At 71.9% G+C, this 56746-nt stretch carries 51 protein-coding genes and 2 pseudogenes (2 of these 53 running past the window's edge); 34 read left to right on the plus strand and 19 right to left on the minus strand.

Translation table 11 applies throughout. From position 1 onward, the window contains the following. The 3 genes from ACGFZA_RS34050 to ACGFZA_RS34060 form a co-directional block, all read left to right on the plus strand. Positions 1–1176, plus strand: the 3' portion of a protein-coding gene (locus ACGFZA_RS34050) for a lytic murein transglycosylase (protein WP_393684261.1). It extends 501 nt beyond the left edge of the window; the window shows 1176 of its 1677 coding nt (coding positions 502–1677); the start codon falls outside the window, past its left edge; its stop codon occupies positions 1174–1176. A gap of 151 nt (positions 1177–1327) precedes the next feature. Continuing rightward, positions 1328–1465: an SPW_0924 family protein gene (locus tag ACGFZA_RS34055; RefSeq protein WP_148015833.1), complete on the plus strand. Its 138-nt coding sequence runs from the start codon at positions 1328–1330 to the stop codon at positions 1463–1465. A gap of 88 nt (positions 1466–1553) precedes the next feature. Next, entirely contained in the window at positions 1554–2555 is a 1002-nt protein-coding gene (locus ACGFZA_RS34060; RefSeq protein WP_393684263.1) for a DUF3068 domain-containing protein, read from the plus strand. Here ACGFZA_RS34060 and hrpB read toward each other — a convergent pair. Both hrpB and ACGFZA_RS34070 read right to left on the minus strand, forming a co-directional pair. Further along, positions 2542–5040, minus strand: coding sequence for an ATP-dependent helicase HrpB (gene hrpB / locus ACGFZA_RS34065; protein WP_393684265.1), 2499 nt, complete (start codon positions 5038–5040; stop codon positions 2542–2544). The two genes, ACGFZA_RS34060 and hrpB, sit on opposite strands and share 14 nt — an antisense overlap. Before the next feature lie 87 nt (positions 5041–5127). After that, positions 5128–5940 carry a class I SAM-dependent methyltransferase gene (locus ACGFZA_RS34070; RefSeq protein WP_393684267.1) on the minus strand — a complete coding sequence of 271 codons (813 nt, stop codon included), beginning with the start codon at positions 5938–5940 and terminating at the stop codon, positions 5128–5130. A 396-nt stretch (positions 5941–6336) separates the two neighbouring features. Between ACGFZA_RS34070 and rpsA the strand changes: the two genes are divergently transcribed. Then, complete coding sequence (gene rpsA, locus ACGFZA_RS34075; protein ID WP_326735609.1) at positions 6337–7854, plus strand: 30S ribosomal protein S1; 1518 nt, start codon at positions 6337–6339, stop codon at positions 7852–7854. A gap of 114 nt (positions 7855–7968) precedes the next feature. Here the strand turns inward: rpsA and ACGFZA_RS34080 are convergent, their stop codons facing one another. Next, a complete protein-coding gene (locus ACGFZA_RS34080; RefSeq protein ID WP_385282542.1) occupies positions 7969–8931 on the minus strand; it encodes a right-handed parallel beta-helix repeat-containing protein in 963 nt (320 codons plus the stop codon). A 336-nt stretch (positions 8932–9267) separates the two neighbouring features. On the opposite strand from ACGFZA_RS34080, the gene ACGFZA_RS34085 reads away from it, so the two are divergent. From ACGFZA_RS34085 to ACGFZA_RS34100, 4 genes are all read left to right on the plus strand, one after another. Further along, positions 9268–10791, plus strand: a complete 1524-nt coding sequence (locus ACGFZA_RS34085) for a flavin monoamine oxidase family protein (RefSeq protein WP_385282656.1) — start codon at positions 9268–9270, stop codon at positions 10789–10791. An 82-nt stretch (positions 10792–10873) separates the two neighbouring features. Further along, positions 10874–11812, plus strand: a complete 939-nt coding sequence (locus ACGFZA_RS34090) for a PAC2 family protein (protein ID WP_385282545.1) — start codon at positions 10874–10876, stop codon at positions 11810–11812. Positions 11813–11867: 55 nt separating this feature from the next. Next, complete coding sequence (coaE, locus tag ACGFZA_RS34095; RefSeq protein WP_393684271.1) at positions 11868–12470, plus strand: dephospho-CoA kinase; 603 nt, start codon at positions 11868–11870, stop codon at positions 12468–12470. A 67-nt stretch (positions 12471–12537) separates the two neighbouring features. Then, the gene (locus ACGFZA_RS34100) at positions 12538–12906 is read left to right on the plus strand and encodes a tetratricopeptide repeat protein (RefSeq protein ID WP_385282548.1); all 369 of its coding nucleotides are present in this window, start codon (positions 12538–12540) and stop codon (positions 12904–12906) included. 12 nt (positions 12907–12918) lie between these two features. Here ACGFZA_RS34100 and ACGFZA_RS34105 read toward each other — a convergent pair whose 3' ends face one another. After that, positions 12919–13203, minus strand: a complete 285-nt coding sequence (locus tag ACGFZA_RS34105) for a DUF6343 family protein (RefSeq protein WP_385282551.1) — start codon at positions 13201–13203, stop codon at positions 12919–12921. Positions 13204–13275: 72 nt separating this feature from the next. Here ACGFZA_RS34105 and ACGFZA_RS34110 point away from each other — a divergent pair, with 72 nt between their 5' ends. Then, positions 13276–14394, plus strand: coding sequence for an ADP-ribosylglycohydrolase family protein (locus ACGFZA_RS34110; protein WP_385282554.1), 1119 nt, complete (start codon positions 13276–13278; stop codon positions 14392–14394). 13 nt (positions 14395–14407) lie between these two features. Here ACGFZA_RS34110 and ACGFZA_RS34115 read toward each other — a convergent pair whose 3' ends face one another. From ACGFZA_RS34115 to ACGFZA_RS34125, 3 genes are read right to left on the minus strand one after another with little or no spacing between them, the layout of a single operon-like run. Further along, positions 14408–15484 (minus strand): tyrosine-protein phosphatase, encoded by a 1077-nt coding sequence (locus ACGFZA_RS34115; protein ID WP_393684274.1) that lies wholly within the window; start codon positions 15482–15484, stop codon positions 14408–14410. Positions 15485–15530: 46 nt separating this feature from the next. Continuing rightward, the gene (locus ACGFZA_RS34120; protein WP_385282560.1) at positions 15531–17522 is read right to left on the minus strand and encodes a hypothetical protein; all 1992 of its coding nucleotides are present in this window, start codon (positions 17520–17522) and stop codon (positions 15531–15533) included. Between the two features lie 3 nt (positions 17523–17525). Further along, positions 17526–18479, minus strand: coding sequence for an SGNH/GDSL hydrolase family protein (locus tag ACGFZA_RS34125; RefSeq protein WP_393684277.1), 954 nt, complete (start codon positions 18477–18479; stop codon positions 17526–17528). Positions 18480–18642: 163 nt separating this feature from the next. Between ACGFZA_RS34125 and ACGFZA_RS34130 the strand changes: the two genes are divergently transcribed. The 3 genes from ACGFZA_RS34130 to ACGFZA_RS34140 all read left to right on the plus strand — a co-directional run bounded on the left by ACGFZA_RS34130 (position 18643) and on the right by ACGFZA_RS34140 (position 21113). Continuing rightward, positions 18643–19821 carry a PucR family transcriptional regulator gene (locus ACGFZA_RS34130; RefSeq protein ID WP_393684414.1) on the plus strand — a complete coding sequence of 393 codons (1179 nt, stop codon included), beginning with the start codon at positions 18643–18645 and terminating at the stop codon, positions 19819–19821. 40 nt (positions 19822–19861) lie between these two features. Continuing rightward, entirely contained in the window at positions 19862–20557 is a 696-nt protein-coding gene (locus ACGFZA_RS34135) for a class I SAM-dependent methyltransferase (RefSeq protein ID WP_385282566.1), read from the plus strand. A gap of 109 nt (positions 20558–20666) precedes the next feature. Next, positions 20667–21113, plus strand: coding sequence for a DoxX family protein (locus ACGFZA_RS34140; RefSeq protein WP_385282569.1), 447 nt, complete (start codon positions 20667–20669; stop codon positions 21111–21113). An 87-nt stretch (positions 21114–21200) separates the two neighbouring features. On the opposite strand, the gene ACGFZA_RS34145 is transcribed toward ACGFZA_RS34140, so the two are convergent. Further along, complete coding sequence (locus tag ACGFZA_RS34145; RefSeq protein ID WP_385282571.1) at positions 21201–21548, minus strand: hypothetical protein; 348 nt, start codon at positions 21546–21548, stop codon at positions 21201–21203. Positions 21549–21802: 254 nt separating this feature from the next. Between ACGFZA_RS34145 and ACGFZA_RS34150 the strand changes: the two genes are divergently transcribed. The 3 genes from ACGFZA_RS34150 (at position 21803) to ACGFZA_RS34160 (ending at position 27742) form a co-directional block, all read left to right on the plus strand. Continuing rightward, positions 21803–22876 (plus strand): SPFH domain-containing protein, encoded by a 1074-nt coding sequence (locus ACGFZA_RS34150; RefSeq protein WP_385282574.1) that lies wholly within the window; start codon positions 21803–21805, stop codon positions 22874–22876. A 592-nt stretch (positions 22877–23468) separates the two neighbouring features. Next, positions 23469–26423 carry an SNF2-related protein gene (locus ACGFZA_RS34155; protein ID WP_393684280.1) on the plus strand — a complete coding sequence of 985 codons (2955 nt, stop codon included), beginning with the start codon at positions 23469–23471 and terminating at the stop codon, positions 26421–26423. Further along, a complete protein-coding gene (locus ACGFZA_RS34160; RefSeq protein WP_385282580.1) occupies positions 26420–27742 on the plus strand; it encodes an SWIM zinc finger family protein in 1323 nt (440 codons plus the stop codon). The genes ACGFZA_RS34155 and ACGFZA_RS34160 overlap by 4 nt, the downstream gene beginning before the upstream one ends. Positions 27743–27753: 11 nt before the next feature. On the opposite strand, the gene ACGFZA_RS34165 is transcribed toward ACGFZA_RS34160, so the two are convergent. Next, entirely contained in the window at positions 27754–28062 is a 309-nt protein-coding gene (locus tag ACGFZA_RS34165) for a hypothetical protein (RefSeq protein ID WP_385282583.1), read from the minus strand. 124 nt (positions 28063–28186) lie between these two features. Here ACGFZA_RS34165 and ACGFZA_RS34170 point away from each other — a divergent pair, with 124 nt between their 5' ends. Together ACGFZA_RS34170 and ACGFZA_RS34175 are read left to right on the plus strand one after the other, a co-directional pair. After that, complete coding sequence (locus ACGFZA_RS34170; RefSeq protein WP_219573891.1) at positions 28187–28918, plus strand: hypothetical protein; 732 nt, start codon at positions 28187–28189, stop codon at positions 28916–28918. Positions 28919–28956: 38 nt separating this feature from the next. Then, positions 28957–29043 (plus strand): annotated as a pseudogene (locus ACGFZA_RS34175). A gap of 278 nt (positions 29044–29321) precedes the next feature. Here ACGFZA_RS34175 and ACGFZA_RS34180 read toward each other — a convergent pair. Continuing rightward, a complete protein-coding gene (locus tag ACGFZA_RS34180; RefSeq protein WP_385282586.1) occupies positions 29322–29981 on the minus strand; it encodes a peptidase in 660 nt (219 codons plus the stop codon). 31 nt (positions 29982–30012) lie between these two features. Beyond that, positions 30013–31224: a pyridoxal phosphate-dependent aminotransferase gene (locus tag ACGFZA_RS34185; RefSeq protein ID WP_385282589.1), complete on the minus strand. Its 1212-nt coding sequence runs from the start codon at positions 31222–31224 to the stop codon at positions 30013–30015. An 88-nt stretch (positions 31225–31312) separates the two neighbouring features. Here ACGFZA_RS34185 and ACGFZA_RS34190 point away from each other — a divergent pair, with 88 nt between their 5' ends. Together ACGFZA_RS34190 and ACGFZA_RS34195 are read left to right on the plus strand one after the other, a co-directional pair. Further along, a complete protein-coding gene (locus ACGFZA_RS34190; protein WP_393684284.1) occupies positions 31313–31990 on the plus strand; it encodes a winged helix-turn-helix transcriptional regulator in 678 nt (225 codons plus the stop codon). A 161-nt stretch (positions 31991–32151) separates the two neighbouring features. Continuing rightward, positions 32152–32604, plus strand: coding sequence for a cupin domain-containing protein (locus ACGFZA_RS34195; RefSeq protein WP_385282663.1), 453 nt, complete (start codon positions 32152–32154; stop codon positions 32602–32604). A 58-nt stretch (positions 32605–32662) separates the two neighbouring features. Here ACGFZA_RS34195 and ACGFZA_RS34200 read toward each other — a convergent pair whose 3' ends face one another. Then, complete coding sequence (locus ACGFZA_RS34200; RefSeq protein WP_385282595.1) at positions 32663–33028, minus strand: nuclear transport factor 2 family protein; 366 nt, start codon at positions 33026–33028, stop codon at positions 32663–32665. Positions 33029–33096: 68 nt separating this feature from the next. Here ACGFZA_RS34200 and ACGFZA_RS34205 point away from each other — a divergent pair, with 68 nt between their 5' ends. Next, positions 33097–33744 carry a uridine kinase gene (locus ACGFZA_RS34205; protein ID WP_393684287.1) on the plus strand — a complete coding sequence of 216 codons (648 nt, stop codon included), beginning with the start codon at positions 33097–33099 and terminating at the stop codon, positions 33742–33744. Between the two features lie 16 nt (positions 33745–33760). Here ACGFZA_RS34205 and ACGFZA_RS34210 read toward each other — a convergent pair whose 3' ends face one another. Together ACGFZA_RS34210 and ACGFZA_RS34215 are read right to left on the minus strand one after the other, a co-directional pair. Then, complete coding sequence (locus ACGFZA_RS34210; RefSeq protein ID WP_393684289.1) at positions 33761–34669, minus strand: carbohydrate kinase family protein; 909 nt, start codon at positions 34667–34669, stop codon at positions 33761–33763. Further along, positions 34666–35607: a pseudouridine-5'-phosphate glycosidase gene (locus tag ACGFZA_RS34215; protein WP_393684291.1), complete on the minus strand. Its 942-nt coding sequence runs from the start codon at positions 35605–35607 to the stop codon at positions 34666–34668. Before ACGFZA_RS34215 ends, ACGFZA_RS34210 begins: the two co-directional genes overlap by 4 nt. Positions 35608–35695: 88 nt before the next feature. On the opposite strand from ACGFZA_RS34215, the gene ACGFZA_RS34220 reads away from it, so the two are divergent. Both ACGFZA_RS34220 and ACGFZA_RS34225 read left to right on the plus strand, forming a co-directional pair. Continuing rightward, entirely contained in the window at positions 35696–36643 is a 948-nt protein-coding gene (locus ACGFZA_RS34220; RefSeq protein WP_393684293.1) for a class I SAM-dependent methyltransferase, read from the plus strand. After that, positions 36630–36992, plus strand: a complete 363-nt coding sequence (locus ACGFZA_RS34225; RefSeq protein ID WP_393684295.1) for a cupin domain-containing protein — start codon at positions 36630–36632, stop codon at positions 36990–36992. Before ACGFZA_RS34220 ends, ACGFZA_RS34225 begins: the two co-directional genes overlap by 14 nt. A 216-nt stretch (positions 36993–37208) precedes the next feature. Here ACGFZA_RS34225 and ACGFZA_RS34230 read toward each other — a convergent pair whose 3' ends face one another. Together ACGFZA_RS34230 and ACGFZA_RS34235 are read right to left on the minus strand one after the other, a co-directional pair. Further along, the gene (locus ACGFZA_RS34230; RefSeq protein ID WP_393684297.1) at positions 37209–37751 is read right to left on the minus strand and encodes a methylated-DNA--[protein]-cysteine S-methyltransferase; all 543 of its coding nucleotides are present in this window, start codon (positions 37749–37751) and stop codon (positions 37209–37211) included. Between the two features lie 72 nt (positions 37752–37823). Further along, a complete protein-coding gene (locus ACGFZA_RS34235; protein WP_393684299.1) occupies positions 37824–38798 on the minus strand; it encodes a glycerophosphodiester phosphodiesterase in 975 nt (324 codons plus the stop codon). Between the two features lie 213 nt (positions 38799–39011). Between ACGFZA_RS34235 and ACGFZA_RS34240 the strand changes: the two genes are divergently transcribed. The 7 genes and pseudogenes from ACGFZA_RS34240 (at position 39012) to ACGFZA_RS34270 (ending at position 48089) form a co-directional block, all read left to right on the plus strand. Beyond that, positions 39012–39902 carry an MHYT domain-containing protein gene (locus tag ACGFZA_RS34240; protein ID WP_385282617.1) on the plus strand — a complete coding sequence of 297 codons (891 nt, stop codon included), beginning with the start codon at positions 39012–39014 and terminating at the stop codon, positions 39900–39902. A 62-nt stretch (positions 39903–39964) separates the two neighbouring features. Beyond that, a complete protein-coding gene (uvrB, locus tag ACGFZA_RS34245; RefSeq protein WP_393684301.1) occupies positions 39965–42088 on the plus strand; it encodes an excinuclease ABC subunit UvrB in 2124 nt (707 codons plus the stop codon). 149 nt (positions 42089–42237) lie between these two features. After that, positions 42238–42960 (plus strand): annotated as a pseudogene (locus tag ACGFZA_RS34250) (serine/threonine-protein kinase); the annotation flags it as partial. Between the two features lie 300 nt (positions 42961–43260). Then, positions 43261–43842: a TerD family protein gene (locus tag ACGFZA_RS34255; protein ID WP_393684417.1), complete on the plus strand. Its 582-nt coding sequence runs from the start codon at positions 43261–43263 to the stop codon at positions 43840–43842. Positions 43843–44005: 163 nt separating this feature from the next. After that, positions 44006–44584 (plus strand): TerD family protein, encoded by a 579-nt coding sequence (locus ACGFZA_RS34260; RefSeq protein ID WP_385282621.1) that lies wholly within the window; start codon positions 44006–44008, stop codon positions 44582–44584. Positions 44585–44860: 276 nt separating this feature from the next. Next, positions 44861–46813, plus strand: coding sequence for a TerD family protein (locus tag ACGFZA_RS34265; RefSeq protein ID WP_393684303.1), 1953 nt, complete (start codon positions 44861–44863; stop codon positions 46811–46813). 274 nt (positions 46814–47087) lie between these two features. Next, a complete protein-coding gene (locus ACGFZA_RS34270) occupies positions 47088–48089 on the plus strand; it encodes a TerC family protein (RefSeq protein ID WP_385282627.1) in 1002 nt (333 codons plus the stop codon). A 71-nt stretch (positions 48090–48160) separates the two neighbouring features. On the opposite strand, the gene ACGFZA_RS34275 is transcribed toward ACGFZA_RS34270, so the two are convergent. Together ACGFZA_RS34275 and ACGFZA_RS34280 are read right to left on the minus strand one after the other, a co-directional pair. After that, entirely contained in the window at positions 48161–48817 is a 657-nt protein-coding gene (locus ACGFZA_RS34275; RefSeq protein ID WP_385282630.1) for an MBL fold metallo-hydrolase, read from the minus strand. Between the two features lie 10 nt (positions 48818–48827). Further along, entirely contained in the window at positions 48828–49517 is a 690-nt protein-coding gene (locus tag ACGFZA_RS34280) for a maleylpyruvate isomerase family mycothiol-dependent enzyme (RefSeq protein WP_393684306.1), read from the minus strand. A 175-nt stretch (positions 49518–49692) separates the two neighbouring features. Here ACGFZA_RS34280 and uvrA point away from each other — a divergent pair, with 175 nt between their 5' ends. Beyond that, positions 49693–52743: an excinuclease ABC subunit UvrA gene (gene uvrA / locus ACGFZA_RS34285; RefSeq protein ID WP_393684308.1), complete on the plus strand. Its 3051-nt coding sequence runs from the start codon at positions 49693–49695 to the stop codon at positions 52741–52743. Between the two features lie 247 nt (positions 52744–52990). Continuing rightward, a complete protein-coding gene (locus tag ACGFZA_RS34290) occupies positions 52991–53419 on the plus strand; it encodes a Rieske (2Fe-2S) protein (RefSeq protein WP_385282638.1) in 429 nt (142 codons plus the stop codon). A gap of 229 nt (positions 53420–53648) precedes the next feature. On the opposite strand, the gene ACGFZA_RS34295 is transcribed toward ACGFZA_RS34290, so the two are convergent. After that, positions 53649–54575, minus strand: a complete 927-nt coding sequence (locus ACGFZA_RS34295; RefSeq protein WP_385282641.1) for a hypothetical protein — start codon at positions 54573–54575, stop codon at positions 53649–53651. A gap of 227 nt (positions 54576–54802) precedes the next feature. Between ACGFZA_RS34295 and ACGFZA_RS34300 the strand changes: the two genes are divergently transcribed. The 3 genes from ACGFZA_RS34300 to uvrC form a co-directional block, all read left to right on the plus strand. Further along, positions 54803–55480: a papain-like cysteine protease family protein gene (locus tag ACGFZA_RS34300; RefSeq protein ID WP_393684311.1), complete on the plus strand. Its 678-nt coding sequence runs from the start codon at positions 54803–54805 to the stop codon at positions 55478–55480. A 4-nt stretch (positions 55481–55484) separates the two neighbouring features. After that, positions 55485–56378 (plus strand): hypothetical protein, encoded by an 894-nt coding sequence (locus ACGFZA_RS34305; RefSeq protein WP_393684313.1) that lies wholly within the window; start codon positions 55485–55487, stop codon positions 56376–56378. 150 nt (positions 56379–56528) lie between these two features. Continuing rightward, positions 56529–56746: the start of an excinuclease ABC subunit UvrC gene (uvrC, locus tag ACGFZA_RS34310; RefSeq protein ID WP_393684315.1), read on the plus strand. Its footprint extends 1927 nt past the window's final position; only the first 218 of its 2145 coding nucleotides appear in the window; the start codon lies at positions 56529–56531; its stop codon lies off the right edge, out of view.

The raw sequence follows: 56746 nt of genomic DNA on the forward strand, positions 1-56746 counted from the left end.
GGTGTCTACGACGATGACTCGACGCACGACCGGGCCGTGGGCCCGATGCAGTTCATCCCGTCGACCTGGGCGACCTGGGGCACGGACGGCAACGCCGACGGCCGCAAGGACCCCAACAACATCTACGACGCGGCGCTCTCGGCCGGGCTCTACCTCTGCGCCGGCCCGCGGGACCTGTCGCTCGCCTCGGACCTGGACCGGGCGGTCCTGAGCTACAACCACTCGGACGCGTATCTGCGTACCGTCCGTACCTGGTTCGACTACTACAACCGCGGCACCCACGAGGTGCCGGACGGTACGGGCGTGCTGCCGGTCGACACCAGCACGGGGACGCACCGCAACACCGGCTCCGGCACCCCGCACAGCACGCCGTCGCCGTCGCCCACGCCCACCCCGACACCCACGCCGAAGCCTCCGGCGAAGCCGAGCCCCACGCCGACCGATCCGAGCACACCGGCGACGCCGACCCCGACGCCCACGCCCACGCCGTCCCCGGTCCTGGCGGCCGTGCAGAACGCGGGCACCGGCGAGCTGACCGCCACGGCGGGCGACGCCTTCGCGGAGCGGATCAAGGTCCGGGCGAAGAGCAACCTCGGCACCCCGCTCGCCAAGGTGTCCGTGACCTTCACCGTCGTCGGTGACACGGACGCCACGTTCGACGGCGCGAAGAGCACCGTCACCCTCGCCACCGGGGCCGACGGCACGGTCACCGCGCCGGTGCTGACGGCGGGTGAGAAGACCGGCGAGTTCACCGTGCGCGCGGTGGCCACCGGCAGCTCGCTGCCCGCCGTCAGCTACCCGGCGACCGTCACCGCCCGGCAGGCCGACGCCATCGCCAGGACGGGCACCGAGGAGCTGACCGCCGTGGCGGGCCAGACGTTCGCCGACGTCACGGCCGAGGCCACGTACAAGGGCGCGGCCGCCGACCGCGTCGCCGTCACCGCCACCATGATCACCGACGGCGACGACCCGGTCGAGAACGACAAGGGCCCGTACTTCACGAACGACGACGGCGACCCGGTGCGCACCTTCGTGTTCACCACGGACGCCGACGGCAGGCTCACCCTGCCGAAGATCTACGCGGACGGCGCCGCGGGCACGTACAAGCTGCGCCTGACCACCGAGGGCGGCGCCACCGTCGTCATCGAGCTCACGGTCGAGGCCCCCGCCGCCTGACCCACGCGCACCCGGGCCCACCACGCCCCGGACAGCCCCTTGGCCGGCACCCGGCCAAGGGGCTGTTCTACGTGTTCTCATCTCGCGCCCCGGTTGCTACGGTGCCCCAGCCCTGACGACCCATCAGTTCTGAGCTCCCGGGAGGCCGAGCATGCGCGCCCTGATCGCTGCCGCCATCGGACTGGCCGCCGCCCTCGCCCTCGTACTCACCATCAGCGCGATCGGCGCGCCACCCGGCGAGACCTCGCCCAAACCCTTGCTGACCACGGTCCCGGGGCCGAAGAACTAGGGCCCGGCCCGGCAGGCTCCGCCGTCGCGGACCCTGCCGGGCGAGGCACCAGCCGTCCGCACCACGCACTGCAGAGGGAGGACACCCCATGCGCCGCCGAGCCAGCCTCGTACTCCTGGCCTTCGCCGTCTTCTTCGCCGCGCTGTCACCGCTGCTGCGCTGGTACGCCTTCCCGCGGCTGGCGAAGATCCCGCCGAACCAGTACCAGGAGACGGTGCTGGAGGCGAAGCCCGCGACCCTGCTCGACTACAGCACCCTGAAGGCCGAGAAGGTCGACAAGATCACCATCGTGCAGACCCTCAAGGGCAACGTGGAGGAGTCCGAGAAGATCGAGCGCAGCGCCGGCCGTGACGTCGTCGTGTGGGACGCCCTGTCCTACGTGCAGGGACCCGACGGCAAGATGGTCTCCAAGATCCCCGAGCGCTACATCTTCGACGCGCACAGCCAGGACCCGGTGCACGCCACGGGTGAGATGGTCGACGGCGACGCGGTGAGCCGCGAGGGCATCGAGTTCAAGTGGCCCTTCCTCACCGAGAAGCGCGACTACGAGTACTTCGACGCCCAGACCCGGACGAGTTCGCCCATCCACTACAAGGGCACCCAGGACTTCCGGGGCATGGAGGTCTACTACTTCGAGCAGACCGTTCCGTGGACCGAGGTCCCCATGCCGAAGACGATGCCCATCAAGGGGATCACGGCCGCGCAGATCGCCAAGACCGGTGTGACCCGCTGGTACACCACCAAGCGGATGTTCTGGGTCGACCCCGTCACCGGGGCGCCGGTCAACGGCGAGGAGATCCACAAGGAGGAACTCCGGAACGCGAAGGCGATGGGCATGGCCCAGGACACCGTCACGGTGTTCGCCGGGCACGTGAAGATGCGCGAGGACTACATCGTCTCGATCGTCGACCTGGTCAAGTCCCAGCGGGTGCTGGTCCTGCTGCTGACCTCGTACCTGCCCTGGGGCTTCCTCGTCCTCGGCGCCGGCCTGCTGGCCCTGTCGCTGTGGCTGGAGGCGCGCTCGCGGCGGCCGGGCGAGGCACCTGCGGCCGGGCGGAGGGAACCGGAACCTGCGCCTACTCCCGCCTGAGCCGCGCCTTGGTGAAGCGGGTCGCCTCCACCGTCGTCGGGTCCTCGGGCCACGGGTGCCTCGGATAGCGGCCGCGCAGCTCCGCCCGAACCGCCCGGTAGCCCTCCCGCCAGAACGACGCCAGATCCGCCGTCACCGCTGCCGGGCGGCCCGCCGGGGAGAGCAGGTGCACCAGGACCGGGACGCCGGCCACCCGCGGAGTCTCCTGAAGGCCGAACAGTTCCTGGAGCTTCACCGCGAGCACGGGCTGCGGCCCGCCGTACTCCACCCTGATCCGCGAACCGCTCGGCACCTCGATCCGTTCCGGAGCCAGTTCGTCCAGCCGGGCCGCCTCCCCGGTCGCCCACGGCAGCAGCCTGCGCAGCGCCTGCCCGGCGTCGATCCCGGCCAGGTCCGAGCGGCGGCGGGCCCGCGACAGCTCGGGCTCCAGCCACTGCTCGGTACGGTCCAGCAGCGCCTCGTCCGAGACGTCCGGCCACGGCGCACCGAGCTCCCGGTGCAGAAAGGCCAGCCGCTCCCGCAGCTGCCCCGTGTCGCGGCTCCAGCGCAGCAGCCCGAGGCCCTCCCCGCGCAGCCCCTCCACGAGGGCCTCGCGGACCAGGGCGGGATCCGGCTGCTTCAGCGGGCGCGCCGCCAGCTCGACGGCGCCGAGGCGCTCCACCCGGCGGGCCACCACGTCCCGGCCGTCCCAGCGGACCTCCTCGCCCGCGAAGCGCAGATGCCCCGCCGCCAGCCGCGCGGTGTCCTCGTCGATGACGGCGGCGAGCCGGACCTGCGCGGAGGCCGCGTGCGCGGGACGGTCCGCGACCGCGACCGCGAGCCAGGGCGCGCTGCGCAGCCGTGAGCCGTCCCGCAGCTCCGCGCCGGTGCCGGACGCCATCAGGAACGTGCCCTCACCCCGGGCCCGCGCCACCCGTTCGGGAAAGGCCAGCGCGGCGACCAGACCCACGGCGGCATCGTCGGGACCCGAACCGCCCTCCCGGCCCTTCAGGGAGGACGAGAGCCGCCGCACCTCCTGGCGCCAGCGGGCCGCGTAGCCGTCCCTGCCCAGCCGTGCGGTACGCAACGCGGCGGCCAGGTCGTCGCCGTAGTCCCGCGGCGGTTCCTCGCTCAGCAGCGCGACCACCTCGGCGGCCCGGCGTCCGCCGACCTCGGCCGCACCGTCCAGCAGCGCCCTGGCCAGCCGCGGGTGCAGCCCCAGCCGCGACATCCGTACGCCCCGGTCGGTCACCCGCCCGCCGGGCTCCACCGCACCGACCGCCGTCAGCACCTCGCGGGCCGCGGCCATCGCGCCGGCCGGCGGCGGATCCAGCAGCGCGAGCCCCGCGGCGTCCGGATCGCCCCAGCAGGCCGCCTGGAGGGCGAACGCCGCCAGATCGGCCACCTTGATCTCGGGGGAGGGGAAGCGGGCGAGCCGCCCGTCCTCGGCCTGCTCCCAGCAGCGGTAGACCGTCCCGGGTGCCTCGCGTCCGGCCCGGCCCGCCCGCTGGCGGCCCGCCGCCTGCGAGGCCCGTACGGTCGTGAGCGCGCTCAGCCCCCGCGCGTGGTCGGTGCGCGGCTCCCGGGCCAGGCCCGAGTCGACGACGGTCCGCACCCCCGGGACGGTCAGCGAGGACTCCGCCACCGAGGTCGCCAGCACCACCCGCCGCCCCTCGGAGGAACCCGCCAGCACCGCGTCCTGCACCGTGGCCGGGGCCCGCCCGTGGACCTGGAGCACCTCCGCGGCCACCCCGGACAGCTGGCCGGCGACCCGGCCGATCTCGCCGACGCCGGGCAGGAAACACAACACGTCGCCGTCCCGCTCGGCCAGCGCCCGCCGCACCACGGAGGCGACATGGCTCAGCAGCGCCGGATCGACCCGCATCCCGTGCGGCGGCCGCACGGGACGGACCGGAGGCGCCCACACCACCTCCACCGGGTGCGACACCCCCTGGGCCTCGATGACCGGTGCGTCGCCGAGCAGCCGCGCCCAGCCCTGCGCGTCCGTGGTGGCCGACGCGGCGACCAGGCGCAGGTCGGGGCGGATCGCCTCCCGCACGTCCAGGAGGAACGCGGCCACCGTGTCCGCGTCCAGGTGGCGCTCGTGGCACTCGTCGATGATCACCGCGTCGATGCCGGCGAGCTCCTGGTCGCGCTGGAGCCGTTGGAGCAGCACCCCGGTGGTGACGACCTCCACCACGGTCTCGGGGCCCACCACGCGCTCGCCGCGCACCGTGAAGCCGACCCGTTCGCCGGGCCGTTCGCCGAGCAGCCACGCCATGCGCCGGGCGGCGGCCCGCGCGGCGATCCGCCGCGGTTCGGCGACCACGACCCGGCGGACCGGTCCGTCGCCGGTCAGGCCGGCCAGGACGAGCGGGACGAGGGTCGTCTTACCGGTGCCGGGCGGCGCGCACAGCACCGCGACCCCGCGGTCGTCGAGCGCCCGCCGCAGCGCGGGCACGGCGGTGCGGACGGGCAGCTGGTCCAGGGCGTCGGTACGGATCACGCCCCCAGTCTCGTACGGCGGGGCGACGGCTCCCGCACCGGCGGGTGTCCCGGTCCCGCACGCGGGCCGGAACCGTGGCCCCCGTGCTCAGTCCCGTACGCAGACGAAGATCGCGGTCCCCGGGATCAGATTGCCCCGCAGCGGCGACCAGCCGCCCCACTCCTGGTTGTTCCACGCCGGCCACTCCGGCTCGACCAGGTCGGCCAGGCGGAAGCCGCCCGCCACCACGTCCCGCACCCGGTCGCCGAGCGTCCGGTGGTGCTCCACGTACACCGCGTCGCCCCGCTCGTCCTGCTCGACGTAGGGGGTGCGGTCGAAGTACGACGCGGCGACGGACAGGCCCTCGGGTCCCGGTTCGTCCGGGAAGGCCCAGCGGACCGGGTGCGTGACGGAGAAGACCCAGCGGCCGCCGGGCCGCAGCACCCGGTGGACCTCGCGGAACACCTGGACCGGGTCGGCGACGAACGGCACCGCGCCGTAGGCGGAGCAGGCCAGGTCGAAGGAGCCGTCCCGGAAGGGCAGCACCCCGGCGTCCGCCTCGACCAGGGGGATGCCCTCGCCGATCCGCAGCGCGTGCTGGAGCTGGCGGTGGGAGAGGTCGAGGGCGACCGGGCGGGCGCCCTGGGCGGCCAGCCAGCGCGAACACTGTGCGGCGCCCGCGCCGATCTCCAGGACGTCCAGGCCCTTCAGCGACCCGGCGGGGCCGAGAAGGCCCGCCTCGGCCTCGTCGAGCCCCTCCGGACCCCAGACGAAGCGGTCGTCGCCGAGGAAGCCCCCGTGGTCGCTCTGGTACTCGTCCGCGTTCCGGTCCCACCAGCCGCGGCTGGCCCGGCTGCTCTCGGCCTCGCCGGCGATGCGGCGTGTCGCTTCGGGTTCGGCCGCGTAGATCTCTTGGCTCATCGTGTCCGTCGTTGTAGTTTGCCTTCACCCCGTCGTACGCGGTACGTACCAGGGGGATCCGTGAGTGCGGGACCCGTGTGTCCGGAACATCTCCGGGGCCGATGTGGCCCAGGTGAAGCCGAGTTGTGCCGGGTATGGGGCGTTCCGCCCCTGGTGTGCGCCTTCGCGCATTGACCGTGCCCTGCTGCCCCCGTATGCTACAAGTTGCGCTGCGAGCCTGCGCGCCTCAGACCTAGCAGGCCGCGCTCGCATCTGTATGTATGTCCCCTCGGTTCACGAGGCGCCTCCCGGTTCGGGATCGGCGCTTCCCAGGCTGTCCGGCTTCTGCAGAGGCGATACGGGCTCACGGCGTAGCAGTAACTTCGACTCACTGTCCGTACCGGAGCCCTTTCCCACATGACGAGCAGCACCGAGACCACCGCCACCACTCCGCAGGTTGCGGTCAACGACATCGGCGACGCGGACGCGTTCCTCGCGGCGATCGACGAGACGATCAAGTACTTCAACGACGGCGACATCGTTGACGGTGTCATCGTCAAGGTTGACCGCGACGAGGTCCTCCTCGACATCGGTTACAAGACCGAAGGTGTCATCCCGAGCCGCGAGCTCTCGATCAAGCACGACGTCGACCCGAACGAGGTCGTCAAGGTCGGCGACGAGATCGAGGCCCTGGTTCTCCAGAAGGAGGACAAGGAAGGCCGCCTGATCCTCTCGAAGAAGCGCGCTCAGTACGAGCGTGCCTGGGGCACCATCGAGAAGATCAAGGAAGAAGACGGCATCGTCACCGGTACCGTCATCGAGGTCGTCAAGGGTGGTCTCATCCTCGACATCGGCCTCCGTGGCTTCCTGCCGGCTTCGCTCGTCGAGATGCGCCGCGTGCGCGACCTCCAGCCTTACGTGGGCAAGGAGCTCGAGGCCAAGATCATCGAGCTGGACAAGAACCGCAACAACGTGGTCCTGTCCCGCCGTGCCTGGCTCGAGCAGACCCAGTCCGAGGTCCGCCAGACGTTCCTCACGACCCTCCAGAAGGGTCAGGTCCGCTCCGGCGTCGTCTCCTCGATCGTCAACTTCGGTGCCTTCGTGGACCTGGGTGGCGTCGACGGTCTCGTGCACGTCTCCGAGCTGTCCTGGAAGCACATCGACCACCCCTCCGAGGTTGTCGAGGTCGGCCAGGAAGTCACCGTCGAGGTTCTCGACGTGGACATGGACCGCGAGCGCGTGTCCCTGTCGCTCAAGGCGACGCAGGAAGACCCGTGGCAGCAGTTCGCCCGCACGCACCAGATCGGGCAGGTCGTTCCCGGTAAGGTCACCAAGCTCGTTCCGTTCGGTGCGTTCGTGCGCGTCGACGAGGGCATCGAGGGCCTGGTCCACATCTCCGAGCTGGCCGAGCGCCACGTGGAGATCCCGGAGCAGGTCGTCCAGGTCAACGACGAGATCTTCGTCAAGGTCATCGACATCGACCTCGAGCGTCGTCGCATCAGCCTCTCGCTGAAGCAGGCCAACGAGTCCTTCGGTGGCGACCCGGCCTCGGTCGAGTTCGACCCGACCCTGTACGGCATGGCCGCGTCGTACGACGACCAGGGCAACTACATCTACCCCGAGGGCTTCGACCCCGAGACCAACGACTGGCTCGAGGGCTTCGAGGCTCAGCGCGAGGTCTGGGAGACGCAGTACGCCGAGGCGCAGACGCGCTTCGAGCAGCACCAGGCCCAGGTCATCAAGTCCCGCGAGGCCGACGAGGCCGCTGCTGCCGAGGGCGCCGCTGCCCCGGCCGGCAGCGCTCCGGCTGCCTCGGGCGGCAGCGGTGGCGGCGGCGGCTCGTACTCCTCGGAGTCCGCGGACAACTCCGGCGCCCTGGCGTCGGACGAGGCCCTGGCTGCCCTGCGCGAGAAGCTGGCGGGCGGCCAGAGCTGACGCTCCGACCATCCGGCCGGTCATCGGCTGAGTTGAGTAGATGACGGTGAGGCCCGCTCCCTTCGGGGAGCGGGCCTCATGCGTGTGCGCGGCGTGCGGTTCCCGCAGCGGTTCCTACGGGGTGACGGTGATGTTGGTCAGGCCGTTGCCGCCGGTCACGGTGTTGCTCGCGTAGACGGTCGTGGGACAGCTCGCGCCGAAGTTCGTGACGTTGACCGCGATCCGCTTGTCGCCCGTCGAGCCGGACAGGTCCGAGACGTTGTCCCTGAAGACGGTTCCGCAGCCCCAGCCGCTCTGCTGGGTGTGGGTCTCGTAGCCGTTGTTGGTCGTACGGGAGCCGTGGTTGCCCTCGACCAGGACGCCGTTGCCCTTCACATCGACCCAGGAGTCGTCGTAGTTGGCGCCGGTCAGTCCGCTGCCGTCGAAGGTGTTGCCGACGATGCGCGCACCGGTGGTGCCCTCCTTGATGTCGACGTTCTCGCCCCCGACGTCCGGTCCGATCGTGTTGTCCAGGATCTGTACCCGGTCGCTCCGGTCGGAGAGGTCGCCCGCCGTGCCGACGTAGACGCCCTCGCCCATGCCGCGGCCGTCGTGGCCGGTGTCGTAGATCCGGGAGTTCCGGATGATCCCGTCGCTGCTGGACTTGCGGAAGTGGACGCCCTCCATGTCGAGGTCGTGCACGGTCACCGAGTCGATCACGACGCCGTTGGCGCCGTCGGCCATGATGCCCTTCTGGCCGCCGGTGACGGTGATGCCCTTCACCGTCCAGTACGAGGCGCCGTTGAGGTGGAGCCCGTAGCCGCCGCCGGCGGTGAGGACCGCCCCGGCGGAGCCGGTCAGGGTGATGCGTGCCGAAGAGGTGCCGGGGACGAGCGCTTTGAAGTTGCCGGTGTACGTGCCGTCCGCGAGGTGGATCGTGTCGCCGGGGGCGGCCGCCGTGAGCGCCGACTTGAGCTGGGCGGCGGTGCTGACCTCGACGACCGTCGCGGCGCCGGCCGTGGTGGCGGAGGCGAAGGTGAGTGCGCCCGTGGTGAGGGCGGTGGCCAGCAGGGCGGGGAACAGCGTGCGGGTGCGCATGGGGGTGCCTTCCCGTGAAAGGTTCAGGACGTTCTCGTACATGAATGTGGGGCGAGTGTCTGAACTTGCTGCCCAGTGACGGTAGGGATGCGCAAGGGTCGTGTCAAGGTCTGGACCATTGTTCGCCGCTGTCGTGAACGGCGTGAACACAGGGAAACGTGTGGGATACACGAGTAACTGACGGCCCGTAACACCCCCTTGCCAGGATCCCGGCAACCTCAAGATCCGAAGGGGAGCCGGGACATGACTCACGCTTCGCACCACTCGCCCGCGACACCGGGCGCGAGCCGTCGCACCTTCCTCCGCAACGTCGGGCTCTCCGGCGGGGCGGGCGCGATGTTCGCCACCATGGGGGCGCTCGGCCTCGCCCCCACCGCTCAGGCCGCGAGCCAGGAGCCCGCGTTCCGCGCGCCCAGCAGCGGCGACTTCCACCTGAAGGGCAGGGCGGCGGCCAAGGTCGTCGTCGTGGGCGGCGGCATCGCCGGCCTCGCCACCGCCTACGAACTGGGCAAGGCGGGCTACGACTGTACGGTCCTGGAGGCCCGCGGCCGTACGGGCGGCCGCAACTTCACCGTACGCGGCGGGGACTCCACCACCGACATCCACGGCGTCGAGCAGACCGCCCGGTTCTCCGACGGGCAGTACATGAACGCCGGACCCGGCCGGATTCCGCAGTGGATGGTCACCCTCGACTACTGCCGCGAACTCGGCGTTCCCATCGAGGTGTTCACCAACGTGAACGCCAACGCCTACATCTACAACGAGAAGTCGGGCATGAAGGCCCCCGTCCGCTACCGCACCGCCAAGGCCGACGTGTACGGCTATGTCGCGGAACTGCTCTCCAAGGCCACCGACAAGGGAGCGCTCGACCGGCAGATCACCGCCGACGACCAGGAGCGGCTGCTCGACTTCCTCAAGGACTTCGGCGACATCGGCGACACCCTCGACTACACCGGCAGCCCCCGGCGCGGATACCGCGTCGACCCCGCGGCCGCCGGAACCCCCGGAGAGGTGCTCGGGTCCGTCCCTTCCGCCTCCGAGGTCTTCGCCAGCGGCGTCGGGCGCTACTTCGCCTTCGAGTTCGAGTACGACCAGGCGATGCTGATGTTCCAGCCGGTCGGCGGCATGGACCGGATACCTGCCGCGCTCACCCGGGCGATAGGGGAGCGCCGGATCCGAACCGGTGCCGCCGTCACCGAGATCACCGACACCGCCCACGGCGTCACCGTCACTTACACGCAGTCCGGCCGCACCCGCAGCATCGAGGCCGACTACTGCGTCGCCGCCCTGCCGCCCAACATCCTGGCCAAGACCGCCCACAACCTCGGCCCGGCCGTCCAGACCGCGCTGGAGGCCTGCAAACCGTCCTCGGCCGGAAAGATCGGCCTGGAGTACCGGAGCCGCTGGTGGGAGAGCGACCACCAGATCTACGGCGGCATCACGGAGACGGACATGGACCTGTCCCACATCTGGTACCCGTCCTACGGCCATCAGGGCCGGCGCGGCACCATCATCGGCTACTACAACACCGGCTCCAACGCGGACGCGTACGCCGCCCTCACCCCACGCGAACGGGAGGCGCGGGCCCTCGCCCAGGGCGTGAAGATCCACGGAGAGAAGTACCGTACGGAACTGGCCACGTCGTTCTCCCACCACTGGCGCCAGACCCCGTACCTGGAGGCCTCCTGGCACTCCCTGTCCGGCGGCCCCGACGCCCCGGTCTTCGCACCGCTCAACCGGGCCGCGGGGCGGGTCTACTTCGCCGGCGACTACCTGAGCCACGCCGACGCCTGGCAGCACGGAGCGTTCACCTCCGCACGGAAGGCGGTCACGGCACTGCACACGCGGGTACTTGGGTAAACAGCATGTGAAGGGGCACGGGCGGGAATGCCCGTGCCCCCCGGGACGTTCTTCTTCAGGAACACAAGGAGGAGCGGTAACCGTGCCTGATCCGCAGAGTTTGTACGAATGGGAGCCGAAGGGCCTGGCTGTCGTCGACATGGCGCTCGCCCAGGAGTCGGCCGGCCTGGTCATGCTCTACTACTTCGAGGGCTACATCGACGCGGGAGAGACCGGTGAGCAGATCGTCGACGGCCTGCTCGAATCGCTGCCCCACCAGGTGGTGGCCCGTTTCGACCACGACCGCCTCGTCGACTACCGCGCACGGCGCCCGCTGCTGACGTTCAAGCGCGACCGCTGGTCGGCGTACGAGACCCCGACGCTGGACGTCCGGGTGGTCCAGGACGCCACCGGGGCGCCCTTCCTGCTGCTGTCGGGGCCCGAGCCCGACGTGGAGTGGGAGCGGTTCGCCGCCGCCGTCGAGCAGATCGTCGAGCGGCTCGGTGTCCGCCTCTCCGTCACCTTCCACGGCATTCCGATGGGCGTTCCGCACACCCGCCCGGTCGGCGTGACCCCGCACGGCAACCGCACCGACCTCATGCCGGGTCACCGCAGCCCGTTCGACGAGGCGCAGGTGCCCGGTTCGGCCGCCGCCCTCGTCGAGTACCGCCTGATGGAGGCCGGGCACGACGTCCTCGGTGTCGCCGCGCACGTGCCGCACTACGTCGCCCGCTCCGCCTACCCGGACGCCGCGCTCACCGCGCTGGAGTCGATCACGGCGGCGACCGGGCTGGTCCTGCCGACCGTCGCCCACGCGCTGCGCACCGAGGCGCACCGCACCCAGACGGAGATCGACCGCCAGATCGACCAGGGCGACGAGGAACTCGTCTCGCTGGTCGAGGGCCTTGAGCATCAGTACGACGCCGTCGCGGGTTCCGAGACCCGCGGCAACCTGGTCGCCGAGCCGGTGAACCTGCCGTCCGCCGACGAGATCGGCCTGGAGTTCGAGAAGTTCCTGGCCGAGCGCGAAGGTGACGGCTGACCTCGGCCGGACCCGATCTCCGCAGCGCCGTGGGCCGGGCACTAGGCTGCCGCCCATGCTGAAAGTGGGCCTGACCGGTGGTATCGGCGCCGGCAAGAGCGAAGTGTCCCGGATGCTCGCCGGCTACGGAGCCGTCCTCATCGACGCCGACCGCATCGCCCGCGAGGTCGTCGAGCCCGGCACTCCCGGGCTCGACGCCGTCGTCGGGGCGTTCGGCACCGGAATCCTCACCCCCGAGGGGGCGCTGGACCGGCCGAAGCTCGGCTCCATCGTCTTCGCCGACAGAGAGCGCCTCGCCGTCCTGAACGCGATTGTCCACCCGCTGGTCGGCGCCCGCTCCGCAGAGCTGGAGCGCGCCGCGGGCCCCGATTCCGTGGTCGTCCACGATGTCCCCCTCCTCACGGAGAACGGCCTCGCCCCGCTCTACGACCTGGTCGTCGTGGTCGACGCCGCCCCGCAGACCCAGCTCGACCGCCTCGTCACGCTGCGCGGGATGACGGAGCAGGAGGCGCGGGCCAGGATGGCCGCGCAGGCCACCCGGGAGCAGCGGCGTGCGGTGGCCGACCTGGTCATCGACAACGACGGGCCGATCGAAGCCCTGGAACCGCAGGTCCGTTCGGTCTGGGCGGAGCTGACCCGGCGGGCCGCGGCCGGCTGATCCCGGGCCGGAACACCGGCGGCCGGGCGGACGTTCATATGACGGTGGACGAGGGAAGGATTCGACTGTGCCCGAGAGGAACCCCGAAACACACGTCATCGATTTCCGTGCGGCCGAACAGCTGCTGGCGGCGCGCGACCCGCGGGGCGCGGTGCAGCTGCTCGACTCGGTGATCGCCTCCCACCCGGAGAACACCGCGGCCCGGCTGCTGCGCGCCCGGGCTTTCTTCGCCGCAGCCCAACTGCGGCCTGCCGAGCTGGAGTTCGAGCTCGTGCTGGAGCGGGAGCCGGACAACGCGTTCGCGCACTTCGCGCTCGCCCGCACCTTCGAGCGCTCCGGTCATCCGGAGCGGGCCACACGCCACTTCCGGCTGGCCGCGGCGCTGGACCCGAACCCGGAGTACCTGAAGGCGGCCCGCTTCGAGGCGGAGGGCTGAGGCCGCCGGCACTCAGTGACCGTAACGCCCGCGTCCTCCGTGATCGGGTTCGTACGGCGGGATGGTGCGGCCCGGCTGGTAGTGCGGGCCCTGGTGCAGGCGATGGACGATCACGGTCAGATCCACCAGGACCAGCACGAGGAGCACCCCGCAGGCTGCCGCCCACCCCGCCCGGCCGGTGAGAGTGAAGGCCGCCAGGCCGAAGACGGCCCAGGCCAGGCCCCATAGACTCAGCCAGAGCCGCATCCGCAGAGGACTGCGGGCGGTCGCGGGTTCACTACCGGTACGCATGGTCATCGCCTCTCCTACCAGCATGGACCCGCGACGGCGCGAGTGCGGTGTTCCGACGGAAGAGAGTGGGGGCCGGCCGTGAACGGCACAGCATGGGGGGACGTCACCGCCCGCAGGGCCCGGGTCCGCGGGTGTCTCCTGGGCGGGGCGATCGGGGACGCCCTGGGCAACCCGGTGGAGTTCCTGTCCCTCGCCGGCATCCGCCGGGCGCACGGGGAGCAGGGCGTCCAGGGGCTCACCGCAGACGAGGACGGGGCCGTCGGACGCGTCACCGATGACACCCAGATGACCCTCTTCACGGCCGAGGGACTGATCAGGGCGCACTCCCGGGCGGTGTCCAAAGGCATCGGCGGCGCCGAGACGGCGGTCATCAAGCACGCGTACCTGCGCTGGCTGGACACGCAGAACCATCCCGCACCGCCGGCCCGGGGCGGGGACGACCTCGTCCGGACCGGATGGCTCAGGCAGCAGCCCTGGCTGTACGCGCGCCGCGCCCCGGGAAACGCCTGCCTGACCGGTCTCGCGGCCGGGTACACCCCCGACCCGCGGGGCCCGGTCGGGGAGCCGGGCCCCGTCAACACGGGGTCCAAGGGCTGCGGCACGGTCATGCGCTCCGCACCCTTCGGCCTGACCGGCCAGGACCCGGCCGGGAGCTTCGCGCTCGCCGCCCGGTGCGCGCAGATCACCCACGGCCACCCCACCGGCGCCTATGCCGCAGGTGCTCTCGCGGCGATCGTCGCCCATCTGCTGGAGGGTGATTCCCTGCCGGGTTCCGTCCTGCGGGCCATGGACCTCCTCGCCCGCCACCCCGGGCACGAGGAGACGACCGCCGCCCTGCGCGGCGCCGTCGAGCTGGCCGCGCAGGGCGCGCCGAGCGCCGAGAAGGTGGAGTCGCTCGGCGCGGGCTGGGTGGCCGAGGAGGCCCTGGCCATCGCCGTGTACTGCGCCCTGGTCCTGCCGGAGGCCGGCCAGGTGGGCGCGTCGCTGCTGCTCTCGGTCAACCACTCGGGCGACAGCGACTCCACCGGCTCGGTCTGCGGCAATCTGCTGGGTGCCCGCCACTCCGACGTGCACCTTCCGCCGGAGTGGCTGGTGCTGACCGAGGGGCGGGCCGTGATCGCCGAGGTGGCCGACGACCTGTCCCTGGAGTTCGAGCACCCGGTCGAGTGGCCGCAGGGCCGCTACCCGGGCTGCTGACCGGGAGGGTGGTTCAGCCGGTCAGCAGCTTGGCCCGCAGGGTCTCCACGGTCGCCGCGTCGAGCTTCAGCCCCTCGCGCACGTACGCGTCGAAGTTCCCGTAGATGTGGTCGACCTCGGCGAACGCCGCGCGCAGCCAGCTCAGTTCGACGGCCTCCGGATCGCCGGTGTACTGGTTGCTGGCGAGGAAGTCCGCCTCGACGGTGGCCCGCGGGACGCCGAGCAGGGTGAGCAGCACGGCCGTGCCCCAGCCGGTGCGGTCCTTGCCGGCGCTGCAGTGGAAGACCGTGGCGCCCGAGGTGTTCGTGGCGACCGCGGTGACGAGGTCGCGGAACGCGTAGTCGGCGCCCACGAAGTTGACCATGAACGGGTAGCCGATGGACTGGCCGAGGTCGGACGAGCCGGAGAAGAGACCGGCCGCGATGGCCTCGGCCAGCGTCATCAGGGCCGAGTCGTGGAAACGGATGCCGTGGCTGAGCGAGACGACGTCGGCGACCTTGTACGCGACGCCCGCGGGCAGCCGGTCCGGGTCGTCGTTGCGCTCCTGGACGTTGCGCAGGTCCACGTCGAGGGTGAGGCGCTGGGAGACCAGCCGCTGCTGCTCGGCGTCCGTGAGCGCGCTCAGCTTGTTGGAGCGGTAGACCAGGCCGGAGCGGACCCAGCGCCCGTCCGTGGTGCGGTAGCCGCCGATGTCGCGGAAGTTGCGGGCGGAGGCCAGGCCGAGCGAGCGGTCGGCGACGACGAGGGGGCCGCCGCCGTCCGGGACCAGCCGGAAGTACCAGCGGCCGGCCTCCGGGAGCGTCCCGGCCGGGACGGTCAGTGAGCCGGTGCCCGGGGCCGTGCCGAGCGCGATCCCGGTGGTGGCGTCGGGCGAGGTGACTGCGGTGACGGTCACCGATGCGGCCGGTGAGGCCCAGGAGAGGGTGTGGCCGCCGTCGGCGGCGCGCACGGCGCCGGCGGAGGTGAACGGGACCGCGGCCTGCGCGGTGGCCGTGGCGGCGGGCGGTGCGGCGAGTGCGGACGGAGCCAGTGCCGTACCGGCGAGGAGGGCTGCCGCGACGGCGGCTCCGGCGATGCGGTGCGTACGCATGGTGCTCCTTGTCTGTTCCCTGTCCGTTCCCGGCAGGGAGGGGGCGTCAGGAGGTGGGCGTTGCGGTGCACGGGGTGGTGCCGCAGACATTGATGACACGGCCGGTGGTCAGGAAGGTGGCCTTCTGCTGACGTGCGGCGGGCGAGTTGCGGGGATCCTCGTGCGGGTCGTGGCCGTACCCGGGCCCGGTGGGCGGGGTGTTGGTGAGCGGGGGTGTGGGGGTGCCGCTGTCCCACACGGTCATGGCGGAGCCCCGGTAGGGGAGTTGACCGGCGCCGATGCGGCGGATGCCCCAGTACGGGACGGCGTCGGGGCTCCGGCCGGGGGTGAGCGCGGGGGACAGCAGACGGGCACCGATCGTGCGCGCCTCCACGTCGGCCGCCGCGTTCGCGACCTGGTGGTCCCCGTAGGCGATGTGGAGCAGTACCTGGTGGTGGTCGGTGAGGTGGTTCGCGTACGCGTTCGTCTCGCCGCGGTCCCACACCATCTGGAACAGCTGGAGGACGAGCTGCTGGCGCAGTGCGTCCGGGTAGGCCACGTCCAGGACCTGCTGGAACGGTGCGAAGTCGGCGCTCCGGTTGAGGAGCAGCCCGTAGTTCATCGCGGTGACGCCGAGCACCCCGCGCCGGATGTCGGGCGAGGCGGCGACCAGGGCGCCGCCGAGGATGCCGCCCTGGCTGTTTCCGTCGTACGCGAGACCGCGCCGGGTGTCGACGAGGGGGTGGCCGTCGGCGGTGCGGAAGGCGGCGTCGCTGCTCAGCCCCTCGGGGTGGATCAGGGCACGGCCCAGGAACAGGGCGTTGAGCATGCCCTGTTCGCTGCGTTCGGGGACGGCCGGGAAGAGGTTCGGGTCGGCGAGCGCGGCCAGGACGACGGGGATGTCCTCCTTGGCCATGCCGGCCCAGTCCGTCGCGCAGAACGTGAAGTCGTGCTCGGCGGCCATGTCCTTGACGTTGCCCGCCCCGACCTCGGAGCGGGAGCCCAGCAGCCCGTGCCCGTAGAGGGAGGGGTGGGAGGGGGTGCGGAAGGCGGAGCGGGGGATCTCGCAGCGGAAGGCGGCGAGCTGCGTGCTGAGGGGGAGACGGCGCGGGACGCCGTCGCGGTCGCGGTTCAGGACGGAGCCGGGCGGGCCGCCCGGCAGGCTGAGATAGCCGGGTACGGTGATCTGTCCGGTGACCTCGCGGGCGATCCGGGCGTCCTGGGCGGCGGTGAAGTCGCTGACGCCGGTGACGGCGAAGGCGGGCGAGCGGTTGCCGAGGCGGCGCAGCGCGTCGTCGCGGATGGTGAAGAGGTCGCCGGTGAGGCTGCGGGTGGAGGCGACGGTGAAGTCCCAGGCCAGGTAGAGCCCTTCGGCGCCGACCCCTGCCCCACGCAGGGCCGCGAGGGCGGGACGGAGCCGGTCCTGACGGGCGCGCAGCGGGTCGTGTGCGGGCAGCCGCCTGCCGGCCACGGCGGCGAACGCGGCGCCCGCCGGGAGCGTACGGCCCGCGGAGTCCTTGAGGCGGCGCAGGGCCACGGCGTAGTGGTGGCCGTCGTGGAAGTTGCGGGCGGGGTGGATCAGCAGCGCCCGGCGTGCGGGGTCGGAGGCGTTGGCGTCGAGCTCGGCCCAGTACGGCCACCGTTCACCGGTGGTGGTGTCCAGGAGTACGACCGGGGCGTCCCGGTCGAGGGAGCGGCCGATGCCGGTGAGCGGGGCCGCGCCGGTGGCCGTCAGGTCCAGGTCCGGCACCTGGGCGATCAGGGCGGAACCGGGGGAGAAGCCGTCGGACCGGTTCCAGGCGGCCGGGTCGATGGGCTTGCCGGTCGCGGGCCGGGGCAGCACGGCGGAATCGAGGTCCACCCGGCGGCCCGTGTCGGTGTCCGGGTCCGGCCGGGTGTACCAGTCGTCGGGGAACGGCAGCAGGCACTCGGCGGGTGCCAGCGGATCGCAGCCCCGCTCCGGCGGGTGGCCCGCCGGAGCGGCGTGGGCGGGCGGGGCGAGGAGAGCGGCCGCTCCGAGCGCCGCCGCGAGCAGTCCGTGGAGCATCCGCTGCCGCACGGGTCAGCTCCCCTGGAGGTGGTCGCCGATGATGCGGGCGTAGGCCGCCTCACCCTGCCGGTTGGGGTGCAGCGGGGCGGCCGCCGCGGTCGGCACATAGCCCTCGACCCACTTGTCCGAGGGGGCCTGGCAGGCGTCGTGGCCCTTGCTGGGGGCGGCGACGTCGACGTACTCGGCGCCGTGGGCGGCGCTCTGTTCGGCGATCACCGTGTTCATCCGGTCGACGCTGCCCTGGAGGAAGTCGGCGTCCACCGGGAGCACCGGCTGGAGCGGCCAGCAGCCGCCCGGTTTGATGTAGAGCCCGTAGCCCGTGACGATCACGCGGGCCTGCGGCGAACGCTGGTGGATCCCGTCCAGGACGGCTGCCAGCCGGGGCGCGAACGCCGCGATGCGCTGTGCCACCTGGTCCACCCCGCCCTCGGTCAGCTTGTCCTTGCACGGGGTGGCGGTCGGGTCGAGCGTCATGCAGTCCTGCGCGATGCCGACCAGACCGGCGTCGTTCCCGCCGATCGTCAGGGTCACCAGGTCGGTGTCCGCGCGCAGGGCGTCGAACTGCGGCGGCGCCGATCCCATCGGGATGTCGAGCAGGGAGAGCGACTGCTTCTCCGTCATGTGCGTGGACTTGGCCCCGCTGCAGGTGACATCGCGCAGCGAGGCGCCGATGCTCGCGGCCAGCTCGTGCGCGTAGTTGTGCGTGGAACGGCCGCAGGCCACCGGGCCCGTGATGTCCGGGATGAGGGGCCCGGAGGCCATCGAGTCGCCGAGCGCGACGTACGACGTGGTGGCGTCGCCCGCTGCCGAGGCGCCGGATGCGCCTGTTCCGACGGCCAGCCCGGCCAGGGCGAGCGCGGCGACGGTATTTCTGACGGTCCGACAGGGCGTGCTGCTGGGCGCTGAGTTCACGGCGACCTCCGTGTGGGGAGAGGTGGGGGCATGGCGGGTGTCGCCGGTCATCATGCAGACTCGAACGCCGTCGTTTAACTGGTGGGTAACGCAGACTTCCGCGGGGGCTTTTGTGACGCATGACAATGAGCGTGTCGCCGTGACGGGCGGAGGCGCGGACCGGAGAGCCGACGCGCAGCGGCCGCTTCGCATCGCCGGCCGCCCGGTGGCGGCCCAGATGCGGGCCCGTGCCCCCGCCCTGACCGCCCGCGTCGTCGCCCGGCTGCTCAGCGATCTGCCGGTCTACGCGGAACTGCCGCACGAGGAGATCGCGGGCGACATCGCGGACATCGTGCAGCACAATCTGCGGCTCTTCGCCGATGTCGTCGAACACCGCAGACCCGCCACCGACGCCGAACTGGCCCAGCAGCGTGACTCGGCGGCCCAGCGGGCCGAGGAGGGCGTGCCGCTGGACGCCATCCTCACCGCGTACCAGGTGGGGATCAGGATGTGCTGGGAGGAGACCGCCCGGGACGCCGGACCGGGGGACCTGCCGACCGTACTGGAGATCGTGAACCGCATCATGGTGCTCCAGCAGCAGCTGACGTCCGCGGTGAGCAGGGCCTATCTGGAGGCCCGGCAGATCCTGGACAGCCAGGAACACGGCGGCCGGCACGCCCTGATGGCGGCGCTGCTGACGGGCGAGGACCTGGAGCGCTTCGCCCGCCGCACCGGACTGCGCCCGGCCGCCCGGTACCTGACGATGACGCTCGCGCTCGGCCCGCACGACGACGAGGTGGGCCAGGTACCGGGCCCCGGCAGGGGAGTGGCGGCCCGCCGCAAGATCCGCCGGATCCGCACGGCCCTGGACCGGTTCGCCGGTACGCCCGCGCTGACCGCTCTCGACGAGACCGGCGGCACGGTCCTGCTGCCCGTCTCCGAGCCGCCGCCGTGGAGCGGGCCGGGCGGCCTGTGCGACCTGATCACCGAAGCGACCAGGGCCGCGGGGGTCCCGGTGACCGCGGCCGCGGAGACCACGGAACCGGCGGCGGTGCCGGCCGCCGTGGCCCGTAACGCCGAGATCGTCGAGCTCGTCGCCCGCACCGGCCGGGCGGCCGGTCTGTACCGGCTGGCCGACGTCCTGCTGGAGTACCAGCTGAGCAGGCCGAGCGAGGCCCTGAACGGGCTGGCGCGGCTGCTCCAGCCCCTGGAGACGAAACCGGAGCTGCTGCACACGCTGGAGACCTACCTCGCCCACGGCCTGGACCGCAGAGCGGCGGCGGCCGCGCTGCACGTCCACCCGAACACCGTCGACTACCGGATCCGCCGCATCGGCCGGCTGACCGGTCTTTCCCCCGCCCGCCCGACGGACCTCCAGCACCTCAGCGCGGCGCTGGTCGCCCGCCGTTCGGTGTGACGCCGGGAACGGCGGACGCCGGCCGCTCGTTCGGCGGGACATGAGCGAACGAGGGGTACGTGAAGGCTATTCGGGGACGGGACCGGGTGCGATCACACCCGACGGCTGTGCCGTCGAGCTGTACACGCGGCTGGCCGTCGGTGACGAACCGGACGTGATCGCCGCCGCCGTGCCGGCCGGATCGAGCATTCTGGAACTGGGCAGCGGGGCGGGCCGGGTGACGCACCCCCTGGTCGCTCTGGGCTTCGACGTCACGGCGGTGGACGAGTCGCCGCAGATGCTGGAGCAGGTGCGCGGCGCACGGACGGTGTGCGGCCCCATCGAGTCGCTGGACCTCGGCGACGAGACCTTCGACGTGGTCATGCTGGCCTCGTTCCTGGTGCACTCGGGCGACCACCGGGTACGGGAGGGGCTGCTGCGGACCTGCCGCAGATACGTGCGCGACGGCGGAGCGGTGCTCATCCAGCGCGAGGGCGCGGACTACCACGTCGATCTGCCGCGCGAGCGCGTCCACCCGGCCGGGTACACGGTCCGGATCGTCTCTGCGGAACCCGTCGGCGACGGGGTGGACTCGGTGCTCTGCGAGTACGTGTTCCCGGATGCGCGCTGGACCCAGACCTTCCTCTCGCGGGCGCTGTCGAAGGAGCAGTTCGAGGGTTGTCTCGACGAGGCCGGGCTGCGGGTGGACCGGTACCTCACCGAGGACGGGATCTGGGTGCGGGCCGTGCCCAAGTAGTCTCCCGGCGAGGGGAACGGGTGACCGGCGGAGCGATGAGTTTCGGGCCGGGGCGCGGTCTTTTCCGGTGTGAGCGCGACACTGCGCACCGCTTCCCGAGGAGACCACCATGTCCGAGATCACGACGCCCGCCGCCACGTCCGCCGCTTCCGCATCCCCCTCCGCCGACGGCCGCCGCGGCCGGGGCGCCGTCGCCCTGAGCGTCGCCCGGTACGTCCTCGCCCTGTTCCTGGGCTTCAGCGGAATCGCCAAGCTGATCGCCCACGAGTCTGCCATCGAGTCGTTCGACCGGATGGGCTGGAGCCACGGCGCGATGTACGCCATCGGCGGGCTGGAGACGGCCGGGGCGATCGCGCTGCTGATCCCGGTCCTCGCCGGGGTGGCGGCCATCGCCTTCTGCGGGCTGCTGGCAGGGGCGTCGGTCGTCCAGCTGACGCTGCTCGACCCGCCGAACGCGGTGATGCCCGCGGTGCTCATCGTGGTGATGGCCCTGATCGCCCGGGACCGCCGTGCCGGGACGGCGGCACTGATCGCGCTGGTCCGCCGAGGTGCGTGAGGCGGACGGCGCCGGTGCGGACATGCGCCGGTGCGCGCTCGGCGAAGGCGCGTACCCGGTGCATGTCCGCATGGACGTCCCGGTGGATCAGTGAACGGTGCTGAAGCTGCGCCACGGCAGCGCGCTGGGCGCGTTGATGTCGGACAGTGTGGTGGCGAGGTACGTCGTGCCCGGTCCTGTGCAGTCCCGCGTGCGGTACAGGATGATGTCGATCAGGGTCTCGTTGGTCACTTCCTTGGCTCCCGCGGGGGCGAGCCGGTGGCAGCCCTTCACCGAGGGGCTGTTCACCATGATCACGGCGTCCCGTTCGGTCGTGTAGACGACCGGACCGACAGCGGTCCGGCCGAGGCCCGAACAGCCTGCGACGGTGAGGGTCAGGAGCGCGGTCCCGGCGGCGATGCCGAGACGGCGGCGTCGGTGGTCGATCACGGGCATGGGCGGGTCCTCGTCTGTCTCGTCCGGCTCATCCGTACGCACTGCGTCACATCACCCCGTACGCCACGGAGGGACGTGCTGACGCCGGTAACCCTGCCCGCTCGTGGCGGGCGGGGCATCCGGGAAGCGGCCGGGCGGGGGACGGGAGGGCGGGCCGAGGTTCGCCCGCTGTCCAAAGGGGGCATAACGTGGTAATAGCGCTGATTATGGCGTGAGGTAGATATTCCGGTTCTTCGGGATGGCAGGGGGCCGTCATGGTCCAGGAGCTCTTGATCGCAGCGGTGGCGGCGGTATCGGCGGGCGCCGTGTACACGGCGGCGGCCGCCCGGGTCGTCAAGCAGTACGAACGGGGCGTGGTGCTCAGGCTCGGCCGGCTCCGCAACGACATCCGCGGGCCCGGATTCACCATGGTCCTGCCCGGCGTCGAGCGGTTGCGCAAGGTCAACATGCAGATCGTGACCATGCCCGTGCCGGCACAGGACGGGATCACCCGGGACAACGTCACGGTGCGGGTGGACGCGGTCATCTACTTCAAGGTGGTCGACGCGGCGAGCGCGGTCGTCGAGGTGGAGGACTACCGGTTCGCCGTCTCGCAGATGGCCCAGACGTCGTTGCGTTCGATCATCGGCAAGAGCGATCTGGACGATCTGCTGTCCAACAGGGAGAAGCTCAACCAGGGCCTGGAGCTGATGATCGACAGCCCCGCGGTCGGGTGGGGCGTGCAGATCGACCGGGTCGAGATCAAGGACGTCTCGCTGCCGGAGACGATGAAACGCTCCATGGCCCGCCAGGCGGAGGCCGACCGTGAGCGGCGTGCCCGGGTCATCAACGCGGACGCGGAACTCCAGGCGTCCAAGAAGCTGGCCGAGGCGGCATCCGAGATGTCCACCCAGCCCGCGGCTCTGCAGCTGAGGCTGTTGCAGACCGTGGTGGCGGTGGCGGCGGAGAAGAACTCCACCCTGGTGCTGCCGTTCCCGGTGGAGCTGCTCCGCTTCCTGGAAAGGGCCCAGCAGCCGGCGACGCCGCAGACGGGTCAGGCGGCGCCGCAGCAGCCCGTCCAGTCCCAGTCCGTCCAGCCCGAGTCCGTGCAGCCGGTGCCACAGCCCGTGGACGGTCCGGCACCGGACGAGCAGCCCGGCGACCGTGCGGCACAGGAGCCGGACGAGTCGGTGGAGCCCGCGCCCGCGACGGACGAGCCCTCGGCGCCCGCCCCCTCGGCGCCGCCCGCATCCGGCCAGGGGCGCCTGCGCCCCGCCACTCCGACGCACGCGGCCGCGGCTTCCGGCAGGCCCCGCGCCACCGGCTCGAAGCCGCTCGCCAGACACTGACCTCTGAACCCTCGACGGTCCGGCGTCATCGACCCGCCCGCCCCCACGGGCCCCGGCCACTCGGCAGGCGCGGATCCGGCCGCTCTCCCCGGCGCTGCGGCCGAGTGTTCCGGCGCGGCACGGCCGCCCACCCCCGGCGGGCGCTGACCCACCCGCCGGCCCGGGCACGTGCCCCGGACCGCACGGCAGGCACAGGCCGCGCGAGTCCGTCGGGCGCTGCCCCGCCCGCCGGGCGGCCACGGGCCCCGGCCACTCGGCAGGCGCGGATCCGGCCGCTCTCCCCGGCGCTGCGGCCGAGTGTTCCGGCGCGGCACGGCCGCCCACCCCGGCGCCGATCCGGCCGCCCTCCCCGGCGCTGGTCCGGCCGCGTGCCCTCGCGCGGACGGCCGTCCGTCAGGGCTCGCCCCCGCTGGCTCCGGCCGCCGCCCGACCCCGTACGAGTTGCGGGAACGGCGGCGGCCGGTCCGCTGTCAGACCTCCCGCCTAGACTCGCGAGTCGGAGGGTTCCCGTGCCGACCGGGCTTGACCAGGCACGGAGGACCGAGGACACAAGGGCTCATGAGCGGAGCCCGGACGGGAAGGGGAGCGGCAGGTGAGCAGCGCACCGCCACCGCAGGACGCGGCCGTCGGCCGCCTGCTGCGCTGCGCCGCGGTCTTCCTGCCCGCCGCGCTCCCGCGCGAGGGGCGGGTCGCCTTCTGGGACCCGGAAGGGCACCCGCTGCCCGATCCCGCCGACGTGTGCGGTCCCGGCGCCGCGCTCCCGACGGGCACGTCCGGACCCGGCGAGGCGGACGGACCGGGCCCGCGGACCTCCGAGATCACGGTCGTCCGCCGCCACGGTGAGCAGGGGGACGTCCGCCGGACCACCGTGCCGGCCCTGCTGCTCCCGGTGGCCGACGCGGTGCCCCTGCTGGCCCGTGCCCGCCACCAGCGGTCCGCCCACCCCGCCACCCGCTGCTGGGGAGCCGCCACCCTGCACGCGCTCCACCTGGTGTCCCGCGGCCGGATGCTCCCCGGACTGACCGCCGACGACCATGACGCCTGGCGGGCCGGGCCGCGTGACGCCGAGGACATCGCCCATCTGCGCGCCGTCGCCGCGGCCATGCCCGCCGAGGGATACGCGATCCCCTTCCCGGACCGGACGCCCCTCCAGGTCCCCGACCCCGAGCCGCTCATCGGCTCCTTCCTCGACGCGGTGGCCGACACCCTGCCCAGGACCCCCGCGGCCGCCTTCGCCATGGGGGCGCCGTTCGCGGCCCGGGAGGCCAGGCACCTGCCCGGCGCCCGGGAGTGGGCGGTGGAGGTCGCCGCCGGACTGGACGCGGGCGTCAGGGTGTCGCTGCGCCTGGACCTGTCCGCGTACGAGCTCTTCGACACGGCCGGCGCCGGCGACGGGCCCGCCGGCGATGCGGCCGACGGCCGTACACCCGCCGCCGCACGGCACGCCGGCGCCGCCATCACCCAGGTGCACAGCCTCGCCGACCCCACCTACGTCGTCGACGCGGCCGCCCTGTGGAACGGCACGGCGGGCGAGCCCTTCGGCCCCCGCGCCCGGATCGACGCCGTGCTCGCCCTGCGCCGCGCCTCCCGCGTCTGGGTGCCGCTGGAACGACTGCTGGACCAGCCCGTCCCCGACGTGCTGGCCCTCGGCGAGGACGAGTTGCAGGAGCTGCTGGGCGCCGGCGGGGCACGGCTGTCGGCCGCCGGGGTGAGCGTGCACTGGCCCAGGGAGCTCGCCCGCTCCCTCACAGCGGCGGCCGTCGTGCGGCCCGCCCCCGGCTCGGCCACCGACGGCACCTCGTTCTTCGACGCCGAACAGCTCTTCAGCTTCAACTGGCAGCTCTCGCTGGGGGACCAGAAGCTGACCGAGGCTGAGATGGACGTGCTCGCCGAGGCACACCGGCCCGTGGTGCGGCTGCGCGACCAATGGGTCGTCGTCGACCCCGCCCTCGTACGCAAGGCACGCAAGCGGGAGCTGGGCCTGCTCGACCCGGTGGACGCGCTCGCCGTCGCCCTGACCGGCAGCGCCGAGGTGGACGGCGAGCAGGTCGAGGCGGTGCCGGTCGGCGCGCTGGCCGCGCTGCGCGCCCGCCTCGTCGAGGACGACACCCCCATCGCACCGCCGCCCGGTCTCGACGCCACCCTCCGCGACTACCAGCTGCGCGGTCTGGCCTGGCTGGACCGGATGACGTCGCTCGGCCTCGGCGGCTGCCTCGCCGACGACATGGGGCTCGGCAAGACGATCACCCTCATCGCCCTCCATCTGCACCGCGCCCACCCCGCGCCGACCCTGGTGATCTGCCCCGCCTCGCTGCTGGGCAACTGGCACCGGGAGATCAACCGTTTCGCGCCCGGCGTCCCCGTCCGGCGGTTCCACGGCGCCGACCGCACCCTCGCCGGGCCCGACGGCGGCTTCGTCCTCACCACCTACGGCACGATGCGCTCCAGCGCGGCCGAACTGGCCGCCCACAGCTGGGGCCTGGTCGTCGCCGACGAGGCACAGCACGTGAAGAACCCGCACTCCTCCACGGCGAAGGCGCTGCGCACCATCCCGTCCCCGGCCCGGGTGGCCCTGACCGGCACCCCCGTCGAGAACAACCTCTCCGAGCTCTGGGCCCTGCTCGACTGGACCACCCCCGGACTCCTCGGCCCCCTCAAGGCGTTCCGGGCCCGCCACGCCCGCATCGTGGAGAACACCGGAACCGCCGCCGGCATCGCCAACGACGAAGCGGTGGAGCGGCTCTCCCGGCTGGTCCGGCCCTTCCTGCTGCGCCGCAAGAAGTCGGACCCCGGCATCGCCCCCGAGCTGCCGCCCAAGACGGAGACCGACCACCCCGTCTTCCTCACCCGCGAACAGGCCACGCTCTACGAGGCCACGGTGCGCGAGACCATGGCGTACATCGAAGCCTCGGAGGGCATCGCCCGGCGTGGCCTGATCATGAAGCTGCTGGCCTCGCTCAAGCAGATCTGCAACCACCCCGCGCAGTACCTGAAGGAGGAACCGACGCGGCTCACCGGCCGCTCCGGGAAGCTCGCCCTGCTCGACGAACTCCTCGACACGATCCTCGCCGAGGACGGCTCGGTGCTCATCTTCACCCAGTACGTCACGATGGCCCGGCTGCTCTCCGCGCATCTCACCTCGCGCGCGATCCCCTCCCAGCTCCTGCACGGCGGTACGCCGGTGCCCGAGCGGGAACGGATGGTGGACCGCTTCCAGTCCGGCGAGGTGCCGGTCTTCCTGCTCTCCCTGAAGGCCGCAGGCACCGGGCTGAACCTCACCCGCGCCGCCCACGTCATCCACTACGACCGCTGGTGGAACCCGGCCGTCGAGGAACAGGCCACCGACCGCGCCTACCGCATCGGGCAGACCCAGCCGGTCCAGGTGCACCGGCTGATCGCCGAAGGCACCGTCGAGGACCGGATCGGCGAGATGCTGCAGGCCAAGCGGGCCCTGGCCGATGCCGTGCTCGGCACCGGGGAGACCGCCCTGACCGAGCTCAGCGACCGCGACCTGGCCGATCTCGTCTCGCTCCGGAGGCCGTCATGAGCCCCCGCCCCCACGCCTCCTCCCGCCCCCACACCCCGCCCGGCGCGCGGCCCGTCGCCCGGTCCAGGCCCGGCCCCGACGACCTGCGGCGGACCTTCGAGGCCGTGCCCGCACGCACCTCCGGCGGCGACGAACCGTTCGCGGACAGCTGGTGGGGCCGGGCCTGGGTGGACGCGCTGGAATCGCTGTCGATGGACGCGCCGAGGCTCGCCCGCGGGCGCGCGTACGCGGACAGCGGGAACGTCGCCGCGATCACCGTCACCCCGGGGCAGGTCGTCGCCTATGTGCACGGCAGCCGCCCCCGCCCCTACCGCGCCGAGCTCAGGCTGCGTGCGCTCACCGACCCCGACTGGGACACCTTCCTCGACGCGGTCGCCGCCCGCCCCGGCCACCTCGCCGCGCTGCTGGGCAAGGAGATGCCGCACTCCCTCGCCGACACGGCCGCCGCCGCCGGCGTCACCCTGCTCCCCGCGGCGGACGACCTCGACCCCGGCTGTTCCTGCCCCGACCGCGGCTGGCCGTGCAAGCACGTGGCGGCACTCTGTTACCAGATGGGCCGCCTCCTGGACGCCGACCCGTTCGTCCTCCTGCTGCTGCGCGGCCGGGGCGAGCGGGCGCTCCTGGAGGACCTGGGCCGCCGCAACGCCGCACACTCCGCGCGGGAGCGGCCCGCGGCGCCCGCCGCCCCGTCCGTACCCGCGCGGGAGGCGTTCGCCGACCGCTTCCTGCCGCCGTTGCCCGCCCCGTTCCCGGTGGAGCCGCATCCGGGCCAGCCACCCTCGTACCCGGAGTTCCCCGGTGCCCGGGACCCGCTCGCCCTCGACCAGCTCGCCACCGACGCGGCGGCCCGCGCCCACGCACTGCTCACCACCGGCCTCGACCCGATCGCCGGGCTCACCGCCTGGCAGGACGCGGTCCGGCTGGCCGCCGCCCGTCCCACCGCCGGACTCACCGCCACCACCCGGGCCCTCTACCGCGAGCTGGCATCCGCCACCGGCCGCAACACCACCGACCTGGCCCGGGCCGTGGCCGCGTGGCGCCAGGGCGGAGCCGAGGGACTCGCCCTCCTGGAGACACCCTGGGACCCCCCGGCCGGCCCCTTCGACCGCGCCCGCCCGGCCCTCGCCGCCGCCGGGTTCCCCCGCTTCCAGCCGTGGCGCAACCATCTCACCCACCCCGGCGGTGCGCTCCAGCTCCGCTTCGGCCACGACGCCCGGTGGTACGGCTACGAGTCCGAGCCCGGCGAGGACGAGTGGTGGCCCAGGGCCGCACCGGACTCCGACCCGGTGGCGGCACTCCTGGAGCTCAGCGGCAGCTGATCCGGCCGGGGTCAGCTGTTCAGGAAGATCAGCAGCCCGATCAGCAGAACGGCGACGACGGGCAGCACGATCAGCCGCGCCTTGCGGAACGACTCGTCTTCCTGCTGCGCCAGCCCCCGGCCGGCCCCGTGGGCGGACGACAGGTGCTCCCCGGCCATGTCGGCGATCCGCCGGGTCGTCAGCAGCGACGGAGACCAGTCGCAGTGCGTACAGACGAGGAAGTCGCGGTACGGGTCGTACCGGAAGTCCCGCTCGATGTTGACCGTGAAGACCTGCCCCTGCTCGGTCGTCGCGGTGAAGTGGCGTATGGGCGTGCCCATCCGGCTTGCTCCCTACTGGTCGGTGCCCGGCACCCGGCCGCGGAACAGCGAGGATGCGACGGGTGCTGTCCGTGCGGCAAAAACCCCTCGTGCGGCCGGTGTTGCTGTTGCTAGTTTTCTGGACGTGGCGAAACTCAATCAGATCATCGCAGTGGAGAAGGGCGTCAAGTCCAAGGCTCACCAGGACCTGACGGCGGCGCATCACGGCCTCCAGAAGGCCGGTCTGCTGGCCGGAATCTCCCGGACGTACCAGCCGAAGGACGAGGAGGGTGAGCAACTGCCGCCCGAGTCGACCCTGGTGCAGATCAAGGCCGAGGACGTGCTGCGGGAGACCGCGGCGACGCTCACCCGCCTCTTCGACGTGACCGCCACGAAGGACTGGGCGAACTGCGCGGCCCGCGCCGACGTCTCGGTCGACGGCCGCGTCCTGGTGAGTGGCGTGCCGGTGTCGTACCTGCTCTTCCTGGAGAAGCAGCTCACGGACATCAACACCTTCGTCCGCAAGCTTCCGGTGCTCGACGCTTCCGAGGCGTGGGCCCAGGACCCGTCGACGGACTCCTGGAAGACCGAGCCGGTGCGCACCCTGCGGACGAAGAAGGTGCCCCGCAACCACGTGAAGGCGGAGGCCACCGAGAAGCACCCGGCGCAGGTCGAGGTGTACTACGAGGACATCCCGATCGGCTACTGGACGACGGTGAAGTTCTCCGGGGCGCTGCCCGCGCGGCGGATCAACGAACTGCTCGACCGGGTGGAGAAGCTCCAGCAGGCCGTCAAGTTCGCGCGCGAGGAGGCCAACGGCGTTGACGTCACGGACCAGCGGGTGGGTGATGCGGTCTTCGGTTACCTCTTCGGATGAGGTGACCGACCATGGAATCCCCGGCGGCGGTCGAAGCCGCCGGGGTGCGCGAGGAGCGCAAAGCTGAAAATGAAGCTTGTCGTGACGACGCGGTCCCAGTGGAGGTTCGAGTCCTCCCCCCGGCACTTCCGTACTTCCCGTACGGATACGGGCCGGGGTAGCCCAAATGGCAGAGGCAGGCCGCGATCAATCTCAGACTCTTGCTCCAGACTCAGCATGCGCCGCCTATCGCCGGATCAACCGGGCCCGTGCCCGTGCGCGTCGAGATGCCGGTTCGACTCCGGCCCGCGGAGCTTCGGTCTGCGGTCGTCTAAAGGCAGGACGCGGCGACATAAAACTGACACGGGACCTTTAAAAGTGCCGGCGTGCCGTACAGGCGGCAATCACAGGGCTCGGGGGCCGGCTACGCCCCCGGGCCCGCTCCCGTTCCGGGCCGGTCCCGCGCGTCGTCCGCCGCGCGCAACGACACCCCGCGCCCCGCGAAGAAGCGCTCGAAGTCGGCCAGCGGCAGCTCCGCCGCCCGGGTCCCGGCCGTCGTGCCGGAGGGGTTGTGGAAGTGGACGCCCGTACCGTCGGACGTGCGGGACGTCAGGAGCACCAGATGGCCACCGCGTCCCGGTGCGGGCCGCTGCGGGTGGCGGATCGTGTAGTGGACCGAGGCCATGACGGACCGGCCCTCGTCCAGCAGGTCCAGCATTTCCTCCGGGGCGAGTTGGCGGTGGACCGTGGCGTCCAGGCCGTGCTTCTCGCGTACGTACGTGGCGAAGGGCGCGTACACCAGCCCGCGGATCGCGCCGTCGCCGTCCTCGGTGTACGCGCCGTACTCCAGCGCTCCGTCCCGCAGCGCGAAAAGTGACGGTGCGCCGGCGCCGAGCGCCATGCGCAGGCAGGTCATACCGCACAGATGACCGGCCCAGCGCGCGTACTCCGCGGGCGACTTCGCGCCCGAGTCCGCCCAGCCGGGGTCGGAGGCCGGGTCCAGTCCGCCCTCGACGATCGGCCCGACGAGCTCGAACGAGGCGAACTGGGTGTGCACGGGGACCCGGCAGGTGGGACAGCTCACGATCGGTCTCCGTTCGTCTCCGGTGACCGGTTCACTGCCGGTATCCAGTCAGGAAGCGTCCGATCCGGCTGATCGCCGCGTCAAGATCGTCAGCGTACGGGAGGGTCAGGATCCGGAAGTGGTCGGGCCGTGGCCAGTTGAAACCGGTGCCCTGGACGACCTGGATCTTCTCCCGCAGCAGCAGGTCCAGGACGAACTTCTCGTCGTCGACGATCGGATGCACCTTCGGGTCGATGCGCGGGAAGGCGTACAGCGCGCCCTTCGGCTTCACGCAGGACACCCCCGGGATCTCGTTCAGCTTCTCCCAGGCGCGGTCGCGCTGTTCGTACAGCCTGCCCCCGGGCACCACCAGCTCCCGGATCGACTGACGGCCGCCGAGTGCGGCCTGGATCGCGTACTGCGCCGGGGCGTTGGGGCACAGCCGCATGGAGGCGAGCATGGTCAGCCCTTCCAGATAGCTGCGGGCGTGCTGCTGGGGACCCGACACCACCATCCAGCCCGAACGGAAGCCGGCCACGCGGTACGTCTTCGAGAGCCCGCTGAAGGTGAGGCAGACCAGGTCGGGGGCGAGGACCGCCACGCTGTGGTGCTCGGCGTCGTCGTACAGGATCTGGTCGTAGATCTCGTCGGCGAACACCATCAGGCCGTGCCGCCGGGCGAGGTCGAGGATGCCTTCGAGGATCTCGCGCGGATAGACGGCACCGGTCGGATTGTTCGGGTTGATGATCACGACGGCACGGGTCCGGTCGGTGATCTTCGACGCCATGTCGGCGAGGTCCGGGTTCCAGTCCGCGCCCTCGTCGCACGTGTAGTGCACGGCCTTCCCGCCGGCCAGCGTGGTCACCGCGGTCCACAGCGGGTAGTCGGGGGACGGGATGAGGACCTCGTCGCCGTTCTCCAGCAGCCCCTGTACGGCCATGGAGATCAGCTCCGAGACACCGTTGCCGAGGAAGACGTCGTCGACGCCGACCTCGGTGAGCCCCATCGCCTGGTAGCGCTGCGCGACGGCCCGGCGGGCGGACAGGATGCCGCGCGAATCCGTGTAGCCGTGGGCCTGCGGGAGCATCCGGATCATGTCCTGGACGATCTCCTCCGGCGCCTCGAAGCCGAACAGCGCCGGGTTGCCCGTGTTGAGGCGGAGCACGCTGTGGCCCGCCTCCTCCAGGGCGTTGGCGTGCTCGATGACCGGGCCCCGGATCTCGTAACAGACCTCGTTGAGCTTGCTGGACTGGCGGAATTCCATGCGGTGCTGCCTCCCCGACCCGATTGCGATACTTGGTTTTACCAAGCTTGAGCTTGGAAAGTCCAACAACATGTCTAGACTGCGTGGCATGCCACGTCAGCAACAGCCAGCAACCCGCCCGGTCCGCCGCCGGAGTTACGACCAGTTCTGCGCCAGTGCCCGGGCGCTGGACGCCGTCGGCGACCGGTGGAGCCTGCTGATCGTCCGTGAACTGCTGGCCGGTCCGCGCCGCTACACCGATCTCCACGCCGACCTGCCCGGAGTCAGCACGGATGTCCTGGCGTCCCGGCTCAAGGACATGGAGCAGGGCGGGCTGGTCACGCGCCGCAAACTTCCCCCGCCCGCCGCCGCCTCGGTGTACGAACTCACCGAGCGCGGACACGGGCTGCTGCCCGTCCTCGTCGCGCTTGCCGAGTGGGGGGCACCCGCACTGGTGGAGCGGCGGCCCACGGACGCGGTCCGGGCGCACTGGTTCGCGCTTCCGCTGCTGCGCGCACTGGAGGGGTTCGGGGGGCCGGCCACGGGCGGGGTGGTTGACGTACACCTCGACGAGGGCGCGTTCCATGTCCGCGCAGGGGTGCCGGTGGCCGGTGAACGGGTGTACGGGGACGGGCCGGCCGCCCGTGCCGACGCGCGTATCGCCCTCGATGCAGAGCTCTGCCTCGCGCTGGGGCGCGGCGAAGTGACCTTCGCCGAGGCCGTGCGGGACGGGCGGATCGAGGTGTCCGGAGACGGGCCGCTGGCCGCGGAGATGCGTGGCGCATGACGAGCACGTTGGCGTGATTCATGCGGTCAACTTCTGGGTAGTGTCGGGGCATTTGGGATGTCCGGGACACCGACGCGAAGGAGTTGCCCGTGAGAACCGGCAGACAGCACGAGCGCCAGGAACAGCAGGAAGGACAGAAGCGGCAGGGGCAGCCGGGGCGGCTGGGTAAGGCACTCGTCGTGGGAGGTTGTGTGGCCGCGCTCGGTATCGTCCCGGCGGCGGCGGTCGCCACCCCCGGCAGCGGGGTGAGCGCCACCGTCGTCGCGGAGGGCACTTCGCCGGGCAAGCTGAAGGTCAAGACGCCGAAGGGCCGTACCGACGTCACCTTCCGGACGATCACCGTCGCCCCCGGCGGCTCCACCGGCTGGCACACCCATCGCGGCCAGCTGATCGTCGTCGTCAAGTCCGGGACCCTGACCCGCACCCTGGACGACTGCTCGGTCGAGGTGACTCCGGCCGGCACGTCCTTCATCGAGCCGTCCGGGGTGAAGCACCGCCACATCGGCCAGAATCTGGGGACCGAGCCCGTCGTCCTGTGGGTGACCTATCTGCTGCCCGAGGGCAGCGCACTCTCCGACGACGCCGACGCGGTGGACTGCGGCAAGAGGAAGTAGGGCACGAGGCCCGCCCCCTGTCGTCCCGGCCGTCCACCGTGCCGCCGGGCGCCGACCGTCAGTGGGCGAGCGTCTCCCCGTAAGCCCCGAGGCCGCCGATCACCAGGCCGTCCCGGAAGGTCAGCACCTCGTACACCCGGCCGCCGATCTGGTTGCGGTAGTCGATCACCAGCGTGTCGACGCCCGCCCGCACGTCCATGACCTCGAACGCGAGGTCGGGGATGAGTTCCAGCCCACGTGTCCAGTAGGCACGCAGCTCGGCCTTGCCGCGGACCGTGCCGGAGGCTTCGCCGGTGAACCGCGCGATCATGGGGGAGCTGAACGTCACGTCCTCGTGGTAGTGCGCCAGGATGCGGTCCAGGTCGTGGGAGTTCCAGTCGTCCTGCCACTGTGTGGCGAACGTGCGGGCGAATTGAAGATCCATGATCAGGACCGTAAGGGGTGGAGCCGGCGGGCGCCCCGCATTTTCGGCAACAAGTGCACCATGGACGCGTGCGATTCGAAGCGATCACCTGGGAGCGGCTCGCGGACGTGCTTGCCGCGCACGCCGACGGGCTGAAACCGGCCGACGGCGGGCCCTGGCTCAAGATCGCCGTCGACGGCGCCCCGGCCGCCCGTACCGGGGAGCTGGCGGGTGCGGTCGCCCAAGGACTGCGGCTGCGCGGCCGGGCGGTGCTCCCGGTCTCCACGGAGGGGTTCCTGCGGCCGGCCAGTCTGCGGTACGAGTACGGCAGACGGGACCCCGACTCGTACTACGGCAGCTGGTTCGACACCGGCGCGCTGTGGCGCGAGGTGTTCGGTCCGCTGGAGCCCGGCGGCAGCGGCCGGGTCCTGCCCGATCTGTGGGATCCGGTCACGGACCGGGCGACGCGGAGCCCGTACCGGCACCTCCCGGAGGGCGGCGTGCTGGTCCTGCACGGGCCGTTGCTGCTGGGGCACTGGTTCCCGTTCGACCTGAGCGTCCATCTGCGGCTGTCGGCGGGTGCGTTGCGACGGCGTACGCGGGAGGACGAGCAGTGGACCCTGCCCGCCTTCGCACGGTACGAGGACGAGGTGGCGCCCACCGGGAGCGCGGGCGCGGTCGTCAGGGCCGACGATCCGCACCGTCCCGCCTGGACCGGGCTGCGGCCGGCAGGATGAGCTCCCCGGGGTCCGGTCACGGCGGGTCCCCGGGCAGGGGCGGCCGCCCGCCCACGGACATGACGGCCTCCGCCCCCGCACGGCACCCCGCCGCCGCGGCGGTCGCGTCGTCGGCGCCCGCTAGCCGGGCCGCGAGGAAGCCCCCGGTGAACGCGTCCCCGGCCCCGGTGGAATCCACGGCCACGGACACGGGCTCGGCCGCGACGCGGGCGGTCACCGATCCCGCGGAGGCCAGCAGAACGCCGCCCCCGCCGAGAGTGACCACGACCTGACGGACCAGCAGGCTCAACTTGGCTGCCGCGTCGGCCGGGTCGGGGAGCCCGGTGAGCAGCTTCGCCTCGTCCGCGTTGGGCAGCAGAAGATCCGCCCCCTCGGTCAGGGCGAGGAACCTGTCGACGCCCAGTTCGGCGAGGAACCCGGCCGAGGCGGGATCGATGCTCACCGGGATGTCGCGCCTGCCCGCCTCCCGCAGCGCGAGCAGGGCGGTCGCGCGGCTCGTCCCGGCGAAGAGGAGGTATCCGGACAGATGCAGGTGGGCGATGCCGTCCAGCATCGACGGCGACCAGTCGTCGGGGGAGAGCCGCAGCACCGCGCCGCTGTCGGTGAGGAAGGTGCGCTCGGCGGACCGGTCGACCAGGGCGACGACGGTGGCTGTCGGCACCTCGTCGTCCACCGCCAGCAGCTCCCGCACCCCCGCGCGCCGCAGCAGGTCCCGGTGCCAGTCCGCGGAGTCGGCGCCCACGCGGGCCACCAGCCGCACGTCAGGGCAGCCCGAACGGACTGCCCAGCAGGCCACGTTGGCCCCCGCGCCGCCTGCCCGCGTCCAGATCCGGGCCGCCGTGTCCGTGCCGTGGACCAGCGCCGAACCGTGCCGCGCCACCACATCCGTGACCACGTCCCCGACGACGAGAAGACCGCCGGTCACCGCGCGGCCCAGGCGGTGGCGATCCGGGCGGCGAGCGCCACGTTGCCGCGGACGGCCGCCAGGTTGGCCTCCAGCGAGGCGCCTCCCGTGCCCCGCATCAGATGGCCGAGCAGATACGGGGTGACGGCCTGCCCCACGATGCCGCGCTCCCGGCACGCGTCCAACGCCTCGGCCAGCACCCGGTCGTGCAGCGCGGGATCCAGCTGTTCCTCCCGCGGCACGGGGTTCGCCACGATCAGCGCCGACGCCGGGCCGCCGAGCGCGTCCTGCGCCCCCATCACCTCCGCCACCTCCTCGGGTGACCGCACGGTCCAGTCGACCGGCTCACCCGAACTGCTCAGGTAGAAGCCGGGGAACCGGTCGGTGCCGTAGCCCAGCACCCCGACCCCGAGGGTCTCCAGACGTTGCAGCGTGGCGGGGACGTCCAGGATCGACTTCACTCCCGCGCAGACCACGGTGATGCCCGTCCCCGCCAGCAGCCGCAGGTCCGCGGACTCGTCCTGCGTCTCGGTCCAGCCCCGGTGCACGCCCCCGAGCCCGCCGGTCGCGAAGATCCGCAGGCCCGCCCGTGCGGCGAGGAACGCGGTCGCGGAGACCGTCGTCGCCCCGCTCGCACCGGCCGCCAGTGCCGGCGCGAGGTCCCGGTGCCCCAGCTTGCGCATCGCCGGGTCCTCGGCGACGCGTTCCAGCTGGGCCTTGTCCAGGCCGACCCGGGCGCTGCCGTCCAGCACGGCGACCGTGGCGGGCACGGCGCCAGCCGAGCGGACGATCCCTTCCAGCTCCTCGGCGACCCGCAGGTTGCGGGGGCGGGGCAGGCCATGGGAGATGATCGTCGACTCCAGGGCGACCACGGGCCGGTGCGCGGCCAGGGCGTCCCGTACCTCCGCGGAGAGAACGGGCGCGTAAGGGGTGGCGTCGAGCGGCTCAGTCGGTGACATGTCCACATCCCTGTCGCGGACGGGCCGCACTCAAACGTCTGCGGTCCGGGCGGCCGGAAGTCGCCTCTCGTCGCGTTAGCGTCGGGCCATGAAGCCTTCGACTGCTCGTTCGGCGAACACGGTTCGGTATTTCTACGACGACCTGGCCGCGGACTACGACCTCATGTACGCGGACTGGGACGCGAGCATCGCACGGCAGGCGGCGGCGCTCTCCGCGCTGATCGGCGAGGCGGTCCTGGCCGGCACCGCCGCTCCCGGGGGCGGCGGTGCCGGCCAGGGCGAGGCGGCCCGGCCGGGCGGTGGGACCCGTTCCGGCGACGAGGACGTCGCGTACGACGTGCTGGACTGCGCCTGCGGCATCGGGACGCAGGCGCTGGGGCTGGCCGCACTGGGATACCGGGTCACCGGCAGCGATCTGAGCCCCGCGGCGGTGAGCCGTGCCGCGAAGGAGGCGGCCTCGCGAGGGATCGGGCTGCGCGTCGCGGCAGCCGACATGACGCAGCTGCCGTTCCGCGACGCCTCGTTCGACGTCGTCGTGTGCGCCGACAACTCCCTGCCGCATCTCCTCACCCCTGAGGCGGTGGTGGCGGCGCTCGGCGAGATGCGCAGGGTGCTGAGGCCGGGCGGAGTGCTGCTGCTGTCCACCCGGCCGTACGACCGGCTGCGCCGCGAACGCCCGGGGTCCACGCCACCACAGATGAGGGAAGGGGCCGACGGCCGTGTGGTCACCTTTCAGCTGTGGCACTGGCAACCGGACGGTGAACGCTACGACCTGGAGCACTTCCAGCTGCGGCCCGGTACGTCGGCCGAATCCGGCGCCGAAGGGGAAGGCGAGACGGGGGAGCGCTGGGGCGTGCGTACGCGGCGCACCTCCTACTGGGCGCTGTCCCAGGCGCAGATCGTCGAGTTCACGGCGCGGGCCGGGCTGCGGGAGCCCGTGTGGCACGAGCCCGACGAGTCGGGCTTCTTCCAGCCCGTCCTGGTGGTGAGACGTCCCGAGGCGGTGGTTAAGGTGACCGGCCATGACCACATTTGATCAAGCTCCTGCCTCGTTCGCCGTGCACATCCCCGACGCCGTGCTCGAACCGGAACCGCTCGAACCGGGGCAGATCGTCTCGGGCGACCCCGAGGTCACCGGCAAGGTGCTGTGGGAGTCGGCCGACGGCAAGCAGGTGCGCGGGATCTGGCAGATCACACCCGGCGTCGTCACGGACACCGAGGCCAACGAACTGTTCGTGGTCGTCAGCGGGCGCGCGACCGTGGAGGTCGAGGGCGGCGCCACGCTGGAGATCGGACCGGGCGACGCCTGTGTGCTGCGCGAGGGGGACCGTACGACGTGGACGGTGCACGAGACGCTGCGCAAGGCGTACCACATCAGTCTCTGAGCAGCCTGCGAGCGGTGTGAGTGGCTGGCGGGTCCGAGTCGGCGTCTGAAGCCCGGGCCCGCGGGCTCGGGCGCGGCTCCGCTCGGGCGCCGGCTCCGGCTCGGGCTCGGGCCGTGACGTGGCGGGCGACGGTCCGGAGCAGGGGCACCCCTGCCCAGCACATCCGCGCCGGCGGGGCACTGCCGCACCGGCACGGCGGGGCCGCCGGGAGCGTGGTCAGAACAACGGCTGGGGCAGCACGCCCTCCAGGGCCAGCAGCTGCCGCTTGGTCTCCAGCCCGCCGCCGAAGCCGCCGAGCCCGCCGTCGCTCTCCACCACGCGGTGGCAGGGCACCACCACGGGCAGCGGGTTGGACCCCATGGCGGCGCCGACCGCCTGGGCCGCCCCCGGCTGCCCCACCCGGTCGGCGAGGTCCCCGTACCCGGCGACCGCGCCGTACGGCACGCCCGTCGCCAGCTCGCGGAGAACCTGGCGGTTGAAGCCGCTCGTCAGCGACCAGTCCAGGTCGAGCGAGAACGCACGGAGCGTGCCCGCGAAGTACGCCGCGAGCTGGCGTATCGGCTCGGCGAGCCGTGCGGAGCCGGGTGCCTCCGCGGGCTCCGCACCGAGCCGGGCGGCCAGCCGGTCCAGCGCCCGGTCCCGCACCGCCGGCCGGGCGTGGAAGACCACGGTGACCAGGCCCGTGCCGGTCGCGGCCAGCATGAGCGGGCCGATGTCGCTGTCGACGACGGCCCACTCGACAACCCCGTTGCTGTTCATGGAAACCACCGTACGACCGGCCACTGACAGCGGACGGCGGTGTGCGGTCGTACCGAGCGGACCGGGCAGCCGTCAGCCGGTGGCCTCCCGCACCACATCGGGTGTGTTGGTGATGATGCCGTCCACGCCGTAGCCGGCCACCTGGAGCGCGTGCTCGGCGTCGTTCACCGTCCAGGCGTCGAGCTGGAGCCGCTTGTCGTGGGGGCCCTTCAGCGCGTGCACCGCTGCCACGTACTCGCGCGAGATCGAGGTGTACGCAGGGTTGATCCGGTCGGTGAACTCCGCGTACGAGGGAAGATCGGCCACGTCCGGGGTGCCGAGGAAGGCCGTGACGACGTCCGGGCGCTGCTCGTGCACCGTACGCACACTGTCGGCGCCGAAGCTCTGGACGACCAGACGGCTGCGGACGTGCTCGCGGTCGAGCCACCCCTCCTGCCGCAGGACCCGCAGGATCGCCCGCTCGATCCCGGGGTAGGTCTCGGGACTCTTGATCTCCAGGAGCAGGTTCTGGTGGTTGCGCTCGATCCGGTGCAGATACTGCCGGAGCGTGGGCACCCGTGCGCCGGCGTACACCGGACCGAACCAGCTGCCCGCGTCCAGCCGGGCGATCTCGGCGGCCGTGAAGTCCTTGACCGCCCACGGCGCACGGTCGGGGAACACCTGTTCGGCATCCGTGGTCCGCTTCAGCCCGGTGTCGTGGATGACGACCAGCACGCCGTCCCGGGTGAGCTGGACGTCGTTCTCCACCCAGTCGAAGCCCAGGACATCGGCCTTGTCCACCGCCGCCAGGGTGTTCTCGGGCGCGTACGCCGACGCGCCCCTGTGGGCGATGACGAGCGGGTCGCCCGCCCGGTCCCCGGTCACGTCACCGGCGCCCCGGTCGCCGGCGCCCGGCGCGGAGCCCACGGGCACGGCGTGGGCCGCCGCCACGGGGCGGCCGGGGGCGTCCGCGCCCGGCGCCCCGGCGGTCGTGTTCGACATCAGTAACGTGCCGGCGCCCAGCAGGGCGGCGGCAGCGACGGAGGCGGTTGCGGTGCCTGCGTACACGTGGACTCCTTGCGTCAGAGTGACGGACGGGCGCGGGTGCTCCGGCCGTCGCCGTACGGGGGACAGGGGAGGGGCGGTCACCGCGTGAACCCGTCCCGGGGACCGGGTCACGGGCCGCCGCCCCTGTCGATAAAATGCTGTTCTTCTGTTTGTTTGCCGGGCCTTGCGCCTTAAGGTCAGCCGAACCCGGGCTTCTGCGAAGGGCGTACGAGCATGCAGGGCACAATCGACGGTTTCGGCTACGGGGCGGTCACTCCCGTGGCCGCCTTCCTCATGGCATGTCTCGGCGCGGCCCTGGGGCTGCGCTGCACCACCCGGTCGCTGCGCACGGAGCGCTCCTTCAAGGCCGGCTGGCTCGCTCTGGGCGCGACCTCCATAGGCTCGGGCATCTGGACGATGCACTTCATCGCGATGGTGGGGTTCACCGTCGAGGAGGCGCCGATCGGCTACGACAAGCCGATCACCTTCGCCAGCCTCGCCGTCGCGATCGTCATGGTCGGTATCGGGATCTTCCTGGTCGGGTACCGCGGCGCCACCCGCATGGCACTGGTGACGGGAGGAACGATCACCGGCCTCGGCGTGGCCTCCATGCACTACCTCGGCATGGCCGGTATGCGACTTGATGGGCAGTTCGAGTACGACACGATCACCGTGTCACTCTCCGTCGTCATCGCCGTGGTGGCCTCGACCGCCGCGCTCTGGGCCGCCGTCTCCATCCACGGCTTCCTGCCCAGCCTCGGAGCCAGTGTGGTGATGGGTGTCGCGGTGAGCGGCATGCACTACACCGGTATGGCCGCGCTCAGGGTCCATCTCCACCCGGCCGTCGCCGGCGGAACCTCCTCGGACACGGGCGACAGCGCGACCGCGCTGCTCGTCCCCATGCTGATCGGCCCCGCCTGCTTCCTGGTGCTCGCCGCAGTCGTCGTCATGTTCGACCCGCTGGTGGTCATGGGGACCCCGGACTGGAACGACCCCGAGGTCATCCGCAGGGCCAGGACCCCCGGAATCCCGGCCCAGCGCCAGGTGCCCCGGTTCGGTACGCACGCCGATCCGGCGTCGTTCCACTCGCAGCGGCAGGACTCCGCGCAGCCCCAGGACTGGTGACCCGAGGCCGACGCGGGAGCCGGTCCGGCCCCGTTGTCAGTGGGGGGTCGTACGGTGGTTGCATGCGGCCCGTTTCGAAGATCGAACGTTCGGTGGCGCCTTTCGAGGTCGTCAGTCCCTACCAGCCCAGTGGCGACCAGCCTGCGGCCATCGCCGAGCTGGAGCGGCGTGTCCGGGCAGGTGAGAAGGACGTCGTGCTCCTCGGCGCGACCGGAACCGGAAAATCGGCGACCACCGCCTGGATGATCGAGAAGCTGCAGCGCCCCACCCTGGTGATGGCGCCCAACAAGACCCTCGCCGCCCAGCTGGCCAACGAGTTCCGCGAGCTCCTGCCGAACAACGCCGTCGAGTACTTCGTCTCGTACTACGACTACTACCAGCCCGAGGCGTACGTCCCGCAGTCGGACACCTACATCGAGAAGGACTCCTCGATCAACGAGGAGGTCGAGCGGCTGCGTCACTCCGCCACGAATTCGCTGCTCACCCGGCGGGACGTCGTCGTCGTCGCCTCCGTGTCCTGCATCTACGGCCTCGGTACGCCGCAGGAGTACGTGGACCGGATGGTCCAGCTCAAGGTGGGCGACGAGTTCGACCGGGACCAGCTGCTGCGCCGCTTCGTCGAGATGCAGTACACGCGCAACGACCTGGCGTTCACCCGGGGCACCTTCCGGGTGCGCGGCGACACCATCGAGATCTTCCCGGTCTACGAGGAGCTCGCCGTCCGCATCGAGATGTTCGGTGACGAGATCGAGGCCCTCTCCACGCTCCACCCGCTCACCGGCGAGATCATCAGCGAGGACCAGTCGCTCCACGTCTTCCCCGCCAGCCACTACGTCGCGGGCCCCGAGCGCATGGAGAAGGCGGTCGGGCGCATCGAGCGGGAGCTGGAGCAGCGCCTCGCCGAGCTGGAGAAGCAGGGCAAGATGCTGGAGGCCCAGCGGCTGCGCATGCGGACGACGTACGACATCGAGATGCTCCGCCAGATCGGTACCTGCTCCGGCGTCGAGAACTACTCGATGCACTTCGACGACCGCGACCCCGGCACCGCCCCCCACACCCTCCTCGACTACTTCCCCGAGGACTTCCTCCTCGTCCTCGACGAGTCGCACGTCACCGTGCCGCAGATCGGCGCGATGTACGAGGGCGACGCCTCCCGGAAGCGGACCCTCGTCGACCACGGCTTCCGGCTGCCCTCCGCCCTGGACAACCGCCCGCTGAAGTGGGAGGAGTTCCTCGGCCGGATCAACCAGACGGTCTACCTCTCCGCCACCCCGGGCAAGTACGAGCTCTCCCGGGGCGACGGCTTCGTGGAGCAGATCATCCGGCCCACCGGACTCGTCGACCCGGAGATCGTCGTCAAGCCCACCGAGGGCCAGATCGACGACCTGGTGCACGAGATCCGCAAGCGCACCGAGAAGGACGAGAGGGTCCTGGTCACCACCCTCACCAAGAAGATGTCGGAGGACCTCACCGACTACTTCCTGGAGCTGGGCATCCAGGTCCGCTATCTGCACAGTGACGTCGACACCCTGCGCCGTATCGAGCTGCTGCGCGAGCTGCGCTCCGGTGAGTACGACGTCCTGGTCGGGATCAACCTCCTGCGCGAGGGTCTCGACCTGCCCGAGGTGTCGCTCGTGGCCATCCTCGACGCCGACAAGCAGGGCTTCCTGCGCTCGGCCACCTCGCTGATCCAGACGGTCGGACGTGCGGCCCGGAACGTGTCGGGTCAGGTCCACATGTACGCGGACAAGATCACCCCGGCGATGGCGCAGGCCATCGACGAGACCAACCGCCGCCGCGAGAAGCAGATCGCGTACAACACCGAGCGCGGACTCGACCCGCAGCCGCTGCGCAAGAAGATCAACGACATCGTCGCGACGATCGCCCGCGAGGAGGTCGACACCGAGCAGCTGCTCGGCACCGGTTACCGCCAGACGAAGGGCGCGAAGGCGCCCGTGCCGACGCTGGGCATCAAGGCCGGTGCCACAAAGGGGAAGGCCGGCGGGGAGAAGGCGGCGGTCACGGACCGCCCGGCCGCCGAGCTCGCCGGGATCATCGAGGAGATGACCGACCGGATGCGCGCGGCCGCCGCCGACCTGCAGTTCGAGGTGGCGGCCCGGCTGCGCGACGAGGTGGGGGAGCTGAAGAAGGAGTTGCGCCAGATGCGGGAGGCGGGCCTGGCCTGACCCGGTCTGGCCGATGGGGGGCGGAGCCGGTGCGGACCGGCCCGGCTCTCCGGCTCCAGCAGCTCGGGCGGCGGTGCCCGCTGTGGGATGATCTGCCTTGCGAGCGACGGCGCTTGGGGGCTTGGGTGGAGCGGATCGGAAAGTACCTCGTGGAGCGACGGCTCGGCGAGGGCGGGATGGGGACGGTCTACCTGGCGCGGTCGCGTGGTGGGCGAGCGGTGGCCGTGAAAGTGGTCAAACCCGAGCTGGCACGGGACGCGGAGTTCCGTGAGCGGTTCCGGGCCGAAGTGGCCGCCGCACGCGTGGTGGGGGGCTTTCACACCGCGCCCGTGGTCGATGCCGATCCGGATGCCGAGGCACCCTGGCTCGCGACCGCGTACGTCGCGGGGCCGACGCTGTCCCAACTCGTGGCGACGAAGGGGCCGAGGGACGAGGAGTCACTGCGCGCTCTGGGGGCCGCACTCGCCGAGGCGTTGCAGGCCATCCACGCCTGCGGTCTCGTCCATCGCGACCTCAAGCCGGGCAACATCATCATGGCCGATGACGGACCCAGGGTTCTGGACTTCGGTATCGCGCGAGCGGTCGAGGGCTCCCGCATCACCGTGACCGGCGCGGTCTTCGGCACTCCCGGCTTCCTCGCGCCCGAGCAGGCAGTGGGCCGTCCCGTCGACGGGGCTGCCGATGTCTTCGCCCTCGGTGCCGTTCTGATCGCCGCCGCCGGTGGCAGCGCCTTCGGTGAGGGCACACCGGTGGCGCTGATGTATCGCTGTGTGCACGAGGAAGCCGACCTGTCGTCTCTTCCCACGTCCATGCGGCCGGTCGTGGCCGCGTGCATGGCCAAACGGGCCGAGGACCGTCCCACCCCCGACGAACTGCTGGACCACTTCACCGGTAGGGACGAAGCGGACCCGGACCGGACCGGCTCCGCCCCCGTTCACTATTCGCCCACCCAGTACTGGCCGCCCGCCGCACCCGCCCCGCAGGCGTATCCGCCCACGGTCACGGCGCCTGCCCGGCAGGTGAATCCGCCTACGGTCACGGCGCCTGCCCGGCAGGTGCGCCGGCCCGCTGTACCGGCGCCTCCCGAACCTTCGTACACACCGGTTCATGCCGGGCAGCCGCCGGAGCTGTTGTCGAGGGAAGGAGAGGGCGGACCTCACGTACCGGCCGAGCTGGCCAAGGGCCGGACCATCGGCCTGCGGGCGGTGGGCGGCGGGTCCCTGACCGCGGTACGGGTGGGATTCGGCTGGCAGGCGGTTCCGCGCCGCGGTCTGTTCGGCTCGCGCACCCGGGAGATCGACCTGGATGCCTCGGCGATTCTCTTCGCCGACAACCAGCCGGTCGACGTCGTCTTCTTCCGGCATCTTGCCAGCGACGACGGTGCGGTCAGGCACACCGGGGACAGCCTGGTCGGCGGCGGCGGCGGCGGCGGCGGTGGCGGCGGTGGCGACGACGAGGCGATCCTGGTCGACCTCCAGCGGGTGCCGCTTCACATCGATCAGATCGTGTTCACGGTGAACTCGTTCACCGGCCAGACGTTCCAGGAGGTGCAGAACGCCTTCTGCCGCATCGTGGACGAGACCTACGACCAGGAGCTTGCCCGCTACACGCTGAACGGGGGCGGGCAGTACACCGCCCAGATCATGGCGAAGGTGCACCGTTCGGGGGCCGGGTGGCAGATGACCGCCCTCGGCAACCCGGCCAACGGCCGTACGTTCCAGGACCTCCTGCCGGCGATCCTGCCGCACCTGTAGGCAGCGCCGGGCACCCCGCGGCCGTTCCGTTCGGGGCCCCGAAGCTGCGTGTTGCAGGACCGACACAAAAAGGTTCCGACCGGTCACGCCGCAGGTGTGACTGCGTAGGGTGCTGGAAGACCGCGCAAGGACGGTTGCGGGGACAGCGGAGAGGGGACAGCGCGTGACGGTCAATATGACCAAGGGTCAGGCCATCAGCCTGCAGAAGAGCGACGGGGGGGTCCTGACCGCGGTGCGCATGGGGCTCGGCTGGCAGGCGGCTCCTCGCCGCGGTCTGTTCGGCTCGCGCACGCGCGAGATCGACCTGGATGCCTCGGCGGTCCTGTTCGCCGACAAGCAGGCGGTCGACGTCGTGTACTTCAACCAGCTCGTCAGCAAGGACGGTTCACTCAGGCACACCGGGGACAACCTGGTCGGCGGCGTCGGCGCGGGCGGCGACGACGAGGCGATCCTGGTCGACCTCCAGCGGGTGCCGGTCCACATCGATCAGATCGTGTTCACGGTGAACTCGTTCACCGGCCAGACGTTCCAGGAGGTGCAGAACGCCTTCTGCCGCATCGTGGACGAGACCAACGGCCAGGAGCTTGCCCGCTACACGCTGAACGGGGGCGGGCAGTACACCGCCCAGATCATGGCGAAGGTGCACCGTTCGGGGGCCGGGTGGCAGATGACCGCCCTCGGCAACCCGGCCAACGGCCGTACGTTCCAGGACCTCCTGCCGGCGATCCTGCCGCACCTGTAGGCAGCGCCGGACCCACGGTCCGCAGCGGCACGCGCAGCTCCCGGCGGCATCGGCCGCCGGGAGCTGCACGGCATCGCAGCACCTCACGGAAGCACCCCGCACCGGACGGCAGCACCGCGCAGCACAGCACAGCACCGGATCGTGCCGTACGGCCACGCCGAGCGGTACAGGACACGGCACCACGTACGCCGCCGCATCACGCATCGCACCATGCGCCGCATCGCGCACCGCACCGCACCGCACCGCGCAACAGCAACTCGTCGAGGGGACAGGGCAATGACGGCCGAGCTGGTCCGGGGGCAGAACCACGCCTTGCCCCAGACCCGTCTGGAGATCCGGGTTTCGGCCGGCGCACCCGTGGTGGCCGGGGCCACGCTGGGGGACGAGCGCGGCACGGTGCACGGCGCCGAGTGGATCGCCCACCCCGGATCGCCGCAGCTGCCGGGACTGGAGGTGTCCAGGCAGGCCGCGGCCGAGCACCGGCTGGCCGTCGACCTCGACGCCCTGCCCGAGGCGGTGCACCGCGTCACGGTACTGCTGGCACTGCCGCTGGAGGCGGGCGGCCCGACCCGTTTCGGCGCCGTGGCCTCGCCGTTCGTCGCGGTCACCGGACTCGACGGCGCGGAGATCGCCACCTTCACCCTGACCGGCCTGGACACCGAGTCCGCGGTCGCCGCTCTGGAGCTCTACCGCCGACAGGGGGCGTGGAAGGTCCGCGCGGTCGGCCAGGGGTACGCGGGCGGTCTCGCCGCGATGCTCGCCGACCAGGGTGTGGACGGGGCGGCCGGACTGGCGAGCTCGATCCAGGAAGCGGTCGCCCGAGGTCTGGCCCGCTCGGTGGCCCCGCCCCCGCCCCGCACACCGGAGGGTGACCGGGTCAGGCACGCCGGAGGTCCGGCAGCCCAGGGTGACGGCCGGCCCCGGGCCACCCCGCAGCCGGGCTCCCCGGACGCGCACCCCCCGCAGCCCGTCACCCCGGTCGCACCCGCCACCCCCTCCGCGGGGGGCCCCATCGACTACGCCCACCCGCGCCGTCAGACCACGGCGCCTCCGCCGCCCCCGCCGGCCGCGCCACCGGCACAGCCCGGCCGGCCCGCGACCCCCGTGGCCGGGGACGCGACCGGCTGGTCCATGGACGAGCGCCTCTACAACCAGATCTGGGGCATGTTCGAGGACCTGGCCCGGACCGCGGCCGCGTACCGCAGTGCCGTCGACTTCGCCGAGTCCCGGATGGACCAGGAGCTGGAGCGGGCCCTGTCCGATCCGCGCAGCCGGATCGGCGGCGCGGGCGACCGGGCCCGCGAGCAGGCCCGCGCCAAGCGCGACGAACTGGCCGGCCGGGCCCGCGAGGTACTGGACCGTGACCTCGCCCAGCTCGCCGCCGAGGCCGCCGTGGTGGAGCCCGCGCTCCCCGCCGCGTACGCGGGCTGGGACAACCCCGTCTGGCACGCCTACCGCGTTCCGATGGAGATCCCCATGGCTCTGCGGATCGGTGATCTCCACCTTCCGGAGAGCACCGGCATGAGCATCCCGCTGCTCGTCAGGCTGCCGCTGGAGCGCGGCATGTGGATCGACAGCGGACGCACGGCGTCCGAGGCCGCCACGATGACCGATTCGGCCCAGCTGCGCCGGCTGGCCATGGAGAGCGCCGTTCTGCACGCGGCGCGGATGCTCGCCGTCTACCCGCCGAACGAGTTCTCGGTGCACGTCATCGACCCGGCGGGTTCCGCCGCCGCGGCGCTGGCCCCGCTGGTCGGCGCGGGAGTGCTCGCCGGCCCGTCCGCGTCCGGACCCGGGGGAGTGTCCTCGGTCCTCGCCCAGCTCACCCGGCGCGTCGACCTGGTGCAGATGGCGATCAAAGCCCGGGCCGCCGATTCGCTGCCGCCCGATCTGGACCCGGCCGAGCAGCTGCTGATCGTCAACGACTTCCCGCACGGCTTCGACGACCGTGCCGTCACCCAGCTGCGCTACCTCGCCGACGAGGGGCCCTCCGTCGGGGTGCACCTGTTGATGGTCGCGGACCGGGAGGACGCTTCGGCGTACGGGCCGGTGCTCGACCCGCTGTGGCGTTCCCTGCTCCGCGTCACCCCCGTCGCGGACGACCATCTGGCCGACCCCTGGGTCGGGCACGCATGGACGTACGAGCCGCTCAGGACCCCACCCGGCAGCCGGGTCCTGGAGCAGGTACTGGAGCGGGTGGCCGCAGCGCGCCGCACCGGGCACCGCTGACCCGCCCCTCCTGCAACACCCGCCCCGCCCTGCTGCTACCACCGCTCCAACCTGGCACTTTGGGGAGTCTTTACCCTTCTCTTTACCTTTACTTGGTGTTCCCTGTACTGTTCTTTGGGCGGAGGGGAGTACTCCCATACGCGGCGTTCCCGTCAGTACGGACTGTGACCGGTCCCGGGGCGCCGGCCCGGCGGGCATCCCGCGCGCCCGGGTGGAAGAGACCTCCGGCAGCGACGACGCTGATCAGTAGCCGTAGCGAACTGCCGGAGGCGCAGTGGACGTTTCATGGACCCTCTGGGCGCTGACCATTCTTGGTCTGTGCGCCCTCATCGCCGTCGACTTCTTCATCGGGCGCAAGCCCCACGACGTGTCGACCAAGGAAGCCGGAATCTGGACGATCGTCTGGATCGTGCTGGCCGTACTCTTCGGGCTCGGGCTGCTCGCCTTCGGCGAGACCCAGGCCTCGGGCGAGTTCTTCGCCGGCTACATCACCGAGAAGTCGCTGAGCGTCGACAATCTCTTCGTCTTCGTGCTGATCATGGCGAAGTTCTCGGTGCCCTCCCACCTCCAGCAGCGGGTGCTGCTCGTCGGCGTGATGATCGCGCTGGTTCTCAGGGCGGTCTTCATCGCCGCCGGTGCCGCGGTCATCGCCAACTTCTCGTGGGTCTTCTACATCTTCGGCGCGTTCCTGATCTACACCGCCTGGAAGCTCATCCAGGAGGCACGGGCCGACGAGGAGGAGGACGAGTTCGAGGAGAACCGCCTCCTCAAGACCATCGAGCGCCGATTCGGTGTCGCCGACCGGTACCACGGCACCAAGCTCTTCATCCGCGTCAACGGCAAGCGCGTCCTGACGCCCCTGATGGTCGTCATGCTCGCCATCGGCACCACCGACGTGCTGTTCGCGCTGGACTCCATCCCCGCGATCTTCGGCCTGACCCAGGACCCGTACATCGTGTTCACCGCCAACGCCTTCGCGCTGATGGGGCTGCGGCAGCTGTACTTCCTGATCGGCGGCCTGCTCAAGAAGCTGGTCCACCTCAGCTACGGGCTGTCGGTCATCCTCGGCTTCATCGGGGTCAAGCTGGTCCTGCACGCGCTGCACGAGTCCGGGGTGCACGTGCCCGAGATCTCGATCCCGGTCTCGCTGGGCGTCATCTGCGGGGTGCTGGTGATCACCACGATCACCAGCCTGATCGCCAACAAGAGGACGGCCGCGGCGGAGGCCGGGAAGACCCGGGACTCCGCGGAGAAGGGCGCCGGCATCGACGCCTGAAACGGCGGATGCCGAGTGGAGGGCCGGGGGTGACGGGCGCGGACCGCGCGCCTGTCACCCCCGCCGTCCCGTCACCAGCCCCGGGCGCGCCACTCCGGCAGGTGCGGGCGCTCGTCGCCCAGGGTGGTGTCGTGACCGTGGCCCGGGTAGACCCAGGTCTCGTCGGGCAGCGGATCGAAGAGCCTGGTCTCGACGTCGTGCAGCAGGTTCGTGAACGCCTCGGGGTCCTTGAACGTGTTGCCGACCCCGCCCGGGAAGAGGCAGTCCCCGGTGAACAGGTGCGGAGCCCCGTGCGGGTCGTCGTAGACGAGCGCGATCGAGCCCGGGGTGTGGCCGGTCAGATGGCGGGCGGTCAGCGTGACCTGCCCGACCCTGATCGTGTCGCCGTCCTCGACGAGCACATCGGTGGGGACCGGGATCCCCTCGGCGTCGAACCGCCCGGCGTAGGTACGCGCACCGGTGGCCGCGACCACCTCGTCCAGCGCCTGCCAGTGGTCGCCGTGCCGGTGCGTGGTGACGACCGAGGCGATCGAGTCGTCACCGATCAGCCGCAGCAGCGTCCCGGCCTCGTTGGCCGCGTCGATCAGGAGCTGCTCGTCGGTGGCCCGGCAGCGCAGCAGATAGGCGTTGTTGTTCATCGGGCCGACGGCGACCTTGGAGATCATCAGATCCGTCAACTCGTGTACGTCCGCACGCCCGCCGACCTTGACCGCTCCGCTGTACGTCATACGTCTCAGCCTATAGCGGGGGCAGCGCCGGAAGGGCTCCGCCCTCGACGGTCAGCGCGGACCCGTCGCGCCGTCCGCTGAGCCAGCCGAGCAGCTCGGACGCCGTACCGCGGACCACCACGGCCGCGCCGTCCGCGCCGCCGCCGGTCGTCCAGGACCGGCCCGTGTCATCGGCCACGTCCGTCCGGACGACCGTGGGGTGCCCGGCGAAGCGCTCGGCCAGGAAGTCGATCTCCCGGGCCGTGAACTCGTCCGGCAGGTCTTCCAGCTCGTAGCCGACGCCCAGGTCGACGTGGTGCATCTCGACCTCGGTGCGGCGGCGGAAGGGGACCCGGGAGGCGGAGTCCGTCACGCCGTTACGCAGCTCGACGGTGCGCGACCAGTCGGCCGGGGCCGCCGCGGCGTCCGTGAAGCCGGCCGCACTCGCGGCCAGGTCGGCCAGCTGCTCGGCCTGCGGCCGGGGCGCGTCCCGCTCGATGTCGCGGTCGCGGGTTTCGCTGTCTGCGTACATGGGCCGGCCCTGGAGAACATTTACGAGCGCGTCGGCGTTACGTGAAAGGTGCGCGACGACATGACCCCGGCTCCAGCCCGGGAGGCGCGACGGTTCGGCGAGTGCCGCGTCGTCCAGTTTTTCCGTGGCGCTGAGCAGTCGGTCGGTCGCTTCCCGCAGTGCGGCCAGGTCGTGCACATGATCAGTCATGGGGCTGAGCCTAGCCCCGCCACTCATTCGGGTGAAGGAGTCATCAGCCGTCCGTAAATCGAATGCGCGTGCTATACGCTCGGAGTCGAAAGCTTCGTACATCGCTGTGGCACCCCCCATACCCTGGGGCAGGGGCTCAGTTCCCCCGCTTCTCTCTAGAAAGGTGCGGACCGGCGTGGCCGACCGTCTCATCGTCCGTGGCGCTCGCGAGCACAACCTCAAGAACGTCTCGCTCGACCTTCCCCGCGACTCCCTCATCGTCTTCACCGGGCTCTCCGGGTCGGGCAAGTCGTCGCTCGCGTTCGACACGATCTTCGCCGAGGGCCAGCGGCGCTACGTGGAGTCGCTCTCCTCGTACGCCCGGCAGTTCCTCGGCCAGATGGACAAGCCGGACGTCGACTTCATCGAGGGCCTCTCGCCCGCCGTCTCCATCGACCAGAAGTCGACCTCGCGCAACCCGCGCTCGACGGTCGGCACGATCACCGAGGTCTACGACTACCTCCGGCTGCTCTTCGCCAGGATCGGCAAGCCGCACTGCCCCGAGTGCAGCCGTCCCATCTCGCGCCAGTCGCCGCAGGCCATCGTGGACAAGGTCCTCGGCCTGCCCGAGGGCAGCCGCTTCCAGGTGCTCTCGCCGCTGGTGCGCGAGCGCAAGGGCGAGTTCGTCGACCTCTTCGCCGATCTGCAGACCAAGGGATACAGCCGGGCCAGGGTCGACGGTGCGACCATCCAGCTCTCCGAGCCGCCCACGCTCAAGAAGCAGGAGAAGCACACCATCGAGGTGGTCATCGACCGCCTCACGGTCAAGGACAGCGCCAAGCGCCGGCTGACCGACTCGGTCGAGACCGCGCTCGGCCTCTCCGGCGGCATGGTCGTGCTGGACTTCGTCGACCTCCCCGAGGACGACCCCGAGCGTGAGCGGATGTACTCCGAGCACCTCTACTGCCCGTACGACGACCTCTCCTTCGAGGAGCTGGAGCCGCGCTCCTTCTCCTTCAACTCGCCCTTCGGCGCCTGCCCCGACTGCACGGGTATCGGCACGCGGATGGAGGTCGACCCGGAGCTGATCGTTCCGGACGAGGAGAAGTCCCTCGACGAGGGAGCGATCCACCCCTGGTCGCACGGCCACACCAAGGAGTACTTCGGCCGCCAGATCAACGCGCTGGCCGAAGCACTCGGATTCCGTACGGACATCCCCTGGGCCGGTCTGCCGCAGCGCGCCAAGAAGGCGCTGCTGTTCGGGCACAAGATCCAGACCGAGGTCCGCTACCGCAACCGGTACGGGCGCGAGCGCGCCTACACCACGCCCTCCTTCGAAGGTGCGGTGCAGTTCGTCAAGCGGCGGCATTCGGAGGCCGAGAGTGACTCCAGCAGGGAGCGCTTCGAGGGCTACATGCGCGAGGTGCACTGCCCGACCTGTGAGGGCACCCGGCTCAAGCCGATCGTCCTCGCGGTCACGGTGATGGAGAAGTCCATCGCCCAGGTCGCCGCGATGTCGATCAGCGAGTGCGCCGAGTTCCTCGGCCGGATGAAGCTGAACGCCCGCGACAAGAAGATCGCCGAGCGGGTCCTCAAGGAGGTCAACGAGCGGCTGAAGTTCCTGGTCGACGTGGGCCTGGACTATCTGTCGCTGAACCGCGCGGCGGGCACCCTGTCCGGCGGCGAGGCCCAGCGCATCCGGCTCGCCACCCAGATCGGCTCCGGCCTGGTCGGCGTGCTCTACGTGCTGGACGAGCCCTCCATCGGCCTGCACCAGCGCGACAACCACCGGCTCATCGAGACCCTGGTCCGCCTCCGCGACATGGGCAACACGCTCATCGTCGTCGAGCACGACGAGGACACCATCAAGGTCGCCGACTGGGTCGTCGACATCGGCCCCGGTGCCGGTGAGCACGGCGGCAAGGTGGTCCACTCCGGCTCGCTCAAGGAGCTGCTGGCCAACGACAAGTCGATCACCGGCCAGTACCTGACCGGCAAGAAGTCGATCGCGATGCCCGACATCAGGCGTCCGGTCGACCCCTCCCGGCTGCTCACCGTCCACGGCGCCCGGGAGAACAACCTCCAGGACATCGACGTCTCCTTCCCGCTCGGGGTACTGACCGCCGTGACCGGCGTCTCCGGCTCCGGGAAGTCGACGCTGGTCAACGACATCCTCTACACCCACCTGGCCCGTGAGCTGAACGGCGCCAAGTCGGTGCCCGGACGGCACACCCGGGTCGACGGGGACGACCTCGTCGACAAGGTGGTGCACGTCGACCAGTCGCCCATCGGCCGGACGCCCCGGTCCAACCCGGCGACGTACACCGGCGTCTTCGACCACGTCCGCCGGCTGTTCGCCGAGACGATGGAGGCCAAGGTCCGCGGCTATCTGCCGGGCCGCTTCTCCTTCAACGTCAAGGGCGGCCGCTGCGAGAACTGCTCCGGCGACGGCACCATCAAGATCGAGATGAACTTCCTGCCGGACGTGTACGTCCCGTGCGAGGTCTGCCACGGAGCGCGCTACAACCGGGAGACCCTGGAGGTCCACTACAAGGGCAAGTCCATCGCCGAGGTGCTGGACATGCCGATCGAGGAGGGCCTGGAGTTCTTCGAGGCCGTCCCGACCATCGCCCGCCACCTGCGCACGCTCAACGAGGTCGGTCTGGGATACGTCAGGCTCGGCCAGTCCGCGCCGACGCTCTCGGGCGGTGAGGCCCAGCGGGTCAAGCTGGCCAGCGAGCTCCAGAAGCGCTCCACCGGGCGCACGGTCTACGTCCTGGACGAGCCGACGACCGGTCTGCACTTCGAGGACATCTCCAAGCTGATCAAGGTGCTCTCCGGCCTGGTCGACAAGGGCAACTCGGTGATCGTCATCGAGCACAACCTCGACGTCATCAAGACCGCCGACTGGGTCATCGACATGGGGCCCGAGGGCGGCAACGGCGGCGGACTGGTCATCGCCGAGGGCACCCCGGAGTACGTGGCGGGCGTTCCCGCCAGCCACACCGGGAAGTTCCTCCAGGGCATCCTGGACGCGGACCGGGTGAGCGAGGCGGCCGTGCCCGCGGCACGCAAGCCGGCCCGGAAGACGGCGGCGAAGAAGGCGGTGGCCGCGAAGTCGGCCCCCGCACGGAAGGCGGCGACGGCGAAGACCGCCAAGGCCAAGGGCGCGACGGCCAAGGGCGCCGGGGCGGCTGCGGCGAAGAAGCCCGCGGCCAAGAAGGTGACCCGCGCGCGCAAGGCCTGACGAGACCGGCCGACGGCCGGGAGCGGCAGCGCGGCGCGCATCCCGTCACGAGGTGGCGGCCCCTTCCTGGAAGGGGCCGCCACCTCGGCGTGTTACGGCCCTGACCAGGCACGACAGGGTCCGCCCGGCCCGGGCGCAGGAGCGTCCGCCTCCGCCGGTATCGTCGGATACGTCACCGATGCCTCCGCTGCCTGAGGCGGCCGGGCATCGCTGGCGCCCCGCTGCCCCTCTGACCCGTGGAGACCGCATGTCCGGCCAGCCCACCGCCCGCCGCACCGTGCTGAAGGGCGCCGCTCTCGCAGGCGTCGCCGGGCTGGGAGTGGCCGCCTGCTCGACCGATTCGAAGCTCGGGCACGCCCAGACGCCGACGCCCACCGCGCCCGTCGAGCTCGGCGCCCCCGACGAGATCCCGGTCGGCGAGTCCAAGCTCTACCGCGAGCAGCGCGTCATCGTCAGCTGCCCGGCCAAGGGGCAGTACAAGGCGTTCAGCGCCCAGTGCACCCACGCCGGCTGCCTGCTCGACAAGGTCGAGAAGAACGAGGGCCACTGCCCGTGCCACGGCAGCCGCTTCGACACCACGACCGGCAAGGCCGTGCACGGCCCCGCGACCGTGCCGCTGCCCTCCGTCCCGGTCAAGGTCGAGGGCGGGAAACTGATCGCCGGCCCCGACGCCTGACCGGGCCACCCCGACGCCGGCCCGGGCCGACGTCTGCGCCGGGGGCCCTCCGGGCCGGGCGCCCTCGGATCGGGACGTCCCGGATCCGGACGTCCCGGATCTGGACCTCCACCGCGCCCGACACACGCGGATCCGGATCCCGGGCCGGGCGAGCACCCAGCGTCGGACGCCCCGAACCGGGCACCCACCGATCCGGCATCCCCCGAACCGCATGCCCGGGGCCCGTGTCTCACTCCCAGTCCCAGTCGATGCCGACCAGGCCGGGCCGCACGCCCTGCTCCACCAGATGCACGGTCCGGTGCCGGCCGGTGAGCGTGAGGTCGGTCCGGCCCCCGCGCGGCGCCCCCGCCGAGGCCTGCGCGAAGCGCCGGCACCGTACCGGCAGCGCCTCCTCGTCGAACCGGATCTGCAGCACGTACTGCCCGCCGCCGAAGGTGAAGCCGCGGACGTACTCGCCGCACGGCCCTCCCGTACCGTCCTCGAAGCCGTAGCCGAAGAGGTACGTCTCGCCGGCTCGCAGCCGGGTGTCGAAGAGCAGCTCGGCGACCAGCACCCCCGTGTCCTCGTCCCAGCGGACCCGACCCGTCCGGCAGTTCTCCCGGGCGCTCACCCCGACCCGCGCCGGATCGCAGCCCGGATCGCCGCGGTAGACGGCGAGATAGCGGTCGATGCCGTCGCGGTGGGCGCGCACGACGTGCTGCGAGTTCCGGTGCTGCATCTGACGGCCGGGCCCGATCCGTACCCGCTCCTGGTGCCCCACCGTGTGCAGGCCGCCGTCCGCCGGTGACTCCATCGCCGCGAGCAGCCGCTCCACCGCGCCGGACGCCTCCATCAACGAGCGGTACGAGCGGGCGGCCGGACGGTCGGCGTCCGTGCGGGGCTCCCCGGCCCCGAGCAGCCCGAGCAGGGAGTTCCCCGGCAGTTCCAGCACCTCCTCCAACGCCTTCACCGCCCGCAGGGACTCGGGGCGCTGCGGGCGCCGGGCGCCCTGTTGCCAGTAACTGAGGCTGGTCACCCCGACCTTGACCCCCCGGTGCGCCAGGTGGTGCTGAACCCGCTGGAGCGGCAGCCCGCGCACCGAGAGCGCGGTGCGCAGCGCCAGGTGGAACGGGCCGGTGTGCAGCACCTGTGCCAGCTCGGCCTCGGTGTGCTGCATGCGTCCTCCAGGTGAACGTTCACGACGGGCGACGGCCGGTCCGCGCCGACGGGTGTGGGGCCGCAGGTGGCCAGGGGGGAGCGTTCACACACCCGCCACCGGCGTTCACACCGCGATGTTCCCCCGCATTGAAGCGTGTTGACCCGCTCCCGACAACGGGTTGATGCTCCTCGGCAGCGTCCGGACGCGCTTCTTGGATCCCCACCCCCCGCCCCGGGAGGAACGCCATGCGCAACCGAAGAATCCGGCCGGTACGGCTGTCGATGACAGCCGTTCTCGCCGCCCTGCTGCTCGCCGTACCCACGGCGACCGCCACCGCCACCGCCGACGGTCAGCATCACGCCGTCTCCGCCGCCGGTCAGCACGCCGCCGCCCCCGCCGCCGGTCAGTCCCACGCCGTCTCCGCGGCGGTGGGCACCCTCGCCGCCGCCCAGCGGCTGAACATCAGCATGCAGGCGCAGCAGAAGACGAACTGGTGCTGGGCCGCCGCCGGCAACACCATCGCCACCTGGTTCGGCCGGAACTACACCCAGAACCAGTTCTGCAACGCCGCGTTCGGCCGCGCCCAGGGCTACGAGTGCCCCAACTCGCAGGCCTCGCTCGGCAACGTCCAGGACGGTCTGTACTGGGCCGGTATCACCCCCGGCTCGTACGTCACCGGCTGGCTGCGCTACCCGACCGTGCAGGCCGAGATAGCCGCCGGACGGCCGGTGGAGACGCGCATCCAGTGGTCTTCGGGCGGCGGTCACATGCATGTCCTGTACGGGTACGACGCCGCGAACAGCTGGGTCTACTGGGGCGATCCCTGGCCCTCCAGCAACCGCTACAACTGGGCGTCGCACGCCTGGTACGTGAACAACAGCGAGTTCTCCTGGACCCACTCGCTCTACCGGATCGGGGCGTGACGGCATGACCACCACCAGTTCCCCGGCCGGCTCCGCCCCGCGTGCCGCACGCGGCGCCCGCCCGTTCGCCGCGGCCCTGGCCGCGAGCGGCGTGCTGGCCGGCGCCGCCCTGCTCACCGTCGCCCCGCAGGCGGCCGCCGCCACCGGGCCCTCGGCCACCCCGGCCGCCCTGGCGGCGGCGCACGAGGCAGCCACCGACGCCACGACCCTGGACACGGTGGCCCGCTTCTTCGCCCGCGAGGGCGCCGTCACCAGGGCGGCGGCCGCACCCCGGATCGAGGGCGCGGCCGTGCCCGTACGCACCCTGTCCCCGGACTTCGTCGCCGGCGATCCCGGCGCGTCCGTCGCCGCACTGGAGTACCTGGCCAGTACGGCGGTCTCCTCGGACGGCCGGAAGGCGTCCCTCTGGACCCTTCCCGAGCCGGGCCGGGACGGGAGCTGGCAGGTGGTGAACATCGCCACCGGCGACGACGAGACCCGGTACACGGCCGCCGGAGCCCGCAAGCTGCCCGGCGGCATCGTCTTCCGGGAACCCCAGATCGACGCCTGGTACGTCTGGAAGGGCGGCCGGGTGCTCCCGCTGGACGGGGACGCCGTCCGGGCCGTCGGCGCGGACGGCACCACGCTGGCCGCCTACCGCACCCGGGTACGCGCCGCGTACGCGGACAAGCTCCCCGGCTCCGGCTACGCCCGCGCGGGCCGGGCGGGCGGCTACGGACCCGCCGGCGCGAAGCCCGCCACGGGAGAGGGCGGGCCCGCCATCGCGACGGCGGACACCGCCTCGGGCACCGCCCTGACCGCGGCCTCCGCGGCAGCGGCCGCGGGCGCCGTGGCCGTACTCGCCCTCTGCGGCATCACCGCCCTGCGCACCCGCGACCGCCACCGCAGGACGCGGTGATCGCCGGGCCGGTCCGGACAGGGTGATCGCCGGGCCGGTCCGGACCCGATGACCCCGTGCTCCGGGACACGTGACTCCACCCCGTGTCCCGGAGCGCGGCGCCACCCATGAGCACCCGGGCTGTCACTGCCCGCAAGTAGGGTGGGAGACATGGCAGACCCCTCCAGCTACCGCCCCAAGCCGGGACAGATCCCCGACTCCCCGGGGGTCTACAAATTCCGCGACGAACACCGCCGGGTGATCTACGTCGGGAAGGCGAAGAGCCTGCGCCAGCGCCTGGCCAACTACTTCCAGGACCTGTCGGGCCTCCATCCGCGCACGCGCACCATGGTGACCACCGCCGCGTCCGTGGAGTGGACCGTCGTCTC

It is taken from the genome of Streptomyces sp. NPDC048211 (genome assembly GCF_043202315.1).
GTDB lineage: Bacteria > Actinomycetota > Actinomycetes > Streptomycetales > Streptomycetaceae > Streptomyces.

Coding starts and splice junctions, on each gene's coding strand:
- ACGFZA_RS34305 (WP_393684313.1), top strand. CDS start 55,485: ATGACCACCACCAGTTCCCCGGCCGGCTCCGCCCCGCGTGCCGCACGC.
- ACGFZA_RS34055 (WP_148015833.1), top strand. CDS start 1,328: ATGCGCGCCCTGATCGCTGCCGCCATCGGACTGGCCGCCGCCCTCGCC.
- ACGFZA_RS34080 (WP_385282542.1), bottom strand. CDS start 8,931: ATGCGCACCCGCACGCTGTTCCCCGCCCTGCTGGCCACCGCCCTCACC.
- ACGFZA_RS34265 (WP_393684303.1), top strand. CDS start 44,861: ATGACGGCCGAGCTGGTCCGGGGGCAGAACCACGCCTTGCCCCAGACC.
- ACGFZA_RS34105 (WP_385282551.1), bottom strand. CDS start 13,203: ATGACCATGCGTACCGGTAGTGAACCCGCGACCGCCCGCAGTCCTCTG.
- ACGFZA_RS34060 (WP_393684263.1), top strand. CDS start 1,554: ATGCGCCGCCGAGCCAGCCTCGTACTCCTGGCCTTCGCCGTCTTCTTC.
- ACGFZA_RS34070 (WP_393684267.1), bottom strand. CDS start 5,940: ATGAGCCAAGAGATCTACGCGGCCGAACCCGAAGCGACACGCCGCATC.
- rpsA (WP_326735609.1), top strand. CDS start 6,337: ATGACGAGCAGCACCGAGACCACCGCCACCACTCCGCAGGTTGCGGTC.
- ACGFZA_RS34215 (WP_393684291.1), bottom strand. CDS start 35,607: ATGTCACCGACTGAGCCGCTCGACGCCACCCCTTACGCGCCCGTTCTC.
- ACGFZA_RS34295 (WP_385282641.1), bottom strand. CDS start 54,575: ATGCAGCACACCGAGGCCGAGCTGGCACAGGTGCTGCACACCGGCCCG.
- ACGFZA_RS34135 (WP_385282566.1), top strand. CDS start 19,862: ATGAGCGAACGAGGGGTACGTGAAGGCTATTCGGGGACGGGACCGGGT.
- ACGFZA_RS34150 (WP_385282574.1), top strand. CDS start 21,803: ATGGTCCAGGAGCTCTTGATCGCAGCGGTGGCGGCGGTATCGGCGGGC.
- ACGFZA_RS34185 (WP_385282589.1), bottom strand. CDS start 31,224: ATGGAATTCCGCCAGTCCAGCAAGCTCAACGAGGTCTGTTACGAGATC.
- ACGFZA_RS34190 (WP_393684284.1), top strand. CDS start 31,313: ATGCCACGTCAGCAACAGCCAGCAACCCGCCCGGTCCGCCGCCGGAGT.
- ACGFZA_RS34160 (WP_385282580.1), top strand. CDS start 26,420: ATGAGCCCCCGCCCCCACGCCTCCTCCCGCCCCCACACCCCGCCCGGC.
- ACGFZA_RS34300 (WP_393684311.1), top strand. CDS start 54,803: ATGCGCAACCGAAGAATCCGGCCGGTACGGCTGTCGATGACAGCCGTT.
- ACGFZA_RS34230 (WP_393684297.1), bottom strand. CDS start 37,751: ATGAACAGCAACGGGGTTGTCGAGTGGGCCGTCGTCGACAGCGACATC.
- coaE (WP_393684271.1), top strand. CDS start 11,868: ATGCTGAAAGTGGGCCTGACCGGTGGTATCGGCGCCGGCAAGAGCGAA.
- ACGFZA_RS34275 (WP_385282630.1), bottom strand. CDS start 48,817: ATGACGTACAGCGGAGCGGTCAAGGTCGGCGGGCGTGCGGACGTACAC.
- uvrB (WP_393684301.1), top strand. CDS start 39,965: ATGCGGCCCGTTTCGAAGATCGAACGTTCGGTGGCGCCTTTCGAGGTC.
- ACGFZA_RS34220 (WP_393684293.1), top strand. CDS start 35,696: ATGAAGCCTTCGACTGCTCGTTCGGCGAACACGGTTCGGTATTTCTAC.
- ACGFZA_RS34240 (WP_385282617.1), top strand. CDS start 39,012: ATGCAGGGCACAATCGACGGTTTCGGCTACGGGGCGGTCACTCCCGTG.
- ACGFZA_RS34280 (WP_393684306.1), bottom strand. CDS start 49,517: ATGACTGATCATGTGCACGACCTGGCCGCACTGCGGGAAGCGACCGAC.
- ACGFZA_RS34115 (WP_393684274.1), bottom strand. CDS start 15,484: ATGCGTACGCACCGCATCGCCGGAGCCGCCGTCGCGGCAGCCCTCCTC.
- ACGFZA_RS34200 (WP_385282595.1), bottom strand. CDS start 33,028: ATGGATCTTCAATTCGCCCGCACGTTCGCCACACAGTGGCAGGACGAC.
- ACGFZA_RS34130 (WP_393684414.1), top strand. CDS start 18,643: ATGCGGGCCCGTGCCCCCGCCCTGACCGCCCGCGTCGTCGCCCGGCTG.
- ACGFZA_RS34165 (WP_385282583.1), bottom strand. CDS start 28,062: ATGGGCACGCCCATACGCCACTTCACCGCGACGACCGAGCAGGGGCAG.
- ACGFZA_RS34085 (WP_385282656.1), top strand. CDS start 9,268: ATGTTCGCCACCATGGGGGCGCTCGGCCTCGCCCCCACCGCTCAGGCC.
- ACGFZA_RS34125 (WP_393684277.1), bottom strand. CDS start 18,479: ATGATGACCGGCGACACCCGCCATGCCCCCACCTCTCCCCACACGGAG.
- ACGFZA_RS34290 (WP_385282638.1), top strand. CDS start 52,991: ATGTCCGGCCAGCCCACCGCCCGCCGCACCGTGCTGAAGGGCGCCGCT.
- ACGFZA_RS34140 (WP_385282569.1), top strand. CDS start 20,667: ATGTCCGAGATCACGACGCCCGCCGCCACGTCCGCCGCTTCCGCATCC.
- ACGFZA_RS34225 (WP_393684295.1), top strand. CDS start 36,630: ATGACCACATTTGATCAAGCTCCTGCCTCGTTCGCCGTGCACATCCCC.
- ACGFZA_RS34145 (WP_385282571.1), bottom strand. CDS start 21,548: ATGCCCGTGATCGACCACCGACGCCGCCGTCTCGGCATCGCCGCCGGG.